Below are 56,746 nucleotides of genomic sequence, written 5' to 3' on the forward strand. Positions count from 1 at the left end.
CCGCCTACAAGGCCGCGACCGAGTTCAAGGGCAAGCCCACGGTCATCCTGGCCCACACGGTCAAGGGCTACGGCCTGGGCACGCACTTCGAGGGCCGCAACGCGACCCACCAGATGAAGAAGCTCACGATGGCCGACCTGAAGGCCTTCCGCGACCACCTGCGCATCCCGATCACCGACGAGCAGCTGGAAGCGGACCTCTACCGGCCGCCGTACTACCACCCCGGCATGGACTCCCCCGAGATCCAGTACCTGATGGGCCGCCGCAAGGAACTCGGCGGCTTCGTCCCCGAGCGGCGCTCCAAGCACGTCGACGTCACCCTCCCGGATGAGAAGGTCTACGAAGTCGCCAACCGCGGCTCCGGCAAGCAGCACGCCGCCACCACCATGGCGTTTGTCCGCCTGCTCAAGGACCTCATGCGGGACAAGGAGTTCGGCAAGCGGATTGTGCCGATCATTCCGGATGAGGCACGGACCTTCGGCATGGACGCGTTCTTCCCGACGGCGAAGATCTACAACCCGAACGGCCAGAACTACCTCTCCGTGGACCGCGAACTCGTCCTGGCGTACAAGGAGTCCATCTCCGGCCAGATCGTGCACGCCGGCATCAACGAGGCCGGTTCCGTGGCAGCGTTCACCGCCGCCGGAACGTCCTACGCCACTCACGGCGAACCGCTCATCCCGGTCTACGTGTTCTACTCGATGTTCGGGTTCCAGCGCACCGGCGATTCCTTCTGGGCCGCCGCGGACCAGATGACCCGCGGGTTCATCATCGGCGCCACCGCCGGCCGCACCACCCTGACCGGCGAAGGCCTGCAGCACGCCGACGGCCACTCCCCCATCCTGGCCGCGACCAACCCGGCCGTCATCACCTACGACCCGGCATACGGCTACGAGATGGGCGTCATCGTGCGCGACGGCCTCAACCGGATGTACGGTCCCGGCCCGGCCGACAACGACCCGTCGCGGAACGTGATGTACTACATCACTGTCTACAACGAGCCGATCGTGCAGCCGCCGGCACCGGCGGAACTTGATGTCGAGGGCATCATCAAGGGCATCTACCTGCTGGCGCCGGCCAAGATTGACGGCCCGCGCACGCAGATCCTTGCCTCCGGCGTGTCCGTTCCCTGGGCCCTCGAAGCCCAGCGGATCCTGGCCGAGGACTGGGGCGTCTCCGCCGACGTCTGGTCCGTGACGTCCTGGACCGAACTGCGCCGCGACGCCATGGCCGCCGAGGAAGAAGCCTTCCTCAACCCCGGCCAGCCTGCCCGCGTCCCGTTCGTGACCCAGCAGCTCGCCGGCGCCACCGGGCCGATCGTGGCAGTCACGGACTACATGAAGGCCGTGCCGGACCAGATCCGCCAGTTCCTCCCGAACGAGTTCGCCTCGCTCGGCGCCGACGGCTTCGGCTTCTCCGACACCCGCGCCGCGGCGCGCCGCTTCTTCAAGAACGACATCCATTCGGTTGTGGTCCGTTCCCTTCAGATGCTGGCCCGCCGGGGCGAAGTGGATGCCGAGGCGCCTGCCCAGGCCATCGAGAAGTACCGCCTGCACAACGTCAACGCCGGCACCACCGGCAACGCGGGCGGCGACTCCTAAGCACGCCAGCAAAGTTCGACGGCGGTTCTCACCTGTTGGTGGGGGCCGCCGTCGGGCGTTTAACCGCTCCGGCTCCTCTCCGGGGCCGCGCCAGGGACGCTGTGATGCAGGACAACGGCAGTTGTAGCCTTCGCACAAATGGAGCTTGGACGGTGCGCCCCGTATGCTCAATGCATGGCAGAGCCGATCACCACTCCCGAAAAACGCAAACCGGCCTCGAGGGCGATGACTCCGGAGAAGGCCGAAACCCTCAAGAAGCTCCGGGCCAGCGTGGGCCAGCTGTCGACGACGACGCTGCGCCAGCTTGAGAAGTCCCTGCCGTGGTACGGCCGGCTGAACTCGGATGAACGTTCCGCCCTGGGCATGGTGGCCCAGAACGGCATCGCGGCCTTCGTCACATGGTACGAGCGGCCGAGCTCGCCGTCGTGGATCCTTTCCGACGTCTTCGGCACCGCACCCACCGAACTGACCCGCTCCATCAGCCTCCAGAAGGCGCTCCAGCTGATCCGGATCGTCGTAGAAGTCGTAGAAGACCAGGTCCCGGTCATCGCCCCGGAGGCGGACCAGGGGGCCCTCCGGGAAGCCGTGCTGCGCTACTCGCGGGAAGTCGCATTCGCGGCCGCCGACGTCTATGCCCGCGCCGCGGAGTCCCGCGGCTCCTGGGACACCCGCCTGGAAGCCTTGATTGTCGATGCCATCCTCCGCGGCGAAAACACGGACGCGCTGCGGTCCAGGATCGCGGCCCTGGGCTGGAAAGCGCAGGAACGCTTCACCGTGATGGTTGGGAATTCCCCGTCCGAACCAAGCGCCAGCTACGTCAGCGAACTGCGGCGCACCGCGGGGCGCTTCGCCGAGGACGCCCTCGTGGGGATCCAGGGCGACCGGCTCATCCTCATCCTCGGCGGGGTCCACGACCGGGAGACCGCGTACCTGAAGCTCAGCGAACTCTTTGCCCCCGGCCCGGTGGTCTACGGCCCGGAGGCCGGTTCCCTCCTCGAAGCCAGCGGCTCCGCCCAGTCAGCCTTTGCCGGCCTCACCGCCGCCCGCGCCTGGCCTTCCGCGCCGCGCCCGGTAGCGGCCGATGACCTGCTCCCCGAGCGCGTGATCTCCGGCGACGACGCCGCCCGCCGCTCGCTGGTCAAGAACATCTACCGTCCGCTGCTGGCCGCCTCCAACGGGCTGGTGGAGACCCTCGGAACGTACCTCGAACTCGGCCATTCGCTCGAGGCGACGGCCCGCGAACTCTTCGTCCACGCCAACACCGTGCGCTACCGGCTCAAGCGCGTCTGCGACGTCACAGGCTGGGATCCGCTGCTGCCGCGGGAGGCGTTCGTGCTCCAGACCGCCCTCGTCGTGGGCCGGCTTTCGACCCCGCCGAAGGCCCCCACGGAGCGGCAGCCTCCCCGCAACGGCTCCTGAACCGTTGTAGACTTCCTACAAACTGACCCAGTGAGCTTGGTGCATGAAAACACGAATGTTCACGCGGTAATTTGGAAAGCTGGTTACGTGCTTGCAATCGTCTGCCCTGGACAGGGCTCCCAGACCCCTGGTTTTCTGGCCCCCTGGCTGGAACTGCCACCCGTCGCAGGCCTTTTGGCCTCCCTCAGCGAAATAGCAGGCATCGACCTCACCGCCCACGGCACCACCTCCGATGAGGAGACCATCAAGGACACTGCGGTAGCGCAGCCCCTGATCGTCGCCGCAGGCCTGGTGACCGCAAAGTCACTGTTCGACGTCGAACTCGGCACGCTTCCGGTCATCCTCGCCGGCCACTCCGTCGGCGAAATCACCGCGGCCTCGCTCGCCGGTGTGCTGACGGAAACCGAAGCCATGACGTTTGTCCGCGAACGCGCCAACAGCATGGCCGCTGCCGCTGCCGCCACCCCGACCGGCATGAGCGCCGTCGTGGGCGGCGACCCCGCGGACGTCCTGGCTGCCATCAGCGCCGCCGGGGCCACCGCCGCCAACGTCAACGGGGCCGGCCAGACCGTCGCCGCCGGCACCCTGGAGCAGCTCAAGGCCCTCGCCGAGAACCCGCCGGCCAAGGCCCGGGTCATTCCGCTGAAGGTCGCGGGCGCGTTCCACACCTCGCACATGGCCCCCGCCGGTGCTGCCCTGCAGGCCCTGCGCCCGTCACTGCACCCCCAGAACCCGCAGGTACCGCTGCTGTCCAACTTCGACGGCGCGGAAGTCACCGAGGGTGCTGCCGCCGTCGACAGCCTCATCGCCCAGGTCTCCCGTCCGGTCCGCTGGGATCTCTGCATGGAGACGATGGTGCAACGCGGGGTGACCGGCGTGATCGAACTGGCTCCCGCCGGAACACTGGCAGGCCTGGCCAAGCGCGGCATGCCCGGCGTCAAGACCGTCACCGTCAAGACCCCGGACGATCTCTCCGCGGCCCTGGCCCTATTTGCAGAATTGGAGGGAGGGGCATGAGCGTTCCCACACTGAAGCAGGCCCCCGTGCAGGAAAACACCCGCATCATGGGTGTCGGTGCCTACCGGCCCAGCGTGATCGTGACGAACGAGGACGTGTGCCAGTGGATCGATTCCTCGGATGAGTGGATCCGCCAGCGCACGGGCATCGTCACCCGGCACCGCGCGCCCGCCGATGTCAGCGTGATTGACATGGCCGAGGGCGCCGCACGTGAGGCGCTGCAAAAGGCCGGCATCGAGGCCTCCCAGCTCGGCGCCGTGATCGTTTCCACGGTGACCCACCCGTACGCGACCCCCTCCGCTGCCGCGAGCCTCGCCGACCGCCTCGGCGCGACGCCGGCCCCGGCGTTCGACATCTCCGCGGCGTGTGCCGGCTACTGCTACGGCATCGCCCAGGGCGACGCCCTGGTGCGCTCCGGCGCGGCCGCCTATGTCCTGGTGGTCGGTGCCGAGAAGCTCTCCGACGTCATCGACAACACGGAACGGACCATCTCCTTCCTGCTCGGCGACGGCGCGGGCGCCGTCGTGATCGGCCCTTCCGAGACGCCGGGCATCGGCCCTTCAGTCTGGGGTTCGGACGGCAGCAAGTGGGATGCCATCGGCATGACCCACTCCATGCTGGACATCCGCGAGCTCGCCCTGACCGGCAAGCACGGTGCCGCCGTCAGCGATGAGGAAGCGGCAGTTACGGACGCGTCGCTGTGGCCGACCCTGCGCCAGGACGGCCAGACGGTCTTCCGCTGGGCGGTGTGGGAGATGGCCAAGGTGGCCCAGCAGGCCCTGGACGCCGCCGGCGTCCGCTCCGAGGACCTTGCCGCGTTCATCCCGCACCAAGCCAACATGCGCATCATTGACGAGATGGCCAAGAAGCTGCAGCTGCCCGAGTCCGTCAAGATCGCCCGCGACATCGCCGACGCCGGTAACACGTCGGCGGCGTCCATCCCCCTGGCCACCCACCGCCTGCTTGAGGAAAACCCCGAGCTCAGCGGCGGGCTGGCGCTGCAGATCGGCTTCGGAGCCGGACTGGTCTTCGGCGCCCAGGTGGTCGTGCTTCCTTAGGCAGCCACCGTTTTTCCGAACTGAATACGTTCCGCCCGTTTCACCTTGGCACCGCATGTCCTTCACTTTCGGGGCTCGCCCCCATGCTGTGCTCAGCAAGCATTCCCGCACCAAGCCGAACCCTCGGTTTGAATCATGTCCGCCCCCGGCTGCCGGCATTCCACCGGCAGCCGGGGGCAACAACCAGAAAAGGAGCCATCAATGGCTAGCAACGAAGAAATCCTGGCCGGCCTGGCTGAAATCGTCAACGAAGAGACCGGCCTGGCCACGGAGGCTGTCGAAATGGACAAGTCCTTCACCGAGGACCTGGACATCGACTCCATCTCGATGATGACCATCGTGGTCAACGCCGAAGAGAAGTTCGGCGTCCGCATCCCGGACGAAGAGGTCAAGAACCTCAAGACCGTCGGCGACGCCGTCAGCTTCATCTCCAACGCCCAGGCCTAGTCTGGCTTCCGCCGGCAACGGCGGACCCAGGTGCCCGGTCCGGGCGCTGCAGCAGTGCCCGGACCGGACCACCATCAAGTGCATGACCCGAAAGTTTCCCCTCGCAGGCCCCGGCCATCCCGTTCGCGGTTCCGGATACGGCAGGCGCACCGACAGAGAGTGATCCCATGGCACGCAAAGTAGTCATTACCGGTCTGGGTGCCACCACACCCATCGGCGGCGATGTCCCCACGATGTGGAAGAACGCGCTCAAGGGCGTCTCCGGCGCGCACACGCTTGAGGACGATTGGGTGGCCAAGTACGAGCTGCCCGTCCACTTCGCCGCACGCGCCTCCACCCCGGCCCTAGATGTCCTGTCCCGGGTCGAAGCCAAGCGCATGGACCCGTCCACCCAGTTCGCCGTGGTCGCGGCCCGCGAGGCCTGGGCCGACTCCGGCATCACCGAAATCGACCACGACCGTTTGGCGGTGGCTTTCGCGACCGGCATTGGCGGCGTCTGGACCCTTCTGGACGCCTGGGACACCCTGCGCGAAAAGGGTCCCCGCCGTGTCCTGCCCATGACCGTGCCCATGCTGATGCCCAACGGTCCGGCCGCGGCTGTGAGCCTGGACCTGGGAGCCCGCGCCGGCGCCCACACCCCCGTTTCCGCCTGCGCGTCCGGCACCGAAGCCGTCCATGTTGGCCTGGACCTGATCCGTGCCGGCAAGGCAGACGTCGTCGTCTGCGGCGGCGCCGAAGCCGCCATCCACCCGATGCCGATCGCCGCGTTCGCCTCCATGCAGGCCCTCTCGCGCCGCAACGACGATCCCGAGCACGCCTCACGGCCCTACGACCGTGACCGCGACGGCTTCGTCATGGGCGAGGGTGCCGGTGCCCTGGTGCTCGAGGCCGAGGAACACGCCCTGGCCCGCGGCGCCCGGATCTACGCCGAACTGGCCGGCACCTCGGTCACCGCCGACGCCTACCACATCACCGCCCCGGACCCCGAGGGCCTGGGCGCCACCCGCGCGCTGAAGGCTGCGATGTTCGACGGCCGCATCCAGCCCGAAGACATCGTCCACGTCAACGCGCACGCCACCTCCACCCCGGTCGGCGACAAGCCCGAGTACGCGGCCCTCAAAGCCGCACTGGGCAAGCACGTGGACACCGTCGCAGTCTCGGCCACCAAGTCCCAGATGGGGCACCTGCTTGGCGCCTCCGGGGCCGTGGAAGCCGTGCTGACCGTGATGGCCATCTACGACCGCAAGGCGCCGGTGACCATCAACCTCGAGAACCAGGACCCGGAAATCCCGCTCGACGTCGTCACTACGGCCCGCGACCTGCCCGCCGGCAGCATCGCCGCACTGAGCAACTCGTTCGGCTTCGGCGGCCACAACGCCGTCATCGCGGTACGCAGCGTGTAGCTGCACCTGCCCACAGCACGCCGAGATAGCAGATGGCGGCAATGTTCTTCGTGAACATTGCCGCCATCTGCCTTTTGGCGCCTAGCTATGGAATTGCTGCGGTGTAGCGACTGGTGAGGCCCTAGCCGACCTGGTGGAGCCAGCGCACGGGGGCGCCTTCTGCGGCGTGCCGGAAGGGCTCGAGTTCCTCATCCCAGGCCTCCCCGAGGGCGAGCGAGAGTTCGTGGTACACGGCGGAGGGGTCGCCGGCGCCGGATTCGTAGGCGTAGCGGATGCGGTCCTCGGAAACCATGATGTTGCCGTGGACGTCGGTGGTGGCGTGGAAGATCCCCAGCTCCGGGGTGTGCGACCAGCGGCCGCCGTCGACTCCCTGGCTCGGTTCTTCGGTGACTTCGTAGCGCAGGTGCGCCCAGCCGCGCAGAGCGGACGCCAATTGAGCCCCCGTGCCCGGCGTTCCGGTCCACGACAGCTCGGCCCGGAACATTCCGGGCGCGGCAGGCTGAGCGGTCCACTCCAAGTCCGTCCGCTTGTCCACGACGGACCCTATGGCCCACTCAACGTGGGGGCACAAGGCAGTCGGGGCCGAGTGAACAAACAACACACCTCGGGTCAGTGCAACAGACATTCCATCCTCCATAGCTGTAGGTACGTCTTCCCCAACGACCTGTGCCTGGATGTCTGTCTGTTGCGCGGATCCGAAATCATGCCAGCGGTTCCTGCCAGACTACTTTATACAACCGGGTTCGAAGCTGGGACGTGGTGCATTCCAGCTTCAAGTTCAACTTGAAACTTCCCGGGCGTGAGTTTTATTCTGCCCTACGCCTCCTAATTACGCCAGTGCGATTCGGCGCGTCTTTTCCGGCGCGCCGCGCCCGTCTCCGCGGACCCCTATCCGGGCCGGTCCGGGCATCCCTGTGCCGGGCGATCCTTAGGCCCGGGGGTGCGCCTGCTGGTAGCTTTGCCGGAGTCTCTCGACGGACACGTGGGTGTAGATCTGGGTGGTGGCAAGGCTGCTGTGCCCGAGGATTTCCTGCACGGCACGCAGGTCCGCCCCGCCGTCGAGCAGGTGGGTCGCTGCGGAGTGCCGCAAGGCGTGCGGTCCGGTGGCGGCGGTGTCCCCCAGCCGCTCCAGCATCTCTTTGACCACGCTGCGGACCTGGCGCTGGTCCACCCTTCCGCCGCGCGCGCCTAGGAAGAGCGCGGGGCCGCTGGTCCCGGTGGCGAGGGCCGGCCGGCCGCGGCGGAGCCAGTCGTCGAGGGCGAGGGCAGCCGGCAGCCCGTAGGGCACCGTGCGTTCCTTGTTGCCCTTGCCGAGCACCCGGAGGGTTCTGCGGTCGGGGTCGAGGTCGTCCACGTCCATGCCGGCCAGCTCGCCAACGCGGACACCGGTGGCGTAGAGCATCTCCACCATGGCGCGGTTACGCAGTGCCAGAGGTTCGCCCTCGGCCGAAGCGGATTCAGCGTCGTCCACGAGCCTCCGGACCTGTTGCTGGTGCAGGACCCCGGGCAGGGACTTCTCCCGCTTTGGGGCCTTGAGCCGCAGGGCGGGGTCGGCTTCAATCAGCTCCTCGCGGACAGCCCAGGCGGTGAAGGCCCTGGCGGTGGCGGCGCGGCGGGCCAGGGTGGCGCGGGACTTGCCGGACTCGCTCTGGGCGCCGAGCCAGCGCCGGAGGGTCCCAAGCTCCAGCCCGGCAAGATCCTGGACCCCCTCGGTCGCGGCGTGCGCCAGCAGGCTTTCGACGTCGGAGAGATAGGCCCGGACGGTATGGGCGGACCGGCCCCGCTCCGCTTCCAGGTAGCGGCCGAAGCGTGCGGCGGCGCCGTCCAGCGAGGTGGGCAGCGCGGCGGGGGGATCCTGTGTAGGCACCCTCCTACTGTGGCAGTATTCCCGGGGCATTCAAGGAGCCGGTCGGCGAGCCGCGCCTTCCCGGCGGCGCTCATCACCTCAGTCCGCTTTCCCGGAGCGTTTCCAGCCGCCGTGCCGGGATTCGGCCAGGCCCAGCAGCCCCAGCCTGCCAAGCCCGGCGCGGACTGAGTCCGGGCCCAGACCGGCCACCGTGGCCAGCTTCTCGACCGAGCTGGTGGTGCGCAGCGGCAGGGCATCGAGCAGGATCAGGTCCTCCAGGGTCAGGCCGTCGTGGGCCTCAGCCCGGCCTGCCTTGTCCGGGGGCACCCCCTCGCCGCTCGGGGAGGCGAGTTCGGCGATTTCCCCGGCATCCGTGACGCACACGGCCCCGCCTTCGCGCAGGAGCCGGTGGCAGCCGGCGGAGTTGGCGCTGTGGATGGATCCGGGCACGGCGCCCACGGCCCGGCCCAGGCTTTCGGCATGGTGGGCGGTGTTGAGGGCGCCGGAGCGCCACCGGGCCTCGACGACGACCGTTACAGAGGCCAATGCCGCAATGAGGCGGTTGCGCTGCAGGAACCGGTAGCGGGTGGGCGCGGACCCGGGCGGGACCTCGGCCAAGACCGCGCCGTGGTCCGCCACGGCCCGGAGTAAGTCCTCGTTGCCGGACGGGTAGAAGCGGTCCACTCCCCCGGCCATGACGGCAATGGTGGGCACGCCGCCCGTGCTTCCGGCCATGGCCGCCCTGTGGGCGTGGGCGTCAATCCCGTAGGCACCGCCGGAGACGATCGTGAAGCCGCGCTGGGCCAGCGAGTACGCGAGATCGCCCGTCACCGATGCCCCGTAGCTGGTGCTGTCCCGGGAGCCCACCAGAGCAATGGACCGGGCCGCCGGGGGCAGCTCCTGTTCCACTCCGCGCCACCACAGGCACAGGGGTTCCTTGAGTTCGAGGTCCGCCAGCTGCCGCGGCCACAAGTCGTCTGTGGGAATGAGGATCCGTCCGCCGAGCCGCTGCATGGTGGCCAGGTCCCGCTCCGGTGCTAGGTCGGGCACGCGCGGGGCCCAACGCTTCAGCGCCTCCGTGAGCCCTGACCAGCCCCCACCGGAGCCGCTGTCCGACAGGATTCCGGTCATCTCCTGCTCAAGCTCGGGACCGGCTGCGAGCCGGCCGCTGGCAATCCGCAGGGCGTCCTGCGTTCCCGCGGCCCGCACGAGTGCCAGCGCCGCCGCGTCCTGCGGCTCGAATAGTCGGGACAGGGCGGCCCGGGCTGTTCGTTCGTCATCGATCATGGTGGTTCCTTTCGCGTGGCTACGGGTGCTGATTCGCGCCGGCAGGCTCAGGGTGAGGCCGCGGCGGCCTGGCGGAGGCCCAGCGCCCGCCCGACGTCGTCCCCGTCCGGAACGTCGCGCCGGGAGAGGTCCGCAAGGGTCCAGGCGAGGCGCAGCACGCGGTCGTAGCCGCGTGCGGTCAGCACACCGCGCTCCAGCGCGTAGTCCAGGATGCGGGTGGTGGGGGCATCGAGCCGCAGGGCCCCACGGAGCAGCCGCCCCGGCACCTGCGCGTTGGTTTCCATCCCGAACGGCAGCAGCCGGTCCAGCTGACGGCTCCGGGCCGCCCGGACCCGTTCCGCGATGCTGGCGGTTCCCTCCTCGGCTGTAGGCTGGCCGAATCCGGCCAGCGACACCCGCTCGACTTCGAGCTGGATATCGACCCGGTCCAACAGGGGCCCGGACATCCGGGCCTGGTACCGGCGGCGCATGGTGGGGGTGCAGATGCAGTCCACCCCTTTGCCGGTTGCCTTCCCGCACGGACAGGGGTTGGCTGCGAGGACCAGCTGAAATCGGGCGGGATAGGCCGCTGACCCGGCCGAGCGGTGGATGACCAGCTCACCGCTTTCCAGCGGCTGCCGCAGGGCGTCCAGGACGCCGCGGTCATACTCCGGGGCTTCGTCCAGGAAGAGCACTCCGCGGTGTGCACGGGACGCTGCCCCGGGCCGCGGCAGCCCGGACCCGCCACCGATGATGGCCACAGCGGTCGCGGTGTGGTGCGGGTTCTCGTAGGGTGGCCGGCGCAGCAGCTGCACAGAGCCCGACGGCAAAGAACACAGCGAGTGGATGGCGGTGACCTCCATGGCCTCGGTGTCGCCCAGATCCGGGAGCAGGCCGGGCAGCCGCTCGGCGAGCATAGTCTTCCCGGCGCCCGGCGGTCCGGTCAGCAGCAAGTGGTGGGCACCGGCAGCTGCCACTTCCAGGGCGCGCCGCGCCGCGGCCTGGCCGGAGACATCGCACATGTCCGGCGCCAGGGCGGGACCGCTGCCTGTATCGGGGCTGTCGGAGTCCTCGGACCCGGGCTCGAAGTCGAGGGCAAGGTCCTGCGGGTCCGCGCCGCAGTCGAAGGCGAGCCGGGCCAGGGTGGCATAGCCCCGGACCTGCGCGCCGGGGACGAGCTCGGCCTCCGCCACGTTGGCCCGGGCCACGACGACCTCGGGGTAGCCGGCCCGTACCGCGGCCATCACGGCCGGAAGGATGCCCCGCACGGGCCGCAGCCGGCCGTCCAGGCCGAGTTCGGCGATGAAGACGGTGCGCCCCGTGGGCCGGATGTCGTTCGCCGCGAGCAGCACCGCCATGGCGATGGCGAGGTCGAAGCCCGAGCCGCGTTTGGGCAGGGACGCCGGGATGAGGTTGGCCGTAATTTTCCGACGGCTCAGCGGGATCCCCGAGTTCTGGGCCGCGGAGCGGATCCGTTCCTTGGCCTCGTTCAGTGAGGCGTCCGGCAGGCCAAGGATCACAAAGGCCGGCAGGGTCTGGCCGATGTCGGCCTCGACCTCGACGATGTAGCCGTTGAGGCCCACGAGCGCGACCGAATAGGTCCGGCCCAAGCCCATCTACCCCACACCCCTGAGGTGCTCGACGTCGGGCTCGCCGATGCCGTCGTCCAGCACGGCGATCACGTCCACGCGGCACAGTGGGGCGCGCAGCCCCTGGGCACGACACCACGCCGACGCGAGCCGGTGGAGCCTGGCCAGCTTGTCCGCGCCCACGGCTTCAAAGGGGTGGCCGTAGGCGAGGGACTTGCGGGTTTTCACCTCGGCGATGACCACGGCTTCGCCATCAAACGCGACAATGTCGATCTCACCCTCAGGGCAGCGCCAGTTCCGCTCCACGATCTGCATGCCGTGGGCTTGAAGGTAATCCGCCGCGAGGTCCTCCCCGTGGCGGCCGAGCACGTCCTTAGCTCTCATACCTCCAGCATGGCGGGCCGCCAAGGACGGGCAGAGGGCACACTTTTGCTATGTGGAAAAACCCATGGCCCGGTCGCGGCGGAGGAAAGGTCGCAGCGTTACCGGAGTATGAAGCACCGACTTGGAACAAGGAACGTGCACCCGGCTCCCTGGCGAATCAAGACATGGCGTACCAGAGTCTGAACGGCAACGCCAAGGGCTACTCACGACACAGGCGGTTCGCCATCAACCCGGTCGCGGCCTATCCATTCAAGACGATTCAGCACGAGCTGAGCCACATCGTCCACGGTCACACAACTGACGAGAAGCTGGCAGAGTACGGCAATCACCGTGGGATCTTCCAGTTCGAAGCCGAGGGGTCGGCCTACCTAATCATGAACAAGTCAGGGGCGACTGATCAGTTCGACGCCGACGAGAGCCGTCACTACGTCCAGTCTTGGCTACAGGGAAATAAGCCAGACGAGAAGCGTATCCGCAGGGTGTTCAGCACTGCTGATCGCATAATCAAGGCAGGACGAGAAGAACCGCAGGAGAAACAGGAATGAAAGTACTTTTCCTCGATATTGATGGAGTCGTCAACCGCGTGGGTACGCGACAGAGCTTTCACGGCTTCATGGGCATCGATCCGTTCCTGGCGTCCAGGGTCAGCAAGATCATCCTCGACACTGACGCAGCCGTTGTTCTTACGTCCACATGGCGGATCTTCAAAGACGGCCGGGAAGAGGTCGACCGACACGTCTACAAGACCTTTGACGTGACTCCGACGGCAGACACAGGTTTTCGTGGCGAGGAGGTGAAGATGTGGCTGGACCAGCATCCAGAAGTTACGCGGTATGCCATTATCGATGATGACTCAGACTTCTATGCCGATCAGCCCCTGTTCAAGACCGCCTGGCAGACGGGAATCACCGACGAGATTGCGCAGCAGGTAACCGAATATCTAAACAGGGAGGAGAGAGCCAATGAGTGAACGTCTACCAGCCAACGAAGAGAACCTTATGATCAACTTCAGGACGTGCTGGAGCGAGTTAAATAGCCCCTACGTGACTTGCTCAACGTTGGGGACCTGGACAACCCTGACGAGCTGCGAGCTGCGAGCTGCCATACAGCTCTGCGAGCAACAACCGACCGCCATGTACGTCGTCAGCCTCGAGGGCTTCGCGTCACACCTTGAGGACATGCCGCGCTTGTCAGTCCGCGACATCGAGTCAGTCGCTCTGATGAGGACGGAAACGTCTACTTCATCAAAAAAGCTCATGAATAAATAGCAGATTGCTTCATAACGCTGCGCAATTGATGGGGGTTCTGCCACTGCCCACACTCGTCACCCGGGCGGCGGAAGGCGGTATCTATCTGGGCCCGGGTGCATTGCCCTGGACCGCATCGGGAAACCCTGCTGCGGCACCCAGGGGCTAGGAAGCCCGAAAACTAGGAAGCCAGGGTCAGTTGCCCAGGTCTTCGACCTTGGGCAGGGCGAGCTCCTCGCTGCGCGGCAGTTCCTCGACGTTGACGTCCTTGAACGTGATGACGCGGACGCTCTTGACGAAGCGGGCGGAACGGTAGACGTCCCACACCCAGGCGTCCTGCAGGGTCAGATCGAAGTAGACCTCGCCGTCGGCGCTGCGGGCCTGCAGGTCAACATGGTTGGCAAGGTAGAAACGCCGTTCGGTCTCGACCACATAGCTGAACAGCCCGACGACGTCGCGGTATTCGCGGTAGAGCTGTAGCTCCATGTCGGTCTCATAGTTTTCAAGGTCCTCGGCACTCATGGTTCCATCTTGCACCATCCGGCGTCGGCCGCGCGCCACCGCGCGCCCCAGAGAGGCACAGAGAGGCACAGCGTGCCACGGGCCGGCGCCCGCAGGCTAGAGCAGCTGCCAGCTGACCCGGTGGTACGGCGTGGGACCGGCGGTCCGCAGCGCTTCCTTGTGCGCCGCGGTGCCGTAGCCCTTGTTCTCGTCCCAGCCGTAGGCCGGGTATTGGGTGTGCAGCTCGCACATCATCGCATCGCGCTCGACCTTCGCAATGATGCTGGCCGCGGCGACGCTGAGGCACTGCATGTCGGCTTTGACCAGCGTGTGCACCGGGGCGTCGCAGCCGGGTTCGGCGGGGGCGTCGTCAAAGAGTGAGGGCTGGAGATCGGGCGAGAGCCAGTTGTGGCTGCCGTCCAGCAGGACAACCTCGGGCCTGATGCCGGCGGCGAGCACCGCGAACCAGGCCCGGTTCCCGGCCAGCCGGAGGGCGGCGATGATTCCGAGTTCGTCAATCTCGTTCGCGGAGGCATGTCCCACGGCGGAGGCGACGCTCCAGTCCCGGACCAGCGGCACCAGCCGCTCCCGGTCCGCGACCTTGAGCAGCTTGCTGTCCCGGACATCGGCCAGGAGCTTCTGCTGTTGCAGGTCGACGACGGCGATCCCCACGCTGACGGGGCCGGCGAGGGCACCGCGGCCCACCTCGTCGATACCCGCGAGAAGCCGGGCGCCGGAGCTGCGGAAGCGGCGTTCGTAGTCGAGGGTGGGGGCGACTGACATGAAGGGCGGCTTACTTTCCGGTCGGGGCGGGCACGCTGCTGAAGACGCCCGGATAGTTGTCCAGCACCGACATCCTGTTCAGCGGCCACGCTATGACGGCGGCTTTGCCTTCGATGTCGGACTCGTTGACGAAGCCGCCGTTGGTGTCCATATGGGCGCGTGAATCCGCGGAGTGGTTGCGGTTGTCGCCCATGACCCAGACCTTGCCCGCGGGCACGACGACGTCGAAGTCGCGGACCTGGGGAATCTCGACGGAATTGATGTACTTCTCATCAAGCGGCGCGCCGTTGACGGTGAGCTGTCCGCCGGCGTCGCAGCAGACCACGTGATCCCCGGGGAGCCCGATCACGCGCTTGACCAGGTGCTGTTCCGAGTTGTCCGGAAGCAGACCGACGAACGTCAGCCCGTCCTGAACCCAGGTGAACGGGCCCTTCGTCTTCTGGGCTGCGGGGGCCAGCCAGCCCTGGCTGTCCCGGAACACCACCACGTCCCCGCGTTGGAGCGCCATGGGCTCCGGCACGAGGAGGTTGACGAAGATGCGGTCGTTCACGTCGAGGGTGTTGACCATGGATTCGGACGGGATGTAGAAGGCCCGGAACAGGAAGGTCTTGATCAGGAAGGACAGCACGATCGCCACGATGACCACCGTGGCAACCTCCTTCAGCCACAGGAAGAGCGGGCTGCGCCCTTCACGGGCCCTGGCCTTCCTGGCCCGGCGGGAGGACGCATCTGCGTGGGCGGGACCGGCTGTCCGGTCCCTGTCGCCCCGATCAGCCCGCCGCGCCCCGGCACTGCCGTCCTGCGACGCCGGCGCCGGCACAACAGCCGGCGCCGCGGCCTCCGCACCAGCGTGCTCGTCCGCGACCTGTGCCTGCGGCAGCCGGGTGGTGGGCTGCTCCGCCGGCTCGTCCCCGGGGATCGCCGAGGCGGCAACCCGGGGTCGGTCCTGGCCCTGCGGATCAGGAGTGCGCGGTTCGGTTTCGGGCATCTACTGTCCGTTCGTCGTCGTTGTCGCAGCCGGTTCGGGCCGCGCTACTGCTGCAAATCTATCAAGCGGCCAGATGATCTGTACCGGTCTGCCAATGACGCGTTCGAGCGGCACCATGCCGCCGCCGGGGGCACCGAGGAGGCTCCGGGAATCGGCCGACATGGAGCGGTGGTCCCCCATGAGCCAGAGCCGTCCGGCCGGCACCTCAACAGCGAACTTCATATCGCTCGGGGTGTCCCCCGGATACAAGTACGGTTCCGCAACTTGCTGACCGTTGACTGTGAGCCGGCCGCCGGCATCGCAACAAACCACGCGGTCACCGGGCAGTCCGATGACGCGCTTGACATACGTGGTGTCGCTGCCCGCGAGGCCGAGCCAGCGTCCGGCTTCGGCGAGAGCATCCACCACGGGGCCGTTGCCGCTGTTGAGCGGGGCGAAGGAGCCGCGGCCGTCAAAGACGACGACGTCCCCCCTGTCCAGGGGTTCAGCCTGGAAGCCGGCCCGTGCCACCAGGATCCGGTCCCCGGTGTGAAGGAGCGGTTCCATGGACGCGGACGGGATGAAGAAGATGTCCAGCCACAATGAGCGGACCACGGCGCTGATGGCCACGGCGAGCACCAGGGCCAGCAACGCAAAACGCCAGCCCGGTTTCCTGGGCTGGCGTTTTGGCTGTTCCATGTTCCGTATCCCTTGGCGCTGTAGTGAACTAAATTGCGCTGTTGCGGATAGCTCCGGCGCCGCACTAGCTGACGCACCGGGTACGGTCCGTGGACCCGCGGTGGAAGCCTGTCGTGGAAGTCGAAAGGACTTACTTGGCGGGCTGGAAGTCGCGCTTTTCCTTGATCTTCGCGGCCTTACCACGCAGGTTACGCATGTAGTAAAGCTTGGCGCGGCGCACGTCACCCTTGGAGACGAGCTCGATCTTGTCGATGATCGGGGAGTGCACCGGGAAGGTACGCTCCACGCCGACACCGAAGGAGACCTTGCGGACGGTGAAGGTTTCGCGGACGCCATCGCCGTGGCGGCCCAGGACGAAGCCCTGGAATACCTGGACGCGGGAGTTCTTGCCTTCGATGATGTTCACGTGAACCTTGATGGTGTCACCCGCGCGGAACTCGGGAACATCGGTGCGCAGCGAGGCTGCATCTACGGAATCGAGGATATGCATTGATCCACTCCTGGTGAACGCCACAGGTCACTCACGTTGGGTTACGGCGGCCAAGCCCGGGGGCATGTGCCGCCCGGAAATTTCCGCCGAAAGTTTGTCAATCCGGCCCTGTCAGGAATAGACGGGACCGGGGTGCCGGGCTGTTGGCAGCGCTCCCCCTGTGGCAGGTTCGCAACCCAGCAGGCACAAGGACTAATTTTGCCACATTTTGTGCGGGTTAGCCCAATCCCGGCGGTTAGGCGTCGGGACGGCGCACCAGGTGGCCGTCGACGACGTCGTACCCCAGGTCAGCGAACGCCGTGCGGTCCGCGCGCGGCAGCCTGCCGGCGTCGAACTCCACCAGGAGGTCGGGGCGGCGTTCGGCGGTGCGCCGGTACTGCTCGTGCCGGCGCCACTGGGCGATCTTGCCGTGGTTGCCGCTCAGCAGCACCGCCGGGACGTCCCGGTCCCGCCAGCTGGAGGGCTTGGTGTAGACGGGGTACTCGAGCAGCCCGTCCGAGTGGGACTCCTCGACCAGGGACTCGGGGTTGCCGACGACGCCGGGCAGCAGCCGCCCGATGGCCTCAACCATGGCCAGCACGGCGACTTCGCCGCCGTTGAGGACGTAGTCCCCCAGGCTCATCGGGCGCACCGTGAAGTGGTCCGCGGCCCATTCCAGGACGCGTTCGTCGATGCCTTCATAGCGTCCGCAGGCGAACACCAGCTGCTCTTCCTCGGCCAGTTCGTGCGCGGTGGCCTGGGTGAAGCGCTCCCCCGCCGGCGACGGGACAATCAGGACCGGCTTGCCGGCAGAATCCGGCACGCCGGCGTCTTCGGACCGCCCGGCGGCCACGGCGGTGAGGGCCTGCGCCCACGGCTCGGGCTTCATGACCATGCCGGCGCCGCCGCCGTAGGGGGTGTCATCGACCGTCCGGTGCCGGTCGGTGGTGAACTCACGCAGGTCGTGGACCTTGAGGTCCAGCAGGCCGTCCTGGCGGGCCTTGCCGATCAGCGACAGTTCCAGCGGGGCCAGGTACTCCGGAAAGATGCTGACGACGTCGATTCTCATCTACGCGTTGCCCTGCTCATCGAGGTTGTGCTGGTCGGGGGCCTCGTCGGTGTTGACCTCGAACAGCCCGGGCGGCGGGGTGACGAGGACGTACTTTTCACCCACGTTGACCTCGGGCACAATCTGCTCGACGAACGGGATCAGGACTTCCTTGCCGTCGGTCGTGGTGACCACCAGCAGGTCCTGGACGGGCAGCGTGTGCAGTCCCGAGACCTTGCCGACCACGCTGGCGCCCACCCGGACGTCCAGGCCCACGAGCTCGTGCTCGTACCAGCCCTCGTCGTCGTCGGCGGCGCCGATTTCTTCGGTTTCGATGAACAGCTTCGCGCCGCGCAGGGTCTCGGCCTCGTTGCGGGTTTCGATCTCATCGAAGGCCAGCAACAGGATGTCCTTGTTCCAGCGCGCGCTGAACACCGTCAGCGGCCCGGCGGAGACGGGTTCCACGATGAACTGCGTGCCGGGAACAAAACGGTCGCCGGGCGCGTCGGTGAGCACCTGGACGGTCACTTCGCCGCGGATGCCGTGGGGCTTGCCGATTCGTGCCACCTGGAGCTGCATCTGTTCCTCTGTTCGGGGTTGGTGATTCTGTAAGTCTGTTGCGTAACGACGGGAAAACAGTCCGGCCCCTCCACCATTATCTGGTGAAGGGGCCGGACTCAAGACAAGTAGTGCTGAAAGCGTTACCGGCGGCGGTCGGTGTCGACGACGTCGACCCTGACCTGCTCGCCGTCCGCCAGCGCCGCAACCACAGTGCGCAATGCGCGTGCGGTCCGGCCCTGCCGGCCGATCACCCGTCCGAGGTCGTCCTGATGAACGCGCACCTCAAGGGTTTCCCCGCGGCGGTTGTTCTTCGCACTGACCTTGACGTCCTCGGGGCTGTCAACAATCCCGCGGACCAGGTGTTCGAGCGCTTCTGCCAGCAATTTACTCAGCCTCGGTGGTCTCTGCTTCGGCGGCGTCGGCGGGAGCCTCGGCAGCTTCATCCTTCTTGGCCTTCTTGGTGATGGCTTCCGGGATGATCACGGAACCCTTTTCCGGGGTAACGAAGGCAGCCTTGGGAGCCTTGGTCTTCAAGGTTCCCTCCTGGCCCGGGAGACCCTTGAACTTCTGCCAGTCACCGGTGATCTTCAGGATCGCGGCAACCTGCTCGGACGGCTGTGCGCCGACGCCGAGCCAGTACTGGGCACGGTCCGTGTCGACCTCGATGTACGAGGGCTCTTCGGTCGGGTGGTACTTGCCGATCTCTTCAATAGCACGGCCATCACGCTTGGAGCGTGAGTCCATGACGACGATGCGGTAGTACGGTGCGCGCATCTTACCGAAGCGCTTAAGGCGAATCTTTACGGCCACTTTTGTGGTCACTCCTGTTTCTGAAACGGGGTCGAGCCCGGCGTTCTGCACCCGTGGGGCGGGCCGTACTTGGGGGTTCTAAAGGACAAGATCCAGACGCGGAGAGAGGGGCCACGCAGATCGAGTACCTGTTCATTGTGCCAGAACACCGGCAGGATTTCGACTTGACGCGGGTCCGGCGCGCCAGCACGCCCCCTGGTCGCGGCGATCCAGGCCGGTCAGGACGTCCAGACGTAGAGGCCGGACCTGGTGGCGGGGTCGACTCCAGCGGCGAGCTCGGCGATCCGGCGGACATAGCCCCGCGCCTCGTCCGGGCCGAAGGGCATGTCCTCCTCGGCGGCCCAGTTGGCCGCGACGTCCTCGAGGACGTCGCCCTCCCCTTCGGTTTCATAGCTGAGCAGTTCCGCCAGCGTGCGGACCATCGCGGCGGGGACGCCGAGCAGCGAGTCGCTGGCCACGTCAACCATGGCCAGCTCGTAATCCGCGCCCGGGGCGTGCACGGCCACTCCGGCGAGGTCTCCCAGCCGCTCCACCTCAAAGTCACTAATCTCCGGGATGCGGACTGCCCCCGGCGCGGCCGGCCCGCCGCCTTCGAGTGCGCCGGCGCGCTTGAGGGCTTCTTCGTGGGTGGACACAAAGAGTTCGGTGAATCCCATGCAGCTTGTCCTTAGGGTTCGGCGGTACGCGGACCGCTGTTTTCGGCGTCGCTTCAGCCTAGCGTGCCTTTAGCGCACGGCGACGCTGGTGGACATGCCCTCCGTAACCGTGCCGGATGTCGCCATACTTGGTCCCACCCGTGGGCATGCCCTCCCCGGAGCGTGAGCACTGGACATATGGCAGCTATGTCCGTTCCCGGCCGCGACCGATGGACATGTTCCGAAGTCCCGCCAACGAACTGTGGACATGCCCTCCCCCGACGGTGAGCAATGGACATATGGCAGCTATGTCCATTCCCGGCCGCGACCGGTGGACATACCCAGCGGTTCTGAGGGCGACGAGTGGACATGCCCTCCTCCGGCCCGGGAACCCTGCCCACCCGGCCCCGCCCGCGGACATGCCCAGGGGTCCTGAGGGCGACCAGTTGACATGCCCTCCCCTGACCGTGAGCACTGGACATATGGCAGCTATGTCCGTTCCCGGCTGCGACCGGTGGACATACCCAGCGGTCCTGAGGGCGACCAGTGGACATGTCCTCCTCCAGCCCGGGAAACCCAGCCCATCCGGCTGCGACCGATGGACATGTTCCGAAGTCCCGCCAACGAACAGTGGAAATGCCCTCCCCCGACGGTGAGCAATGGACATAAGGCAGCCATGTCCATTCCCGGCCGCGACCGATGGACATGTTCCGAAGTCCCGCCAACGAACGTTGGGCATGTCCAGTGGGGAGCTATGAACGCTGGACATGCCCAGCGAACAGCGTGCCTTAGCGCACGGCGACGCGGATCCGGTTGCGCCACGGGTCCTCGAAGCGCAGCTCGGCGCCGGTGTGGTGCGAATCGACGCCGGCGACCTTAAGCCGGTCGGCCAGGCCTGCGACGTCGTCACCGGACGGCACTTCGATGAGGACTTCACCCAGGCCCAACGTGTCGCGCCGGGGACCCGCGCCGCGGCTGTTCCAGACGTTCATGGCCATGTGGTGGTGGTAGCCGCCGGCAGAGACGAACAGTGCCTGGCCGTGCCAGCCCGCGGTCTTCTCGAATCCGAGGGTGCCGACGTAGAACTCTTGCGCGGAATGAACGTCGCCCACTTGCAGGTGGACGTGCCCGACGCCGGCGGCGGCCTCGCGCTGGCCGGTCACGGATTCTTCGGTCAGGAACTGCTGCAGGTAACGCTGCGGCGGCAGGGCCAGGCTGTCCATGACGACGTTCTTGCCCTCCCACGACCAGGCTTCCCGCGGCCGGTCCCAGTACAGCTCGATGCCGTTGCCCTCGGGGTCGTTGAAGTAGAACGCCTCGCTGACAAGGTGGTCCGCGCTGCCCGTGAAGGACTGGGGCTCATACTGGGCCGCGGTGGCCACGGTAGCCGCCAGGGAGTGCTGGTCCTCGAAGAGCAGGGCGGTGTGGAAGAGCCCGGCCTCGCCGCGGGAGGGAATGTTCAGGCCGGGGGCGGGCGCCAGGTGGACCAGCGGCTTGCGCTTGCGTCCGAGGTAGAGGCCGCCGTCCTGTTCGGCCACAATTTCCAGGCCGAGGGCCTACTGGTAGTAATCGGTCATGAGCTTCATGTCGCCGACCTTGAGCATCACGGTGCCCATGCTGAGTTCGGCCGGAAGGAGATCCTGGGTGCTGGATTCTTGGGTCATCGAAACGCTCCGGTGTCTTGCGGCCACCGGGTATCGGCGACCTTTCGTATAGGGTTAAATTACTTGAAGCTTCAATTTATTCCTAACGGATGAAGTGCCCCCTCAGCACAATGTGCTGTAGGCCCGCGAGGGTGCCGAGGTGCTGCCGGGGGTCTTCGGCGCATACCAGGACGTCGGCGCTGGCCCCTTCGGCGATGCCGTCCGCGCCGAGCCACGTCCTCGCGGACCAGGCCGCCGCGTCGAGGGCGGCTGCTGCGGGCAGGCCGGCGGCGTGCAGGGCATGGATCTCGTCCACGATCCGGCCGTGCCTGATCACGCTGCCGGCGTCGGTGCCGGCATAGATGGCCACCCCGGCCTCGTAGGCTTCGAGGACCCGTTCAGCCCGCCGTTCCCACAGCGAGCGCATGTGGGCGGCGTAGCGGGGGAACTTGGCCTCCGCCCGCGTGGCGATGTCCGGGAACGTGGCGATGTTGATCAGAGTGGGCACGATCGGGACGCCTTGGTCGAGGAAGCGCGGCAGGTGCCGGGGCAGCAGCCCGGTGCCGTGCTCGATGCAGTCGATCCCGGCGTCGAGCATGTCATCCAGGGTGTCTTCGGCGAAGCAGTGCGCGGTGACCCGGGCCCCTTCATCGTGGGCGGCCTGGACGGCGTCCTTGACCGTCCGGGCGGGAAAGCTGGCCGCCAGGTCGCCGGCGTCGCGGTCGATCCAGTCCCCCACGAGCTTGACCCAGCCGTCGCCCGCGCGGGCCTGCTTCCGCACCGCCTCTACGAGATCCTCCGGCTGGACCTCGATGGCCAGGCCCGGCAGGTAGCGCCGGGTCCTGCCGAGGTGCCGGCCGGAGCGGATGATCCGGGGAAGGTCCGCCCGCTGCTGGAGCCAGCGGGTGTCGTGGACCGCGCCGGCATCTCGGACCAGCAGCGTCCCGGCGTCCCGGTCCGCCAGGGCCTGGGATTCGGCGGTGTCCTCGGAAACGTCCCCGCCCGGGCCCAGGCCGATGTGGCAGTGTGCGTCCACGAACCCGGGAATGACCCAGCCGTCCAGCACGGTCTCCGGCGCGGCTGCCGGGCGGCGGAAGGTCAGCAGTCCGTCCACCGACCAAAGTCCGCGGCGTTCCTGGTCCGCGGCCGTGAGGATGGGGCCGCTGAATTCGATGATACCGGTCATGGCCTAAGCCTAATCCGCATGACAACCCGCCGGCCCAGATCATCCAGCCCCAGCTGCGCTTCGTGCACCCGCAGGGCAGCCAACGCCTGGCCCGGCTGGGCGAATTCCTCGAAACCGCAGCTCGCGTAAAACGGCCCATTGAACGGAATGTCCGCGAAGGTGCTAAGCGTCATCGATAAACAGCCACGACTCCGGGCCGCATCGATGGCCGCCTCCACCACGGACCGGCCGATCCCCCGCCCGCCGAAGTCCGGCTGCACGGAGAGTTGCTCCAGGTGGGCCTGGCCGCCGAGTTCGTCAACGCGGGCAAATCCTACGGGCGGGTTTCCGGCGACAAGTATGAAGCGCGGCTCGACCGGCGTCGTCAACGCCGGAGCCGGGAGCGCCTGGTCCCCCGGCTCCGCTTCGAGGATGCGGTCTGCTGCGGCCTCGAGAACCGGCAGCGCCGGAAGGTCTTCCGGCGTCGCCGTCCTGATCCGGGCCGCGGCCCCGGGCACAGTCACAATGCCAAGCTAACACCGCGGTCCGCCGGCCGCGTCATACTCCACAGCCGTCGACAGGCACGTGGTAGCTTCGTCTACGACCACACGGGTGCCCCCTGCAGGGGCTGAGATCGGGCTGACGCAGCCTGCGACCGTTGAACCTGTCCGGGTAATGCCGGCGAAGGAAGTGAGTATTTTCGTGAATACCCAATTGACCCAGCACAGCCCTGCCCAAATCGAGCCCGTCCAAATTGAGTCAGCCCAAAATGAGCCTGCAGCCGCCACGCAGTCGCTGAAGTCCCACTCGCTGGCCTTCACCACGGACCCGGACCATGGCATCCGCGTCCCGGTGACCGAGATTGCCCTGGAACCCTCACCGGGCGGCGTCGGGAACGCACCCTTCCGGGTCTACCGCACCGCCGGCCCCGGCAGCGATCCGGTCCGCGGGCTGGAGCCCTTCCGGGCATCCTGGATTGAGGCCAGGGCGGACACCGAAACCTACGCCGGCCGGGAACGGGAGCTGCTCGACGACGGCAAGTCGGCGGTGCGCCGGGGTGCGGCGTCGGCCGAGTGGCGGGGCGGCCGGCCGGTGCCGCGGCGCGCCGTTGAGGGCAAGACCGTCACGCAGATGCGCTACGCCCGGGACGGTGTCATCACCCAGGAAATGCGGTTCGTCGCGCTGCGGGAGAACTGCGATGTGGAGCTGGTCCGCAGCGAGGTGGCCGCGGGGCGGGCGATCATTCCCAACAACGTCAACCACCCCGAATCCGAGCCGATGATCATCGGCAAGGCGTTCCTGGTGAAAATCAACGCCAATATCGGCAACTCCGCCGTGACCAGTTCCATCGCCGAGGAGGTGGACAAACTCCAGTGGGCCACCCAGTGGGGCGCGGACACGGTCATGGACCTCTCCACCGGGGACGACATCCACACGACACGCGAATGGATCATCCGCAACTCCCCCGTCCCCATCGGCACGGTCCCGATCTACCAGGCGCTGGAGAAGGTCAACGGTGAGGCGAATGCCCTGACCTGGGAGATCTTCCGGGACACCGTGATCGAGCAGTGCGAGCAGGGCGTGGACTACATGACCATCCACGCCGGGGTGCTGCTGCGCTACGTGCCCCTGACAGCCAACCGGGTCACCGGCATCGTCTCCCGCGGCGGCTCCATCATGGCCGGCTGGTGCCTGGCGCACCACCAGGAGAACTTCCTCTACACCCACTTCGACGAGCTGTGCGAGATCTTCGCGAAGTACGACGTCGCGTTCTCCCTGGGTGACGGGCTGCGGCCCGGCGCGACGGCGGATGCCAACGACGCGGCGCAGTTCGCCGAGCTGGACACGCTGGCCGAGCTCACGCAGCGGGCCTGGGAGTTCGATGTGCAGGTCATGGTGGAGGGCCCGGGACATGTGCCCTTCCACCTCGTCCGGGAAAACGTGGAGCGCCAGCAGGAACTCTGCAAGGGCGCCCCGTTCTATACGCTCGGGCCGCTGGTCACCGATATCGCACCGGGGTATGACCACATCACCTCGGCGATCGGCGCCACGGAGATTGCCCGCTTCGGCACCGCCATGCTCTGCTACGTGACACCCAAGGAACACCTCGGGCTGCCGAACAAGGACGACGTGAAGACGGGCGTGATCACCTACAAGATCGCGGCCCACGCCGCCGACCTCGCCAAGGGCCACCCCGGCGCCCACGAACGCGACGATGCCCTGTCCAAGGCGCGGTTTGAGTTCCGCTGGCGGGACCAGTTCGCGCTGTCCCTGGACCCGGTGACGGCGGAGGCCTTCCACGATGAGACGCTTCCCGCGGAGCCGGCCAAGACAGCCCACTTCTGCTCGATGTGCGGTCCCAAGTTCTGCTCGATGCGGATCAGCCAGGACATCCGGGACGAATACGGTTCAGCTGATTCGCAGGCGGCCCTGGCGCAGATGGCGGCCGGAATGCAGGCGAAGAGCAATGAGTTCCTCGCCTCGGGCGGCAAGGTCTACCTGCCGGAACCGGCCGTAGGCGAACCTGCAGCCTCCTAGGACGCCCGGGCGTGCTGGTGCCGGCTAACCTCGGCGATGTACGAGCGGATGGCCCGGTCCCCCTCGGCTGAATCCTGGGGCCGGTGCCCTCCCGGCGCCGTGCGGTGCAGGGCGCCGGTCTCGCGCAGGTAGCCGGCGATTTCCTCATACAGCGGTTCCCAGCCTCCGGTCAGGACCAGCGTCGGCACGCCCGGCACGATCTGCAGCGGGGCTTCCCACGGCGGCGCCTGCAGGCGGAGCCGGCGCGCCGCCCGGAGGGCCTCCGGCGTCGTGGCCCCCGGGGCGTCGGCCGCAAACGCGCGGCGGATGAACTCCCGCTGGAAGTCGTCGTCGCTGAGGTTGTGCCGGACGTCGAAGAGCGGCTGCATGAGCGCCCGGTGCGCAGCGGTGGCGGGAAGCTCCGCGGTCAGGGACAGGCAGGCCGGTTCCACCAGGGTGAGCGACTGGACGAGGTCGGGCCGCTCGACGGCAGCCATCATCGCGGCGATCGCGCCCTGCGAATGGGCCACCACATGGCCGCCGGCCTCGCCGCGGCCGTCGTCTGCCAGCGACGCGAGCACAATTGCGGCGTCGGCGGCGAAGTTGGATTCGAGGGGTTCCGCGACGGCGTCAAACCCGTGCCGCCGCAGGAACAGGGCGTCGTAGTCCAGCGCCATTCCGTGCTGCTTTGGCCACGCGGCGGCACCGAAGCTGCCATCCCCGTGGACGAAGACTACGCGCTGCTTGAACATTGTCTAACCCTATGGCACTTCAGTGCTGATGCCGCCGGCGACACAGTCCCGGCGGCATTAGCAGCTGCGGCTACTTGCTGCCGCCGAGGAACTTGTCGAAGCCCTTGGGCAAATTCAGCTGGGACGGATCGAAGTCGCCGCCCTGCTGGCCGAACGATGCCCCGGTGGGCAGGGCCTTGGAGCCGGCGGCACGCCGGGCCTCGGCGTCGCGCAGTTCCTGCGCTGCCTTGGCCGGGTTGCCGGAGCGGGCCTTCTTCTTGGGCGCGGGCTTGGCTCCCTTGCGCGCCCCGCCGCCCATGCCGGGCATCCCCGGCATTCCGGGCATCCCGCCGCCGGCGGCCATCTTCTTCATCATCTTCTGGGCCTGGGCAAAGCGCTCCAGCAGTCCGTTGACCTCGGAGACGTGCACGCCGGAACCGCGGGCAATGCGGGCCCGGCGGGAGCCGTTGATGATCTTCGGAGCAACGCGCTCGTGCGGGGTCATGGACCGGACAATGGCCTCAACACGGTCGATCTCGCGCTCGTCGAACTGCTCCAGCTGCTGGCGGATGTTCTGCGCGCCCGGCATCATCATGAGCATTTTCTTCATGGAGCCCATGTTGCGGATCTGCTGCATCTGGGCGAGGAAGTCATCCAGGGTGAAGTCTTCCTGGTCGGCGAACTTCTTCGCCATCCGGGCGGCTTCATCCTTGTCCCAGGACTTCTCGGCCTGCTCGATCAGGGTGAGGACGTCACCCATGTCGAGAATGCGCGAGGCCATGCGGTCCGGGTGGAAGAGCTCGAAGTCGTCCACGCCTTCGCCGGTGGACGCGAACATGACCGGCTTGCCGGTGACCGATGCGACGGAGAGCGCGGCACCGCCGCGGGCGTCGCCGTCGAGCTTGGAGAGCACGATGCCGGTGAAGTTGACGCCCTCGTCGAAGGCCACGGCCGTGTTGACGGCGTCCTGGCCGATCATGGAGTCGATCACGAACAGGACTTCGTTCGGGACGATCGCGCGGCGGATCTGGCGCGCCTGCTCCATCATGTCGGCGTCGACGCCAAGACGGCCGGCGGTGTCCACGATCACGACGTCGTGGAGGGTGCGCTTGGCTTCCTCGACGCCGTCACGGGCGACGGCGACCGGGTCGCCGGCAGGGTGGTCCAGCTCGGTGGACGTGGCGCCCGGGTGCGGGGCGAAAACGGGCACCCCGGCGCGCTGGCCGACCACCTGCAGCTGGGTCACGGCGTTGGGGCGCTGGAGGTCGCAGGCCACCAGCATGGGGCTGTGGCCCTGGGACTTGAGCCACTTGGCGAGCTTGCCGGCCAGGGTGGTCTTGCCGGCGCCCTGCAGGCCGGCCAGCATGATGATGGTGGGTCCGGTCTTGGCGAGGCGGATCCGGCGGGTCTCGCCGCCGAGGATCTCCACGAGCTCCTCGTTGACGATCTTGACGATCTGCTGGCTCGGGTTCAGCGCCCCGGAAACCTCGGCGCCGAGGGCACGCTCGCGCACGCGGCCGGTGAACTCCCGGACCACGGGCACGGCGACATCGGCGTCCAGGAGGGCACGCCGGATCTCGCGGACTGTGGCGTCAACGTCCGCCTCGGTCAGGCGGCCTTTGCCACGCAGATTCTTGAAGGTTGCTGTCAACCGGTCAGAGAGTGAATTGAACACGCGCCGTGCACTTCTTTCAGTGGATCTACAGGTGGCGGCCGGTGCGGCACGCCAGCGTCGCGACTGGTGTTCGCCTGGACGAACCGCCTCGACAACAGGACTCGACTATCTAGGGTACCAAGATGCGCCTTCAAGATGGCATGCTGGCTTAGGTGACCAGCCAAACAACTGTAAAAACCCTGCTCATCCTGGGCGCCTCAGGCGATCTGACGGGCAGGCTCCTGTTGCCAGGGCTGGCCCGCCTGGTGGCCCGGGGCCGCGCCGACGGCCTCACCCTGGCCGGAGCGGGATCGGACCCCTGGACGCCGGAGCAGTGGCTGGGCCGGATCGAGGAGTCCTTTGCGGACGAGAACTCCCGGGCCGATGCCCACGGCAAGCGGGAGCTCAAGCGGATCCGCCAGGAGAGCAGCTACCACCAGATCGATGTCACGGCCAAAGGCCAGCTCGCCGGGCTGCTGGCGCAGATGGAGGGCCCCGTGGCCATCTACTTCGCCCTGCCGCCGCCTGTCAGCCAGCTCGCGTGCGAGGCGCTGGCTCCCGAGGACGTGCCCGCCGGCACCCGGCTGGTCATGGAGAAGCCGTTCGGCTCGGATGAGCAGTCCGCGCAGCATCTGAACAAGACACTGGCCGCGCTGGTCCCGGAGGACCACATCCATCGGGTGGACCACTTCCTCGGCAAGGCAACCGTCCTGAACATCCTTGGCCTGCGCTTCGCGAACACGTTCCTGGAGCCGGTGTGGAACCGGCAGCACGTCGAAAAGATCGAGATCATTTTCGACGAGGACCTCGCTCTCGAAGGACGCGCCCGCTACTACGACGGCGCCGGCGCCCTCCGCGACATGATCCAGAGCCATCTGCTTCAGATCATGGCCCTCATGGCAATCGAGCCGCCCGCGTCCGTGGACGAACGCGACCTCCGCGATGCCGTGGCCACCGTGCTGCGGGCCAGCAGAATCAAGGCCCCGTACCGCCAAAACACCCGCCGGGCACGGTACACCGCCGGTTCGATCAACAGCCGGAAAATCCCGGACTATGCCCGGGAGGAGGGCGTGGACGCGTCCAGGGGCACCGAGACCCTCGCCGAGGTGCAGGTGGAGATCGACAACTGGCGCTGGCAGGGCGTGCCGTTCATCCTGCGCTCGGGCAAGGCGCTGGGCAAAAAACGCAAGGAGGCCGTGGTGACCTTCCGGCCGGTGCCGCACCTGCCGAAGGGGTTCACCGGCGTGGACGCCCCCAACCAGCTGCGGATCGGTTTTGGCCCGGACACCCTGCAGTTCGACGTCGACGTGAACGGCCCGGGCGATGTGCTGAGCCTGGACCGGGCCACGTTGCAGGCGGAGCTGAGCTCTTCCGAGCTCCTCCCCTACGGTGAAGTGCTGGAGGGCGTCCTGACCGGCGATCCGCTGCTCTCGGTGCGGGCGGACACCGCCGAGGACTGCTGGCGCATCCTGGCGCCCGTGCTGAAGTCCTGGACCGCCGGACATGTCCCGCTGGAGGAATATCAGGCCGGAACCCCTGGACCGGAGGGCTGGCCGGCGTAGCACTGGCGTAGCGCCGGCGAGGCAACAGGGACGACAAAAGCGGGCCGGATGCCTCTCAGGCATCCGGCCCGCTGTGTCAGTGCCGCTGTGTCAGTACCGGCTTCGGTGGTGCGGAGCGGGGAGCAGCTAGATCGCTGCCGAACCGCGCTCTCCCGTGCGGACCCTGACAGCCTCGAACACATCCATCGTCCAGACCTTGCCGTCGCCGGCCCGGCCGGTGTTCGAACTGGCGATGATGACATCCAGGATGTCGTCCGCCTGTTCGTCGGTGGCCAGGACTTCTACCCGGATCTTGGGCAGGAGGTCCACGTTGTACTCGGCCCCGCGGTACACCTCGGTGTAGCCGCGCTGCCGGCCGTAGCCGCTGGCCGCGCTGACCGTGAGTCCCTGCACGCCGTAGGCCTCCAGGCCTTCGCGAATAGCCTCAAGCTTTTCCGGACGGACGATTGCCGTGATCAGTTTCATGCCCCCACACTTTCCTTACCCGTTGCGTTCTGCTTGCCGTTGGACGCGGCGTCCACCGGCACTTCGTCGACTGCCTCTTCGCCCATCGGCTTGCCGGTGATCAGTTCGTGCAGCGGCTGGAAGCTGCCGCCGTGCCCGCCGACGCCGAACTCGTAGGCGGTCTCTGCGTGCAGGCTCAGGTCCACACCGACGACTTCCTGTTCCTGGGAGACACGGAAGCCCATGAGCTTGTGGACCGGGAAGGCGATGATGAACGTCATCACGGCGGTGAAGACGATGGCCATCAGTGCCGCGAGGCTCTGGGCGACCAGCTGCGTGGTTCCGCCGCCGTAGAACAGGCCCGCAGCGCCCTGGGTCGGGGTGGCGAGGAAGCCGATTGCCACGGTCCCGATAACACCGGCGACGAGGTGGACGCCGACGACGTCGAGCGAGTCGTCGTAGCCGAACTTGAACTTCAGGCCGACGGCGAGCGCGGAGGCCACACCGGCAGCGACGCCGAGGGCGATCGCACCCAGCGGGGAGACGTTGGCGCAAGCCGGGGTGATGGCGACCAGGCCGGCCACCACGCCGGAGGCGGCACCGAGGGAGGTCGGGTGGCCGTCGCGGAAGCGTTCCACCGCAAGCCAGCCGAGCATGGCGGCGGCCGGGGCAGCCAGGGTGTTGATCCAGATCAGGCCGGCCTGCTCCACAGTGGCAGCGGCACCGGCGTTGAAGCCGAACCAGCCGAACCACAGGATTGCAGCGCCGAGCATGACGAACGGAATGTTGTGCGGGCGGTGGTTCGGGTCCTTGCCGAAGCCCTTGCGGTTACCGATGATCAGGACCAGGATCAGGCCCGCGACACCGGCGTTGATGTGGACCACGGTGCCGCCGGCGAAGTCGATGACCGGCGCGAACGTCTGGCCGAACCAGCCACTGGCGGAGAAGAGTCCGCCGCCCCAGACCATGAAGGCCAGCGGCGCGTAGACGAGGGTGGCCCAGATGGGGGTGAAGACCACCCAGGCGGAGAACTTGGCGCGGTCGGCGACCGCGCCGGAGATCAGGGCCACCGTGATGATGGCGAAGGTGGCCGCGTAGCCAACCTTGAGCAGATCAGCCGGTTCGGTGAAGCCGTGCAGGCCAAAGTGGCTGAACGGGTTGGCGAAGATCTGGTAGAAGTTGTCTTCGTTGCTGGTGGCCATCGAGGCGCCCCACAGGACCCACATGATGCTCACGGTTCCAATGGCGACGAAGCTCATCATCATCATGTTCAAGGCCGACTTGGCGCGAGTCATGCCGCCGTAGAAGAATGCCAGGCCCGGGGTCATGAACAGCACGAGTGCCGCGGCGACCAGGAGCCAAACGAGACCTGCGGTGAGTTCCATGGTCTACGTCCTCTCTTGCAATAGGTGCGGAGTAGTCCGCCGGTCCCAACGCATTATTTGCGTTCTACATCGAGTTTCGCGGGGCCGTGTTTCGCTGGCGGAGGATTTACATTGCCGGGTTGTTACAAGAACCTCCCGGACGTAAATGGTGCATCTCACACTTGTTACGGTTATGTTTCATCGAATCAATTCCGCGCTTGAAGGACCCCGCCGCCAGCCGGCCCCGCATCTGCCCAAGGACGAACGCATCATGAGCAAAACCTCCCGCCCCGGCGGCGAAGCCGCAGCCATGGCGCCCGCGCCGGCCCCGGGGCGTTCCCGGCTGCCGCGGGACATCAAGGTGATGCTGGTGGCGGCCTTCCTGATCGCGATCGGCTTTGGCCTCGTCGCACCGGTGCTTCCCCAGTTCGCCACCACGTTCGACGTCGGCGCGACGGCGGCAGCCGTGATCGTGAGCATCTTCGCGTTCATGCGGCTCGTTTTCGCCCCGGCGGGCGGCGCCCTGATCGTGAAGCTGGGCGAACGGCCCGTCTACGTGGCCGGGCTGCTGATCGTGGCTGCGTCGACGGCCGCCTGCGCTTTCGCCCAGGACTACTGGCAATTGCTGGTCTTCCGGGGCCTGGGCGGGGCCGGTTCGGTGATGTTCACTGTGGCGTCCATGGCACTCGTGGTCCGGCTCGCGCCGCCGGAAAGCCGCGGCCGGGTCTCGGGGGCCTATGCCTCCGCCTTCCTGATCGGAAACGTCTGCGGCCCGATCGTCGGCGGGCTGCTCGCCAATTTCGGCCTGCGGGTGCCGTTCCTGGCCTACGCGGCGGCCCTGGTGCTGGCGGCCCTCGTGGTGCAGACCCAGCTCAGCCATGTCCCGGCCGCCGCCCGGCAGCCCGGCGCCACGGCTCCGGCGATGGAACTCCGCGACGCGCTGCGGGACAGCGCCTACCGGGCCGGCCTGTTTTCGAGCTTTGCCAACGGCTGGGCCACCTTCGGGGTGCGGATGGCCACAGTGCCGCTCTTCGCCGTCGTGGCGCTCGGCGCGGGTCCGGAATCGGCCGGTTGGGCCCTGGCGGTTTTCGCGGGCGGAAACGCGGTGGCGCTGACGTTCTCCGGCCGGCTCGCGGACAGCCTTGGCCGCAAGCCGCTCCTACTCGCCGGGCTGCTGGTCACTGGCACTGCCACGGCGGCCATCGGATTCACGCACCAGCTGCCCTGGTTCCTGCTCGCCTCCGCTTGCGCCGGGATCGGTTCCGGCCTGCTGGGACCGGCCCAGCAGGCCGCGATCGCCGATGTGATCGGCAACGAGCGCTCCGGTGGCCGCGTCCTGGCCGTCTTCCAGATGGCCTCAGACAGCGGCGCGATCGTCGGGCCGGTGGTGGCAGGGCTGCTGGCGGACCGCCTGGGCTACGGCTGGGCCTTCGGGGTCACCGGCGGCATGCTGTTGGCCGCCGCCGCAGTGTGGTTGCCGGCCCGCGAAACGTTCGCCCGGCCGGCAGCAAAGAGCGCCTGACCTGCGGCGTTGCCGCCGCCGGTCCGCCGCGCGTGCAGTCCTGTCAATGACCTTGTCCAGGACCCTCCCCGGACCTGGCCCGGGACCGTGACCGGGACCCCGTTCAGGACCTACCGGTCAGCGCAGGCCGTCACCCTTGGCTAAGCTGGGGGCACGTGCCACAATCTTCCGGAGGTAATCCCCCATGGCCAGATTCGACTCTTCCCTAGGAAAAGCCGATAGCCCCGACCCCGCCGATCCAACGAACACGGGGAAAAGAAAGCGCGCACGGATGGTTGCCGGCGCCGGAATCGTCGCCGTCGTCGCAGCAACGGCCGTCCTGATTCCCCTCGCGCTCGGCTCCCCGACGCCGGCCCCGCCGGCCGCTTCCAAGACCGCCCAGTCGGCGGCACCGGCGCCCACCGCGGCTGAGGTGGGCCCCCCTGTCACCTATTACGCGCAGCCGGGCCCGCCGGCCGGGTCACCGCTGGAGAAGGTTGAGCCCCTCAACGTCGACGTCTCCAACGACCTCGTGGGCACCTCCCTGAACAAGGGCCTGACCGGAATCTCCCTCGAGGCCACGGATCTGGCCGATCCGGACCTCAGCAGCGACAACGCGTCGATGGTCAAGCTCCTGAAGGAGATCGACCAGCCCGTCCTGCGCTTCGGCGGCAACGCCGTGGACCGCCGCTTCTTCTGGACCTCCACCGGCGAGGGTGTCCCCTCCGACTACAAGGGAGACAAGACCCACCCGGTCAAGGCCGTGGGCCCGGCAGACCTTGCCCGGCTCAAGACCCTGCTTGAGGCCGGCGACGCCAAGGTCAGCCTCACGGTGGACCTGGGCCACTACAACCCGGCCCGGGCAGCGGACATGGTCAAAAACGCCTCGGAGATCTTCGGCGACCGGCTGCTCAGCATCACGGTGGGCAACGAGCCCAACGGCTTCGTCTTCAACGACGTCAAGACCGGCAGTGGCTACAGCCTGGAGCAGTACGTCCGGGAACTGAAGGACTACGCCAACGCGATCTATGCCGTGGCCCCCAACGTGCCCATCTCCGGCCCGGGCGCCTACGACCAGAAGTGGTGGCAGCCCTTCGTCGATGCGGACATCCCGCAGAAGAAGATCCTGACGTTCCACAACTACCCGCTCTACAGCTGTGACGGCAGTGATCCCAAGGGCTCGCCCACCATTGCCAACCTGATGAGCCAACTGATGCACGACCGTGCCGCCGACTACCAGCAGTCTGCCCTCAAGGTCGGCCAGGCAGCGGGCCTGGAGACCTGGCTCCCGGAGACCGGGATCGCGGCCTGCCCGGGCTCGAACGAGACCTCGCGCACGCATGCCTCGGCGCTGTGGGCGGCTGATTATGCCCTCAACGCCGCCCAGCTGGGCATTACCCGGATCGGTTTCCACAGCTCGCTGCTCACATGCAAGGGCGGCCCGCCCCTGTCCGCCATCTGCAGTGCCGGCGCCTACCCGTTCGGCAACGGCCAGATGTCCGGCCGTGCCAACTTCTTCGGCATCTCCATGGTGGCCGAGCTCGAGGCCGGCAAGTTCATGAAACTGAACAGCGCAGGAGGCGGGCTGGCCTTCAGCTACGCGCTGCAGAACGCGGACGGCAGCACGAGTGTCGTGATCGTGAATGAAAACGACCCCGAAAAGGCCGCGCAGACTCTCGTCACCCTGAACCTGCCGGGCAGGCCGGTAACCGGGACCATGACGCAGCTCAGCGGCCCCAGCTACTCAGCCGAGGACCAGACCGTCATCGACGGCGCCAAGACCGAGCCCAAGCCCCTCGCCCAGCGCGCCACGGTTCCCGGCTTCGCGTACAAGTCCCCGGCGCAGCAGTTCAAGCTGACCGCCGGAACAGTGACGGTCCTGAACTTCAAGTACTAGCCGCTTGACGTACTAGCCCGTCCCAGCGGCAAAAGAGAGTGCCCCGGTCCTGTCCGTCGGTTCCAGCGGTCATTGCAACACCCAGAATTCTTGGGAGTTGCAATGACCGTGTCGTGTTTAACGAAGATTTCTCAAGCCACTGCCTCAGTCGACGACTTCGCGCCGGGAGAGGCGCACCTCCTCAATGTCCAGGTCGGCCTGCACTTGGCGGAGCACGGTGTCGTCGATCCGGCGTTCGTCGCGGAGCCGGACGACGGATGCTCGTTTGCGGGCGAGCAGCCTCAGGCGCAGGGCGGCAGAAAGACCAGCAGCACAACCTCCGGGGGCAGGTGGACTTCCCGGAGCGAGGGGAGGAATCCGGCTTCTGCCGCTGTGGCGTCGCCGTAGGCGGAGCCCTGGGTGAAGATGACCGCATCGATGCCGGCGACCGCGTCCGCGAGAGTCGCCGCCCGGGTCAGCTCGCCCACAACCTTCAGTGCGGCGGCGTCGAACCGGCCTGCGCGGGATGCGCCGCGCACGAGAGCCCGCCGAGTGTTGCCGCGGGGGGACCTGCCAGTACGTGGATCAACGGGCACTTCCTCACCCGGGTGATGCGCGATTAGCTGGATAGAGAGGCGCATGAGAGTGGGCGGGCCAGAACGGCCCTGTACCTCCCGTCGGCTTTCCGACGCTGGTCCCGGACCACACCGGCCCGCCGGCGCCGTCACCCGGGTTCACACGAACCGCTCCCGTTCCCCCACACGAAAATCTGGTGTCTCGACAAGCCGCACACCAGCAGAAGGAAACACAGAATATGAACAAGGAAACTGCAGTCCTCATCGGCACCGGCAGCATTGGTCTCGCGATCGTCCGACGCGCCGGCGTCGGCCGCACAATCCTGCTGGCCGATTACAACGAGACGACCATGACTACTGTCGCCGAGCAGCTCCGAAACGAAGGCTACGACGTGGCTACCCAGGTCACCGACGTCTCCGACCGCGCCGCGGTGGCCGCTCTGGCCGACGCGGCCGCGGCGATGGGACCGGTCACCCGCGTGGTGCACGCAGCCGGCGTCTCACCCGTTCAGGCGACGACTCAGAGGGTCCTGGAAGTCGACCTGCTCGGCACCGCGCTCGTCCTCGAAGAATTCGGCCGCGTCATCGCGTCCGGGGGCTCCGGCGTCGTCATCTCCAGCATGGCCGGTCACATGGGCGACGGATTTCCGCACGAGGTCGAGCGTGCGTGGGCCTTCACCCCGGCGTCGGACCTGCTGGCCCTGGCGTCCTTGGCGCCCGCGGCAGCGGGGACCTCCCGGGATGCGTACATCCTGGCCAAGCGTGCCAATACGGTGCGCGTGCAGGCCGCGGCTGTCACCTGGGGAGAGCGCGGAGCACGCGTTAATTCAATAAGTCCCGGCATTATCTCCACGCCGCTGGCCCAGGAAGAAATGGCCGGTCCTGACGGCGACGGCTACCGCCACATGATCGCGACGTCGGCTGCCGGGCGCATCGGCACCCCCACCGACGTCGCCGAAGCGGGAGCCCTCCTGCTGGGGCCAGAGGGCGGCTTCATTACCGGAGCCGACCTCCTGATCGATGGCGGCGTCATCGCCGCCATGCGCGCGGAAGAGGCGCGGCAGAGTTAAGCGGCAGAGTTAACAGGACGCAGCGGCCCGGAGGATCCGTAGACGAGCACGTCGCCCCGGAACTCAATGCCCGCCCACGCAAAACGCCCGGCTGGGATTCCCCAGCCGGGCGTTGGCGTGATCGTGTCAGTTCAGCAGTGCGTCCACGAATCCTTCGGCGTCGAACGGTGCGAGGTCGTCCGCGCCTTCGCCCAGGCCGATCAGCTTGACCGGGACGCCGAGGGACTTCTGGATGGCGACGACGATCCCGCCCTTGGCGGTGCCGTCCAGCTTGGTCAGGACGATCCCGGTGATGTTCACGACCTCGGAGAACACCCGGGCCTGGTTGAGTCCGTTCTGGCCGGTGGTGGCGTCCAGGACCAGCAGCACCTCGTCCACCTCGGCAAGCTTCTCGATGACCCGCTTGACCTTGCTGAGCTCGTCCATGAGGCCCACCTTGTTCTGCAGGCGCCCCGCGGTGTCGATCATGACGACGTCGACTTCCTGGTCGATGCCGGCCTGGACCGCTTCGTAGGCCACCGAGGCCGGGTCCGCGCCGTGGACGTCGGACTTGACGGTGGGGACCCCGACGCGCTGGCCCCACGTGGCGAGCTGTTCGGAGGCCGCGGCGCGGAAGGTGTCGGCGGCGCCCAGCAGCACGTCCTTGTCCTCGGCCACGAGCACGCGGGCGAGCTTGCCCACGGTGGTGGTCTTGCCGACGCCGTTCACGCCGACCACCAGCACGACGGCGGGCTTGTCGGCGTGGCGCTGGACGTTCAGGCTGCGGTCCATGGTGGGGTCCACGAGCTTGATGAGTTCCTCGCGGAGCAGGGCCTTGACGTGCTCGGGGTCCCGGGTGCCGATCACCTTGACGCGTTCGCGGAGCGCGTCCACGAGCTGCATGGTCGGTTCGGTGCCGAGGTCGGCCAGCAGGAGGGTTTCCTCGACTTCATCCCAGACGTTTTCGTCGATCTTGTCGGCCGAGAGCAGGGCCAGCAGGCCTTTGCCCAGGACGTTGTTGGACTTGACCAGCCGCTCGCGCAGCCGGGCGAGGCGTCCGGCCACCGGCAGCGGGGTTTCCACCGGCACAGTTTCCAGGCCGGCGGCGTTGTCCGGCACCTCGACCGCTGGTTGTTCGAGCTCGACGGCGTCCGGCGAGGTTCTTGCCGGTGCCGGCGCCGACGCGGGACGGTCCTCCACAAGGGTTCCGGCTCCCGGGGCCTGCACGGGGTCGTTTGCGTCACGCGTGCCTGAATAGGTCTTGGCGTTCTTCCGGGTCTTCATGAGCACCGGGATCAGCACACCAATGACCACCAGGACAGCGAGAATGGGCAGAATAATGGGGAGGATGTCGTTCACTCCCCTAGCTTCTCACAAACCCCAAATGGGCCGTGGCCAGCGTTTTCGTTACACCCGGGCCGCCGCCCCGCCCAGATCTCCGCTGTCTAGACCTCCGCGCCCAGCCGCTGGCTGATCACCGTGGAGACGCCGTCGCCGCGCATTGTGACGCCGTAGAGGGCGTCGGCGACTTCCATGGTGCGCTTCTGGTGCGTGATGACAATCAGCTGGCTGGATTCGCGGAGCTCTTCGAAGATGGTGATGAGCCTGCCCAGGTTGGTGTCATCGAGCGCGGCCTCGACCTCGTCCATGACGTAGAAGGGCGAGGGCCGTGCCTTGAAGATCGCCACCAGCAGCGCCACCGCCGTCAGGGAACGCTCGCCGCCGGAGAGCAGCGAGAGCCGCTTGATTTTCTTGCCGGCAGGGCGGGCTTCCACTTCGATCCCGGTGGTGAGCATGTCGGAGGGGTCCGTCAGGACCAGCCGGCCCTCGCCGCCGGGAAACAGCCGGGCGAAAACGCGGACAAACTGCCGCGAGGTGTCTTCGAATGCCTCGGCGAAGACCTTCTGGACGCGGTCGTCGACTTCCTTGATGATGTCCAGCAGGTCCCTGCGGCTGGACTTCAGGTCCTCGAGCTGGGTGCTGAGGAACTGGTGGCGCTCCTCGAGCGCGGCGAACTCCTCGAGCGCCAGCGGGTTGACCTTGCCGAGGGCCGCAAGGTCGCGTTCGGCGCGTTTGAGCCGTTTTTCCTGCTCCGCCCGGACGAAGGGCTTGCCCTCGGAAATCTCGCGGCCGGCCTCGTCCACCGGGGCGCGCAGGGCGGCCCATTTGTCCGCCGAGTCCTCGGCCGGCACCGGAACGGGCCGGTCCGGACCGTAATCGGCCACGAGTTGCTCTGCGGTCAGGCCGAGCTCCTCCACGCTCTTCAGTTCCAGGGCCTCAATCCGAAGCCTCTGCTGGGTGCGGGCGAGCTCGTCGCGGTGCACGGAGTCGGTGAGCTCGGCCAGTTCGCGGGCCAGGGCGTCGTTGCCGCTGCGGACCCCGGCAAGCTCACGGTCCATCGCGTCCCTGCGTTCCTCGGCGCTGTCCCGCTCCCGGCGGGCCAGCTCCACGGAGACGTCGATGAACCCGATGATGTGCTGCACGGCGACGGCGACGGCGGCGGCGCGCCGGGCCTGGAGCCGGCGGCGGCGGGCGCGTTCCGCGGCTTCCTCGCGGGCGCGGCGTTCGGTGGCGGCGGCCCGTTCCAGCGAGGCCGCCCGGTTGCGGGTGGCCGTGAGCTGTTCCTCGGCGCTGCGCAGGGCGAGCCTGGCTTCCATCTCGGCCGTGCGGGCCAGCGAGGCGGCCAGGGCCAGGGCGTCGCGGCGCTCCGGGGAGGGTTCCTGCTCCGCGGGGGCTTCGGTGGCCGCGGCGAGCCGTGCCGCCACCGCTTCCAGGGCATCTTGTTCGCTGACAATCTGGGCCTCGGCCCTGGCCAGGGACGCGGCCAGGCGCTCACTTTCCCCGACGGCGCTGCGCAGCACCGCGTTCAGATGGCCCAGGCGTTCGGCGACGGCCGCGAGTTTCGCGTCGGAGTCGTGGAGTTTTGCGAGGGCCGCGTCCGCCCGGTCCTGGGCTTCGGCGCGCCGGGTCCGGGCGGCGGAGAGGGCGAAGCGGTTGCGTTCGAGCCCGGCGGTGACGGCGGCCAGCCTCGCGGCGGCGTCGTCAACGGCGGCCTGGACTTCCAGCAGCGACGGCGCCGACGCGGAACCGCCGGTCACGGTCAGCACAGTAAAGACGTCCCCGGCCCGGGTCACGGCGGTGAGCCCGGGGCTCGCGGCGATCAGCTGCGCCGCGGCATCCAGATCCTCGACGACGGCGACGCCGGCCAGCAGGGCAGCCAGCGGCAGGCCGGCAGCGTCCGGACCCGCAGCCGAAACCAGCTCCGCGGCCCAGCGCGCGCCCGCGGGAAGCGTGCTCCCGCCGGCTAATGCATCGGCCGACAGCGCACCGGCCAACAGTGGCGAGGGCCCGGCCGGAACGCCGGCGAGCAGCAGCGCGGCGCGGCCGGCGTCGTCCTCGCGCAGCAGCCGCACGGCGGCGGCGGCCGTCTCCTGGTCCCGGACCACCACGGCGTCGGACGCGCTGCCGAGTGCGGCGGCGACGGCGGCCTCGAATCCGGCCTCCACGGTGATCATGGACGCCAAGGGTCCCAGCACTCCGGCGGCCAGGACCCCTGCGGCGGCGCCGAGCACGTGCCCGGAGCCGTCCTTGCGGTTCAGGCCGAGCTGGAGGGCATCGCGGCGGGCCATGAGGGCGCCGCGTTCCCGCTCGCCGTCGCGCTCGGCCGCCTTCAGGGCGTCAATTTCGGCGATGACCGTGTCGAGGGCAACGCTTGCGGCCTCGTAGTCGGCGTCGAGCGATTCCTCGCCGTCCTCGACGCCAGCCACCTGCGTCTCCAGGGCTGTGAACTCACTGTGCGCGTGCCGGCGGCGTTCCTCGCCGGCCTTTTGCGATTCGCGGAGGCGTCCGAGCTCGGACTGGGCCGACTCGACACGGGAGCGTGCCGCGCCGACCTGCCCTGCGAGCTTTGCCAGGCCTTCACGACGGTCCGCGGCGGCCCGGAGCAGGGCCGCGAGCCGCTTGTCCTCGGCGGCGGCGGCCTGTTCGGCCTTATGCTTGGCGGCTGTCGCGGCGGCCAGGGCCTCCGTCCGGTCCAGGATCTGCCGTTCCAGGCCGGCCTGCTCGTCGCGGACGCGGGCGGCCTGCTGCTCCAGCTGGTCCGGATCCCGGCCGGTGTCCGGCACCACGTCCGCTGCGCCGAGCAGCCGGCGGCGCTCCTCGGCGAGCGAGCCGAGCGAGCGGAGCCGTTCGCGCCCGGTGGAGAGCGAGTACCAGTTCTCCCGCGCCGCGTTCAGCGTTGGCGTGGCCTCGGCGGCGAGCCGTTCGAGGACCGCCTGGCGCTGCCGTCCAGCCTCGAGGTCGCGTTCGACGACGCCGCGGCGGGCCTTGAGCGCCGATTCATCCGCGACGTCCTTGGCCAGCGCGGACTGCAGCTGGACGAGGTCGTCCGCCAGGAGGCGTGAGCGGGCGTCGCGGACCTCGAACTGGACGCTCTGGGCGCGCCGGGCAACTTCGGCCTGCTTTCCCAGCGGGGTCAGTTGCCGCCGGATTTCGCCGGTGAGATCGCTGAGCCGGGACAGGTTGGCCTGCATGGCCTCGAGTTTGCGGACCGTCTTTTCCTTGCGGCGGCGGTGTTTGAGGATGCCGGCGGCCTCTTCGATGAAGCCGCGCCGATCCTCGGGGGTGGCGTGCAGGACCTTGTCCAGCTGGCCCTGGCCCACAATCACGTGCATCTCGCGGCCAAGGCCGGAGTCGGAGAGCAGCTCCTGGATATCGAGCAGCCGGCAGCCGGCGCCGTTGATGGCGTATTCCGAGCCGCCGGTCCGGAACAGGGTCCGCGAGATCGTCACCTCGCTGTATTCGATCGGCAGGGCGCCGTCGCTGTTGTCGATGGTCAGCGAGACATGGGCCCGGCCCAGGGGCGGCCGGCCCGAGGTGCCCGCGAAGATCACGTCCTCCATCTTGCCGCCGCGGAGGGTTTTGGCGCCCTGTTCGCCCATGACCCACGCCAGCGCGTCCACGACGTTGGATTTGCCCGAACCGTTGGGGCCCACCACGGCGGTGACGCCCGGTTCGAATTCAAATGTCGTCGCTGAGGCGAACGACTTGAATCCCCGGACGGTCAGACTCTTCAGATGCAAGGTGCTTCGGCTCTCTTCGGTGGCGGCAGCGGGTGCTTTCCAGCCCTAAATCTACCTGTGTTACCGCGGAAGTCCGGGGATTTAGCGGCCGCCCAAGCTTACCAGCGGCCGTTCCGGGGGCGGGGCTGGCAGACGGGACAGGTGTACGAGGAACGGTTCATGAACTGTTCCCGCCTCAGCAGGCTGACCCGGCCGGCGGCCGCGCAGCGCTTGCATTCCTGGCCCTCCCGGCCGTAGGCGTTCAGGGAGCGGTCAAAGTACCCGGAGGCGCCGTTGACGTTGACGTAGAGCGAATCGAAGCTTGTGCCTCCGGCGGCCAGCGCATCCGTCATGACCTCGCGGGCAGCGTCGAGGAGCCGCAGCGCGTCGGCACGGCGCAGGGTGTCGGTGGGCCGGGCATAGTGCAGCTGCGCCTTCCAGAGGGCCTCGTCAGCGTAGATGTTGCCGATCCCGGAGACCAGGCCCTGGTCCAGCAGCGCCCGCTTGAGCCCGGTCTTGCGTGCCCGCAGGCGCCGGTAGAAGGCCTCGAAGGAAAACCAGGGGTCCAGCGGGTCCCGGGCAATGTGCGAGGCTTCCTCGGCGATGAGCGGCAGCGGTGTTTCGGCGAGGCCGCCTGGGCCGCCGTCGTCAGTGGGGATCAGCGAGGTGAGGAACAGGCCGCCGAAGATGCGCTGGTCCACGAACCGGAGCTGTGCGGGCATGCCGTCAGCGGGGCTGAGCCGCAGCCTGACCTTGAGGTGTTTTTCGTCCGGAACGCCGGGGTCCTGCATCAGCAGCTGGCCGGACATGCCCAGGTGGGCCATGAGTGCGACGGCGGGGGCTGGCTCTGCGCCCGGGACCGGCTCCCCAGACAGGACACTGCTCCCGGACGGGGCGGGCGTGTCCGCCAGCGGCATCCAGAGGAATTTGCCGCGGCGGACCACGTCCAGCACCCGGGCACCCTCAAGGTTGCCGGCAAAGTCTTCCGGCCCCAGGGCGTGCCGGCGCAGGGAGCGCGGGTCCAGCACATCGACAGAGGTGATGGTCCGGCCCCGCACCCAGCTCACCAGGCCGCGCCGGACCACCTCGACCTCGGGCAGTTCAGGCAACGCGGCCGCCTAGCTGCCGGTCTGGGGCTGCAGCTGTTGCGGATCAGGCGTGGAGGGGGCGGTCAGCCGGCGCCAGGCATCGGCGGCGGCTTCCTGCTCGGCTTCCTTCTTGGAGTTGCCGGTGCCGGTGCCATAGTCGGTTCCACCGATCCGCAGCACTGCCTCGAATGTCCGGGCATGGTCCGGCCCGGAGCCGTCAACGGCGTAGTTGATGGTTCCGAGCTGCCGGCTGGCCGCCAGCTCCTGGATACTCGTCTTCCAGTCGGTACCGGCGCCGAGGGCGGCGGCGTCCTTCAACAGCGGGCCGACCAGCCGCATGACCAGCTGCCGGGCCGTCTCGATGTCGTTGGAGACGTAGGTGGCGCCGATCAGCGCCTCCATGGTGTCCGCCAGGATGGACGCCTTGTTCTTGCCCTCGGTGAGCTTCTCGCCCTGTCCGAGGTAGATGTATTCGCCCAGCCCGATGCTGCGGCCGATGCCGGCCAGCGCCCGGGTGCTGACGACGGCGGAGCGGCGCTTGGCCAGGTCGCCTTCGGGCAGCGTGGGGTTGTCACGGTACAGCGCGTCCGTCACGGAGAAGCCCAGGATGGAGTCGCCCAGGAACTCGAGCCGTTCGTTGGTGGGAATGCCGCCGTTTTCGTAGGCGTAGGAACGGTGTGTGAGCGCAAGACGAAGCGTCCCGGCGTCAATAGTGACACCGAGACGCTTCAGAAGCTCTTCAGTTGAAGACATCTTTTTCAGCCTGTCGGCGGATTAGACGTCTGCGACCTTGCGGCCCTTGTATTCAAGGAACAGCGCGGTGCCAGCCGAGTCGGTAACGACCTTTGCCTGGTGCGGCAGGCTGTAAACAACCTGGCCGTTCTCTACGGTCTTCACCAGGTGGGGGGCAGTTGCCTTCCACTGGGAGCGGCGGGCGCGGGTATTCGAGCGAGACATTTTCCGCTTCGGGACAGCCACGGCTAACTCATTTCTCTCTAGAAAAACACTTACAAATCAGTTTTGCCGGTCAGGCTTAGCCAAGTCAGCCAGGGCGGCCCAGCGAGGATCTACGACCTCGTGGTGATGCCCCGGCTCGTCTTCCAGGCGTACTCCACATTCGGAGCAAAGGCCCTGGCAGTCTTCCCGGCACACCGGCTGGAACGGCAGTATGGTGACAACTGCGTCCCGCAACACCGGCTCAAGATCGATCAGATCGTGCTCGACTCGACGTTGCTCTTCTTCGTCTTCCTCGTCGGAGAACACAGCGTCCTCGTAGAAGAAAAGTTCTTGCACATCGACCTCTTGGTCATACGCAAGGGGATCCAGGCATCGGCCGCATTCGCCAGTTACTTCAACGAGCGCGGTTCCTGATACCAGAATTCCTTCGTGTACGGCCTCAAGCCGCAGGTCCAGCTCGATATCCGAGCCTTCCTGCACGCCAATGAGCGCCACACCAAGATCACTTGGCGCGGGTACATGTTCCGTCAGCGTTCGCATGCTTCCCGGACTGCGTCCGAGGTCCTTGACGTCGAACGCCAAGGGCGAACTAGCATCTCGTTTAATGAGAACTCCTGTTGAACATATGACCGACGTACTATCTTAGCCTGAACTTCCGGACGGACTCAAACCGGGGCACGCCGGCGGTTCACACCACAAGCGGCCTTGGATTCGGGCCACGCAACCGGCAGCAGGCCGCCGAGTACCGGTCAAGCTTACACTTTGCGCGCCCGGTTCTGGACCGGCTCGCCCGGAGCCAGCCGTTTCAGCACGGACCGGGGAACAAAGTCCGAGACGTCCCCGCCGAGGGCGAAGACCTCTTTGATGAGGGTGGAGGACAGGTGCAGGTAGTGGCTTTCCGCGGGCAGGAACACCGTCTCGACGCCGGTCAGCTGCCGGTTCATCGTGGCCATCGGCAGTTCGTAGTCGAAGTCCGAGGACGAGCGCAAGCCCTTGACGATCGCGGACACGCCACGCTGGCGGCAGTACTCGGCCAGCAGCCCCTCCCCCACGGGTTCCACCACGATGCCGCGCAGGGACGCAAACGTTTCCTGGGCCATGTCGATCCGCTCCTCCAGGGTGAAGCGGTACTTCTTGGTGTAGTTCGTGGACACGGCCACGATCACCTCGTCGAAGAGGCCCGCGGCACGCGCGATGACTTCCAGGTGTCCATTGTGAATGGGGTCAAAAGAGCCAGGGCAAACAGCGCGTCTCATGCTCCGAACCTACCGTATCCGCGCCGCAGGCCGGGATAACATGGCTGAATGTCCCAGCTCCCTCCCCAGTTCCCGTGGCAGCGCGCCGCAACCGGCGCCAACCTGCTCTCCCCCGACGGTTCGCTGGGCGTCACGATCTTCGAGGAGATGACCACCCTTGCGCTCAGCACGGGCGCCATCAACCTCGGCCAGGGCTTCCCGGACGAGGACGGCCCCGTCGAGATCAAGGAGGCCGCCCAGGCCGCCATCGCCGCCGGCGCCAACCAGTATGCGCCCGGCAAGGGCATCCTGCCGCTGCGGGAGGCGATCGCAGTCCATCAGGAGCGGTTCTACGGGCTCACCCCCGATCCCCAGACCGAGATCATCGTCACCACCGGCGCCACAGAGGCCATCGCCGCCTCGCTGCTCGCGCTGGTCGGTCCGGGAGACGAGGTGCTCACGTTTGAGCCGTTCTACGACTCCTACGGCGCCATCATCGGGCTCGCCGGCGCCACGCACGTTACCGCCCCGCTCCTGGCCCCGGATTTTATGCCGGACCTGGCCGCGCTCGAGGCCGCGTTCAATAACCGCACCAAGGTGGTGCTGGTCAACAATCCGCACAACCCGACCGGCGCGGTGTTCCCCCGCGAGGTGCTTGCGCGCGTCGTCGAACTGGCCGCGAAATACGACGCCGTCATCATCACCGACGAAGTGTACGAGCACTTGACCTTCGGTGTGCAGCACATCCCGCTGGCCACCCTGCCCGGTGCCGCCGAGCGCACGCTGACTATTTCCTCGGCCGGGAAGACGTTCTCCTTCACCGGCTGGAAGATCGGCTGGCTCTCCGGGCCGGAGCACCTCGTGGCCGCCGCCCGGACCGTCAAGCAGTTCCTGAGCTACAGTTCCGGCACGCCCTTCCAGGCCGCGATCGCGGTGGGGCTGGGGCTCCCGGACGAGTTCTACGCCGGCATTGCCGACACGCTCCGGTACAAGCGCGACGTCCTCAGCGAGGGACTCCGCGCAGCCGGCCTGGACGTCCTGACGCCGCAGGGCACTTACTTCGTGAACGTGGACACCTCTCCGCTGGGGATCACCGATTCCGTGGAGCTGGCCCGCAGGCTCCCGGCCCTGGTGGGCGTCGCCGCGATCCCGGTGCCGGTCTTCTGCCACGCCGAGGGCGCCGAGCGCACCCGCAGCCTGCTCCGCTTCGCTTTCTGCAAGCAGCTGCACGTGCTGGAAGAGGCGGCCGAGCGGCTGGCGACCTTGCGCGACAGGCTTTGAGCATGGCCGGGCAGCCACCCGGAGCCTCGCGGTTCCTGCGGACCACCGGGCAGCATGCCACGATCGAACCGGATCCCTTTACCGACGGCGGCGTCGTGCTGAGCATCGGCGGCGCCGAGCAGTCCCACGTCAACCTGGCTGATCCCGCGGACATCTTCTACGAGTACCTGCGCAGGATCGGGCATGTGGTGGACCTCGCCGCCCCGTGGGGCGAGCCCATCAGCGCCCTGCACCTGGGCGCGGGCGCCCTGACGCTGGCCCGCTACATCCAGGCCACCCGGCCCGGCTCGGTCCAGTATGCGGTTGAGCTGGAGCGGGAACTGCTGGACTTCGTGCTGGCGCAGCTGCCCCTGCCGGAGGGAACGCAGCTGCACACGGTGATCGGCGACGCCCGCGACGCCCTCGCCGGGCTTCCGGCGGAACTGCGCTTCGACGTCGTGATCCTGGACATCTTCTCGGGGCCCGAGGCGCCCGAACACATCGCGTGCACCGAGTTCTACCAGGAGGCGGCCGCCCGGCTGACACCGCGCGGGGTCTTGATTGTCAACGTGGGCGACGAACCCGGGCTGACCCTGGTCCGGAGCCAGGCCGCGGCCATGCGCCGGGCCATGGCCGACGTCTCGGCCTTCGCCGAGGCCGGCATGTTCACCGGCCGGTACCCCGGGAACATCATCCTGACCGGGACGCAGGGCCCGTGGCCGTCGGTCTGGACGGCGGCCCTCACGGCGCGCGGTCCGCATCCGGCCAGGCTGCTCGCCGGCGTCGAACTGGACGTGCTCGCCGGTTAGTCCCCGACCTCTAAATCCACGCCGTCCACGGATTCGACCCCGGTTTCCACGGCTTCCACACCGGGCTCGGCGAACCACAGCCGGGTTTCGCCGTACTTCTTCTCGGCAAACCGTTCCATGCCCTCGGGCCATGCCGGCTCGGGGGTCCGGGATGAGCGTTCCACCACCACGACGGCCCCCTCGCCCAGGTGCGGCACCAGCTTGGCCAGCACGGCAGCCAGGGCCGGCTCGTCCAGGGGGTAGGGCGGGTCCAGAAACACCAGGTCCCAGCGCGCGGCCTCAGCGGTCCGGTCCAGGAAGGATTCGACCTTGGAACGGTGCACGGAGACCACCTTGCGGCCCGTGACGGTGTTGACCAGGTCCGCGTTGCGCTGGCAGACGGCGCTGGCCTTGGCATCGAACTCGACCAGATCCACAGAGTCGGCGCCGCGGCTGCCGCTCTCCACACCCAGCGAGCCGGATCCCGCGTACAAATCCAGCACACGCGCACCGGCAATGACATCGAAGGCGTCCAGCCGGGAGAACAGCGCTTCCTTGACCCGGTCCGTCGTGGGCCGCGTCAGGCTCCCGGGGACGCTGGTCAGCGTCGTTCCGCCGGCCGCGCCCGAGATGATACGGCTCATGGGCGCGCCACCGTCGGCGCCTGGATTCTGTTAGCCGCGTTCAAGGAACGCCTCCTTCTCGGGGTTCAAATATTCGTCGATCGCGGCCGCGAGCCCGGGCTGGCCCGCCAGTGAGGGATCGGCGGCCACGATCCGCTGGGCGTCCTGCCGGGCCCGGGCGATCACGTCCTCGTGTTCCAGGACGCGCAGCAGCTTAAGGGTGGAGCGCCCGCCGGACTGCGAGGCACCCAGGATGTCGCCTTCGCGGCGCAGCTTGAGGTCCTCCTGGGACAGTTCGAAGCCGTCGGTGGTGGCCGCCACGGCATCGAGCCGGCGCCGGCTCGGATGGCCCGGCTCCAGGGTGGTGACCAGCAGGCAGGTCCCGGGCAGCCCGCCGCGGCCCACCCGGCCGCGCAGCTGGTGGAGCTGGGAGATGCCAAAGCGGTCCGCGTCCAGAATGACCATGAGCGTGGCGTTGTGCACGTCCACGCCGACTTCAATCACGGTGGTGGAGACGAGCACTTTGGTCTGATTGGCCGTGAAGGAGGCCATGGTCTCGGACTTCAGCACCGGGTCCTGCCGGCCGTGCAGCGGCGCCACAGCCACCCCGGCGAGGGCCGGCTCGTCCTGGAGGTGCTCCACGACACCGGTGACGGAGGCGAGTTCGCGTGAGCCGTTCTCGCCTTCGAGGTCCGCGGCGGACGGTTCGGCCTCGCCCGGGGTGAAGTCGCCGTCGTCGTCCGCGCCGATCTTGGGGCAGACCACGTAGACCTGGTGCCCGGCGTCGATCTCCTCCCGCGAACGGGACCAGATGCGCGTGGCCCACCCCGGGTGTTCCGCGAGTCCCACCACATGCGTGGAGATCGGGGCGCGGCCGGCGGGGAGCTCATCCAGCACGGAGGTTTCGAGGTCTCCGAACACGGTCATGGCCACAGTCCGGGGAATCGGCGTGGCGGTCATGACCAGCAGGTGCGGCGGTTTGCTGGCCTTGGCCCGGAGGGCGTCGCGCTGTTCAACGCCGAAGCGGTGCTGCTCGTCCACCACAATCAGGCCGAGGTCGTAGAAGGACACGTTCTCGCTCAGCAGAGCGTGGGTGCCGATCACGATTCCCGCCGTTCCGGAGGCCGCGTCCAGCATGGCCTGCCTCCGCGCCGCGGTGGGCATGGAACCGGTGAGGAGGGTGACCTGGACCGCGTCCGGGCCGAACCCGCCGAGCATCCCGTCCCGGGAAAGCGGTCCGAGCGTGCGCCGGATGGATTCATAGTGCTGGGCGGCGAGGACCTCCGTGGGGGCCAGCAGGGCAGCCTGTCCCCCGGCGTCCACCACCTGCAGCATGGCGCGCAGGGCCACGATCGTCTTGCCGGAGCCCACCTCGCCCTGGAGCAGCCGGTTCATTGGCGAGTCCTGGGCGAGCTCGTCGGAGAGCGTCTTGCCGACGGCGGCCTGGCCGGCGGTCAGCGTGAACGGCAACTGGCGGTCGAACGCGGGCAGCAGCCCGTCCAGTGCCGGACGGCGGGCCGTTGCTTCCTCGGCGGCGAGTTGGGCACGGCGGCGGGCCAGGGCCGACTGGAGCACCAGGGCTTCCTGGTAGCGGAACCTGTCGCGGGCGCGCTGGAAGTCCGCCGGGGTTTGCGGGGCGTGGATCAGCCGGTACGCGTCGGCGACCGGCAGGAACTTCTCCCGCGCCGCGATCTCCGCCGGCAGCGGGTCACCGAGGGTTTCGAGCTCCACGGTGTCCAGCAGCGTCGAGATGACCTTCTGGATGGACCAGCTGGTGAGCTTGGCCGTGGCCGGGTACACCGGGATCGGCATGGCGGCGAGCTTCTCCGGGTCGATGCCGGGGGTGTCGGGGTCCTCGTCGAGCAGCAGGAAATCGGGGTTGGTCAGGCCGAGGAATCCGCCGTAGCGGGTGACCTTGCCGGAAAACATGGCGCGCCGGCCCGGCTGCAGCTCAGCCTTGGCCCGGAACCCGTTGAAAAAGCTGACCTTGAGCGTGCCCGGCAGCCTGCCGCCGGCGTCGTCGGAGATCACGACGTCGGTGAGGGAGCCGCGCCGGGCGCGCATGGGCCGGGTGCTGTTGGAGACCACCCGGGCGATCAGCGTCACTTCCTCGTCCAGAGGAACCTCGCTGATGGGTGTCAGCTCGCCGCGGCTGAGGTAGCGGCGGGGGAAGTAGTTCAGGAGCCCGCCGACAGTGGTGATGCCGAGGTGTTTTTCGATGACAGCCGCGGAGCGCTTGCCGATGCGGCGTTCCAGGCCCAGTTCAAGTTCAGCGTGCATGTCCGTCGGGGTTTCGGGTTTCGGCGGCAATTGCGGGCGCATCGAAGGCGGCAACAGTGGCGGCCCGCGGGTCCGGATCGCGCGGCACGGCGAGCTCGCTCACGGAAATTTCCGTGGGCTCACCCAGGGAACGGATCAGCGCGACGGCGGGTTCGGCATCCAGGACGTGGACGTGGACGCGCCAGCGGTAGTGCCCGGCGGCGTCCGCAGCGCCGCCGACCTGGCTCATGATCACCGAGTCGCCCATTTCGTCGAGCCGTTGGCGCATCATGGCGGCGTCCAGCGGGGACAGGGAAATGGTGCACATGACTTCGACGCCTTCGTCGCGCGGCATGCCGACGTGGATATGCGGGTCCTGGACGTCGTAGCCGTGCAGGCCGTCCAGCAGTTCGCTCTGGAGCTCCTCGCCCAGCACGGCGGAGCGGAGGCAGTCCAGGATCAGGAGCATGCCCACACCGCCGGCGTCCACGACGTGGGCGGCATGCAGGGCATCGAGCTGGTCCTCCGTGCGCACCACGGCGGCCAGGGCTGCCTCGACGGCAGCATCCAGGGCCAGGCCGAGGGTCTGGTTGCTGTCATCGCCGTCGTGCGCGGAGTCGACGGCGGCCGCGGCCCGGGCGGCGGCTTCCATGACGGAGAGCATGGTGCCCGGCACGGGATCACTCAGCGCGGACCAGGCCCGGATCTGGGCCCGGTTCAGGGCCGCGGCCAGCAGCGGTGAGCTGATCCGGGTGTGCCCGGCCAGCGGTTCGGCGGCGGCGGCGAGGAAGACGGCAAACAGGGTTCCCGAGTTGCCGCGGGCCTGTTCCATGGCCACCTGGCCGGCCTGCGCCAGGACGGCGCCGACGTCGTGCGGGTTCGCGGCGGCGTGCGTGGACTGGCCAGTGGCCGTGCCACTGTCGACGACGGCGTCCGCGGCGTGGGCCGCGGCGCGGACGGTCAGGTAGAGGTTGGTGCCGGTGTCGCCGTCGGCCACGGGAAAGATGTTGATGGCGTTCAGGCGGTCGCTATGGTTGCCGAGCGTGGTTTCCGCCTTGCCCAACCACCGCTTCATCGCTTGCGCGTTGGCGGCAATCTTAGTCTGCAAAGTGATCCCATCCCACAGCGTCAGCGGGCCTGCCCGCGATCGTTACTCCCGTGCTTTCGGTTGGTGCAGGGGCCTCTACCGAGCCTATCGCAGTGAACCCGGGAGGGAGTTGAACCCCTGCGGGGAAAGTGGCCAGCAGTCCGTGGTCTTCGCCGCCGCCGAGGACCCAGGACATCGGGTCTGCTCCCAACAGCTCCGACGCCGGCAGCAGCGCAACGGCCAGCTCCTTCAGGGCGGCGGCTTCCAGGTTCAGCACCGCGTGGCTCGCGGCCGCCATGCGGTTTCCGTCCCGGACCAGGCCGTCCGAAATGTCCATCATGGCCGACGCGCCGGCCTCACGCGCCAACGGGCCGGCCGCGAGCGGCGGCTGCGGGCGGCACTGGGTGTCCATGAGGGAGCGCTGCCCGGCGGTCAGATCCCCCATGGGGACGTCCGACTCCAGCAGCGCCAGCCCGGCTGCGGCCCGGCCCACTGTTCCAGCCAAGGCCACGGTGTCTCCCGGCCGGGCCCCGGAACGCAGCACGGGCGCCATGCCGTCAAGGGTCCCCAGGATGGCCACGCTGACTGCCAGTTCGCGGCCGCGGCCGAGGTCGCCGCCGGCCACGGCGCAGGCCGGAGCGCCCAGCTCCCTGATCCCGGCCATGAGGCCGTCCGCGAAATCCTCCACCCAGGACACAAGGGTCTCAGGCGGCATCGTCAGGCTGACCACAAGTGACGTGGCCCGGGCGCCCATGGCATTGATGTCGCTGAGGTTTTGCGCCGCGGCCTTCCAGCCGACGTCGTACCCGCTGGTGCGGTAGCCGTTGTTCCATTCCAGCCGGAAGTCCTGGTCCGCCACCTGGGTGTCGATGCTCAGCACGGTCCGACCGTCCGGCGCGGCGACAATCGCTGCGTCGTCCCCCGGGCCCAGCAGCAGGTACGTCGCCGCAGCCGGGCCGCCGGTGGGCTCAGCGTTGGTGAGCCGCGGGAAGATGCGCGCCAGCAACTGGGACTCCGAGAGCCCGGCAACGGTCAATGCGGTGTCCGCCCGCAGGGGTTGGGGCACGGCAGTAACAGGGACAGGAGTTGCAGGCACAGGAGAGTCAGGCACAGTTTCAGGCACAGCCCTACGCTACCGCGAGGGGAGTTAGTACGTAGCCTTGAGGCAGCCGAAGTGGGTGTTGCCGGACGACAGCCCTGCTACGCCCAGACCCCACGCGCACACGGTGTATACGCCGCGTCTGGTCACCGGAATGACAATCCGGTAGCCGTGGTTGCCGCTGATCTTCATAACCGAGTTGACGTCCGCCCTGTACCGGCTGGCCACATAGGCGGTGCCTTTCGTGGTGCCGTCGGGGGACGTGACGTAGAGGTGGACGGGAATGTTCGCCCGGGTCATGCCGGGGTCCACTCCCCAGCCGCTGGCCACCAGCGCCGATCCCGTTCCGCCCAGCTGGACCTTGACGGACTCCAGGTAACCGATCGGCGCGGGGGTGGCCGCAACGCGCACGGTGGTGCAGCCCAGGAGGCTGTTGCCCAACGGGAAGATGCTGACGGCAATTCCGTAGGCGCAGATCTTGTAGCTGCCCGGCGTCTTGACGGGCAGCGCCACCCGGTAGCCGTGGTTTCCGGTGGTCCCCATGACCTGATTGACGTCCGCGCGCGCCCGGTTGGCCGTGTAGGCGGAGCTCCTGGTCACTCCGTTAGGGTCGGTGACGTAGAGGTGCACCGGGATGGAGGCTGCCGGCGTTCCGGGGTCCAGGCTCCATCCGCTGACCGTGATGGTCGCCGTCGGCGCGTCCGTCTTGACGACGGTGCTCTCCAGGAAGCCGGCCGGCGCCGGTGTTGCCCGCGGCGTCAGGGATTTGCAGCCCAGGAGGCTGTTGCCCTGGCTCAGCGGGGTGACGGCCAGGCCGTAGGCGCACACTTTGTACTGTCCGCTCATGGTCACGGGGATGTCCGAGGTGAAGCCGTGGTTTCCGGTCACGGACATCACCGTGTTGACGTCAGGGCGGCTCTTGTTGGCGGTGATGGCCTTCGTCGTCGTCTTGCCCGCCGGATCCGTCACGTACAGGTGGACCGGGATGGACGCGGTGGGCGTCCCGGGATCGTAGCTCCAGCCCGTCGCCCGCAGAACTGTCACCCCGCTGACCCTGGTGAGTGCCATCGACTCGAGGTAACCGGCCGTGGGCGCCGACCCGGCCAGGGTCAGGGACCGGCAGCCCAGATCCACGGTTTCGACACTGCCCAGGGCGTACACGCAGACCTTATATACGCCGGCGGTGGTCAGGTTGAAGGAGCGGCTGAACCCGTGGTTGCCGGTCACCTGCATGATCTGGTTGACGTCCGGGCGGGCCTGATTGGCCGCCACGGCGTAGCCCGTGGCACTACCGCCGGGCGGCGTCACATAGATGTGGACCGTGGACGATTCTGAGGACTTGGCGGAGTCGTAGGCCCAGCCGGCGACGTGCAGGCGGGCCGTGGTGCCGGACTTGGTGATGGCCATGGACTCGACGTAACCCTTGGCGGGCGCCCCGGGCGGGCGGATGGTTACGGTGGCCGAGGTGTCGCTGACCGAATCGATGCTCACCTTTGTACCGGCGTGCGTGCTAAACGTCTGCCCGGCCTGCCAGGCCTGGGTGTTGCTGTAGTAGCCGTTGAAAGCGGTTGCGCGGGTATCGGGCGGGAGCAGGATCGAGGAGTTTCCTCCGCCCTGCTGGGTGATCTTCACGCCGCGGTTTCCGGCCTGCGCAATCACCGCGTCATAGCCCACGGCAGTCCGGAGCTCGAGGTAGTACACCTCGCCGGACTTCGGATCCGTGAACTTCACCGCACGGTTCGCGTCGTCGCCGGCCCAGGGTTTGAGCGTCACCCGGCGGGGTCCGGACACGGTGCCGAGGTTGGTGATTTCGTTCCCGTTGCCGAACCGGCCCATCTCCCACAGGCTGGCGCTGATTTCCGGCATCATGTCCCAGTGCGAGATCCCCATCAGGTCCAGGTTGTCGCCGTAGGTCTTGATGCTGCAAGTGGGATCGGCAAACCCGGCGAAGGGTCCGGAGGCCACGTCCATGGCCCCGCTGCCGCACACCAGGCTGTTGGCGTGGTCCATGCCCAGGGCATGCCCGAACTCATGGGTCAGCACGGGGGTGGTCAGCCGGCTGTTCTGCGGCATCAGGATGCGCCCGCCTGTGGTGCCGTTGCTGTAGGTCATGCCGGCGGTGCCGTTGCTCAGGTACGCGCCCGGGATGAAGATCACCAGGGCGGTGTAGGAGCTCTGCGTCCAGCCCAGTTCCTGGGAAACTGTCTCCACGATCTGCGCCGGCGACTGAGTGGACTTCGCGGCGGACCTGTGTAGATGGCGTGAGGAGGTCAGGGCGATGTCCACGCGGCTCGAGGTGGCGTGTGCCCAGTAGCGGTTGGCCGCGCTGAGCGAGGCCTTCGCCGCGGCCATCGGCACTGCCGCGTCCGTCTCGGCTGCCGATTTGTCGGCCAGCTGCACCGTCACGAGGGTGGTCTTCAAGGTCCCCGCCATGGGCGCGCTCACGTAGGTGTATTCGCTCCTGGCCCTGTTGGCCGGCGGCTCGGGCCGGACAAAGTCATCCACCACCTGCCCCTGGGGGCTCGGGTCCGACACCGCCGGGATGGCACCGGCGGACACCTGCGCGGCGGTCGGTACCTCTACAGCGGCCCCAGCGGCCTGGGGCAAGTATGCTGCCAGCATCACGGCGGCAATCACGGTTGCCGCTATGTTCAGTTTTCGCATAAATTGCTCGCTTAGGGTGGGACCTCAGGCGGTGACCTGTTGGTGGGAGCGACGGAAGATGCCTATAGCATAAACGCCAATTCCCGTCTGTCACCCCAATAACTTTGATCCCTTGAATCACAACTGCATCACGCATTGTTATTGCCAAGTTTTTGCGCAGGACCGACACACCATTTCGCCACCTGAAAACCGCGTGCCAAACTCTAAGCCGTGCCTTCTTCCGTCGCCGCGGTGAATACCGCCACCCGCAGGGTGCTCGCCTTCGCCGTCGGCGGCCTCCTGCTGTGGCTCATCATCGCCGTTCAACTCTTCGTCAACGTGGATCCGCTCAGCGTGCACCGGACGGACGCCATCATCATGCTGGGCGGCGCGGCCACCGAACGCCTTCCCGTGGCCCGTCAGATCCAGTCCGAATCTCACATTCCGGTCCTGGTGATCTCGCACACGGACACGTTAGGCAACCGTGCGGCGGATGAGGCATGCAATTCAGCTGCCTTTCCGAACCCAACCGTCATCTGCTTCCGGCCCCCGGACCTGGACACGAGGGGGGAAGCGCGGGCTATCTCCCGGCTGATCGAGGCCAACGGCTGGAAGTCCGTCACGGTTGTGACCTCCAGCTACCACATCACCCGTGCGGGGCGGCTGATCGGACAGTGCACGACGGCGGATGTACAGATGGTTGCCTCGCATCCGGACCTGGATCCAGGCCAATGGATCCGGCGGTTTGTGGTCGAAACCGGAGGCCTATTGGACGTTTCCCTCAGGCCCGAATGCGTCAATCAGTGAGCGGAAATGTAACAATTGAACCTCATCCGGTTGAACTGGTCAGCCGGTTCGGGCATCTGACCGACGCGAGGAGGACATGCTGGAACACTCTCCCGACGGCCCTCCGACGCTGGTGGCCGCACCACGACACCTGCGCCGGCGGCGCATGCACACGGAGATCCCGGACGCCCTCCTGGTGCCCGGAGCGGAGCCGCTTCCGCTCACGGATCCGCCGGCCGAGGCGCCGGCTGCCGACGGCCAGGACGCTGCAACTCAGGCTGCCGACGGCCAGGACGCTGCAACTCAGGCTGCCGACGGCCAGGACGCTGCAAGCCAGGCTGCCGCAATCCAGGAAAAAGAATCCCAGCAGCTCGTCCGTGACATGCAGAAACGGCGCAAACGGCGGGTGGCCCTCCTGTTCGTTCTCTTTGTCGCCATCGCCGTGCCGGCAATCGTGCTGGCCCTGCTGCTCGGCTGAATCCGAGCCATTAACTCTTCCAACCGCTCGCACACCTTTGGGGAATAACCATGCACAGCATCATGCCGATCTTCGGAACCAGGCCGGAAGCCATCAAGATGGCGCCGATCGTCAGCGCGCTGCAGGAGTCCCCGCTCTTCCGGTGCATCGTGACGGTCACGGGGCAGCACCGCGAAATGCTGGACCAGGTCAACGAACTGTTCGGCATTGTTCCGGACCATGACCTCAACATCCTGCAGCAGGGGCAATCCCTGTCGGCCATCATGACGCGGACCATTGACGGGCTCGAAAAACTCTTCGCTGTCACCCGTCCGGACGCCGTCGTGGTCCAGGGCGATACCACCACCTCCACGGCCGCCGCCATCGCGGCGTTCTACCACGGCATCCCGGTGGTGCACGTCGAGGCCGGGCTGCGCAGCGGTGACCTGCTCTCGCCGTTCCCCGAGGAAGCCAACCGTAAGATCACAAGCCAGATCACCCGCCTGCACCTGGCACCGACCTCCACCAGCCGGGAAAACCTGCTGCGGGAAGGCATCAGCCCGCAGGACATCGTGGTGACTGGGAACACAGTAATTGATGCCCTCCTCGCCACCGTGGACAAGCGGCTTCCCTTCACGGACCCCCGGCTGGAAGCGCTGGCCGCCAGCGACCGCCGGGTCCTGCTGGTCACCACGCACCGGCGCGAAAACCAGGGCGAATCCATGCGCAGGGTGGGACGGGCGCTCGCGCGGATCGCCGACGCCGAACCGGACCTCGTGATCGTGCTGCCCGCCCACAAGAATCCCGTGGTGCGTGAGGCAGTGCTTCCCGCGCTGGAGGGCAAGCCCAACGTGCTGGTGACGGAGCCGCTGGCCTACGGCGAATTCACCCGGATGCTTTCGCAGGCGCACATCGTCCTGACGGACTCCGGCGGAGTGCAGGAGGAGGCCCCCAGCCTCGGCAAGCCGGTCCTGGTGATGCGGGAGAACACGGAACGGCCCGAGGCCCTTGAAGCCGGCACCGTGAAGCTGATCGGCACCGACGAAGAGCGGATTGTTGCCGAGGTGACCCGCCTCCTGCACGATTCCTCGCACTTCGCGTCCATGGCAAACGCAGTGAATCCCTACGGCGACGGCAAGGCAGCCCCCCGGACGGTGGCAGCCATCGAAGAGCTGCTCGGCGTCGGCTACCGGACGGCGGAGTTCAGCGGGGCGTAGGCGGTGGCCAAATCGTGAAACAATGAAGCTCCCGGGGAGGGAGTGCTCACCCCCGCGCGCAGCCGAGAGAAAAGTGAAAGTGGACGTGAGCATGGACCGCAGGGACTTCTTCCGACTGTCGTTGGCGGCCTCTGCCGCCGCCACGCTGGCCTCTTGTACGCCGGAACCTAACGACGTCGGCCAGCCACCAATCACCAGCCAGCCACCAACCAGCAGCCGTCCCACGCCGGCGGGGGCCCGCAAGGGCGTGGGCCTTGCCGTGGGCAAGAAGTACGGCATCCAGCAGCTCGACGCCTTGGATGTGAACTGGTTCTACACATGGGGCGCCTCATATCCCGCAGCCCGCCCCACGCAGG

53 protein-coding genes, 1 pseudogene and 1 riboswitch (1 of these 55 cut by a window edge) are annotated in these 56,746 nt (G+C 67.8%); of the genes and pseudogenes, 19 read left to right on the forward strand and 35 right to left on the reverse strand.

The window, feature by feature from the left end; all coding sequences use genetic code 11:
• The 6 genes from MRBLAR12_RS19960 to fabF form a co-directional block, all read left to right on the forward strand.
• A partial coding sequence (locus MRBLAR12_RS19960) for a transketolase-like TK C-terminal-containing protein (RefSeq protein WP_414645548.1) occupies positions 1-1,601 on the forward strand: 1,601 nt, incomplete at its 5' end.
• Between the two features lie 174 nt (positions 1,602-1,775).
• Positions 1,776-3,020: a PucR family transcriptional regulator gene (locus tag MRBLAR12_RS19965; protein ID WP_229996014.1), complete on the forward strand. Its 1,245-nt coding sequence runs from the start codon at positions 1,776-1,778 to the stop codon at positions 3,018-3,020.
• A gap of 87 nt (positions 3,021-3,107) precedes the next feature.
• On the forward strand, positions 3,108-4,037 hold the full coding sequence (locus MRBLAR12_RS19970; RefSeq protein ID WP_229996013.1) for an ACP S-malonyltransferase: 930 nt from the start codon (positions 3,108-3,110) through the stop codon (positions 4,035-4,037).
• Complete coding sequence (locus MRBLAR12_RS19975; protein ID WP_229996012.1) at positions 4,034-5,095, forward strand: beta-ketoacyl-ACP synthase III; 1,062 nt, start codon at positions 4,034-4,036, stop codon at positions 5,093-5,095. The genes MRBLAR12_RS19970 and MRBLAR12_RS19975 overlap by 4 nt, the downstream gene beginning before the upstream one ends.
• Positions 5,096-5,296: 201 nt before the next feature.
• Positions 5,297-5,542, forward strand: a complete 246-nt coding sequence (locus MRBLAR12_RS19980; RefSeq protein WP_079554778.1) for an acyl carrier protein — start codon at positions 5,297-5,299, stop codon at positions 5,540-5,542.
• 167 nt (positions 5,543-5,709) lie between these two features.
• Positions 5,710-6,945 carry a beta-ketoacyl-ACP synthase II gene (gene fabF / locus MRBLAR12_RS19985; RefSeq protein WP_229996011.1) on the forward strand — a complete coding sequence of 412 codons (1,236 nt, stop codon included), beginning with the start codon at positions 5,710-5,712 and terminating at the stop codon, positions 6,943-6,945.
• A gap of 121 nt (positions 6,946-7,066) precedes the next feature.
• On the opposite strand, the gene MRBLAR12_RS19990 is transcribed toward fabF, so the two are convergent.
• The 5 genes from MRBLAR12_RS19990 to MRBLAR12_RS20010 all read right to left on the reverse strand — a co-directional run bounded on the left by MRBLAR12_RS19990 (position 7,067) and on the right by MRBLAR12_RS20010 (position 12,030).
• Complete coding sequence (locus MRBLAR12_RS19990) at positions 7,067-7,570, reverse strand: DUF3145 domain-containing protein (RefSeq protein ID WP_026266435.1); 504 nt, start codon at positions 7,568-7,570, stop codon at positions 7,067-7,069.
• 303 nt (positions 7,571-7,873) lie between these two features.
• Positions 7,874-8,842: a tyrosine recombinase XerC gene (locus tag MRBLAR12_RS19995; RefSeq protein WP_414645549.1), complete on the reverse strand. Its 969-nt coding sequence runs from the start codon at positions 8,840-8,842 to the stop codon at positions 7,874-7,876.
• A 48-nt stretch (positions 8,843-8,890) separates the two neighbouring features.
• Complete coding sequence (gene dprA / locus MRBLAR12_RS20000; RefSeq protein WP_364747943.1) at positions 8,891-10,078, reverse strand: DNA-processing protein DprA; 1,188 nt, start codon at positions 10,076-10,078, stop codon at positions 8,891-8,893.
• A gap of 47 nt (positions 10,079-10,125) precedes the next feature.
• The gene (locus MRBLAR12_RS20005) at positions 10,126-11,673 is read right to left on the reverse strand and encodes a YifB family Mg chelatase-like AAA ATPase (RefSeq protein ID WP_229992653.1); all 1,548 of its coding nucleotides are present in this window, start codon (positions 11,671-11,673) and stop codon (positions 10,126-10,128) included.
• Positions 11,674-12,030, reverse strand: coding sequence for a YraN family protein (locus MRBLAR12_RS20010; RefSeq protein ID WP_229992654.1), 357 nt, complete (start codon positions 12,028-12,030; stop codon positions 11,674-11,676).
• Between the two features lie 50 nt (positions 12,031-12,080).
• Between MRBLAR12_RS20010 and MRBLAR12_RS20015 the strand changes: the two genes are divergently transcribed.
• Together MRBLAR12_RS20015 and MRBLAR12_RS20020 are read left to right on the forward strand one after the other, a co-directional pair.
• Positions 12,081-12,575: a hypothetical protein gene (locus tag MRBLAR12_RS20015; protein WP_229992655.1), complete on the forward strand. Its 495-nt coding sequence runs from the start codon at positions 12,081-12,083 to the stop codon at positions 12,573-12,575.
• Entirely contained in the window at positions 12,572-13,000 is a 429-nt protein-coding gene (locus tag MRBLAR12_RS20020; RefSeq protein WP_229992656.1) for an HAD domain-containing protein, read from the forward strand. Before MRBLAR12_RS20015 ends, MRBLAR12_RS20020 begins: the two co-directional genes overlap by 4 nt.
• Before the next feature lie 472 nt (positions 13,001-13,472).
• Here the strand turns inward: MRBLAR12_RS20020 and MRBLAR12_RS20025 are convergent, their stop codons facing one another.
• From MRBLAR12_RS20025 to MRBLAR12_RS20085, 13 genes and pseudogenes are all read right to left on the reverse strand, one after another.
• Positions 13,473-13,799, reverse strand: coding sequence for a DUF2469 domain-containing protein (locus MRBLAR12_RS20025; RefSeq protein WP_018773443.1), 327 nt, complete (start codon positions 13,797-13,799; stop codon positions 13,473-13,475).
• Between the two features lie 96 nt (positions 13,800-13,895).
• A complete protein-coding gene (locus MRBLAR12_RS20030) occupies positions 13,896-14,561 on the reverse strand; it encodes a ribonuclease HII (protein WP_229992657.1) in 666 nt (221 codons plus the stop codon).
• A gap of 10 nt (positions 14,562-14,571) precedes the next feature.
• Positions 14,572-15,549, reverse strand: coding sequence for a signal peptidase I (gene lepB, locus MRBLAR12_RS20035; protein ID WP_364747948.1), 978 nt, complete (start codon positions 15,547-15,549; stop codon positions 14,572-14,574).
• The gene (gene lepB, locus MRBLAR12_RS20040; protein ID WP_364747951.1) at positions 15,550-16,227 is read right to left on the reverse strand and encodes a signal peptidase I; all 678 of its coding nucleotides are present in this window, start codon (positions 16,225-16,227) and stop codon (positions 15,550-15,552) included.
• A gap of 130 nt (positions 16,228-16,357) precedes the next feature.
• Positions 16,358-16,717, reverse strand: a complete 360-nt coding sequence (gene rplS, locus MRBLAR12_RS20045; protein WP_090578701.1) for a 50S ribosomal protein L19 — start codon at positions 16,715-16,717, stop codon at positions 16,358-16,360.
• A gap of 235 nt (positions 16,718-16,952) precedes the next feature.
• Positions 16,953-17,765 carry a tRNA (guanosine(37)-N1)-methyltransferase TrmD gene (gene trmD / locus MRBLAR12_RS20050; protein WP_229992660.1) on the reverse strand — a complete coding sequence of 271 codons (813 nt, stop codon included), beginning with the start codon at positions 17,763-17,765 and terminating at the stop codon, positions 16,953-16,955.
• Positions 17,766-18,323 carry a ribosome maturation factor RimM gene (gene rimM, locus MRBLAR12_RS20055; RefSeq protein ID WP_229992661.1) on the reverse strand — a complete coding sequence of 186 codons (558 nt, stop codon included), beginning with the start codon at positions 18,321-18,323 and terminating at the stop codon, positions 17,766-17,768.
• 122 nt (positions 18,324-18,445) lie between these two features.
• The gene (locus MRBLAR12_RS20060) at positions 18,446-18,688 is read right to left on the reverse strand and encodes an RNA-binding protein (protein WP_079554798.1); all 243 of its coding nucleotides are present in this window, start codon (positions 18,686-18,688) and stop codon (positions 18,446-18,448) included.
• Between the two features lies 1 nt (position 18,689).
• Positions 18,690-19,115 (reverse strand): 30S ribosomal protein S16, encoded by a 426-nt coding sequence (rpsP, locus tag MRBLAR12_RS20065; RefSeq protein ID WP_026266438.1) that lies wholly within the window; start codon positions 19,113-19,115, stop codon positions 18,690-18,692.
• Between the two features lie 218 nt (positions 19,116-19,333).
• On the reverse strand, positions 19,334-19,771 hold the full coding sequence (locus MRBLAR12_RS20070; protein WP_229992662.1) for a hypothetical protein: 438 nt from the start codon (positions 19,769-19,771) through the stop codon (positions 19,334-19,336).
• 767 nt (positions 19,772-20,538) lie between these two features.
• Positions 20,539-21,414, reverse strand: a pseudogene (locus MRBLAR12_RS20075) (VOC family protein).
• 82 nt (positions 21,415-21,496) lie between these two features.
• Positions 21,497-22,579: an amidohydrolase family protein gene (locus tag MRBLAR12_RS20080; protein WP_364747957.1), complete on the reverse strand. Its 1,083-nt coding sequence runs from the start codon at positions 22,577-22,579 to the stop codon at positions 21,497-21,499.
• On the reverse strand, positions 22,576-23,082 hold the full coding sequence (locus tag MRBLAR12_RS20085; protein WP_229992665.1) for a GNAT family N-acetyltransferase: 507 nt from the start codon (positions 23,080-23,082) through the stop codon (positions 22,576-22,578). Before MRBLAR12_RS20085 ends, MRBLAR12_RS20080 begins: the two co-directional genes overlap by 4 nt.
• A 74-nt stretch (positions 23,083-23,156) precedes the next feature.
• Positions 23,157-23,265: riboswitch (TPP riboswitch) on the forward strand.
• On the opposite strand from MRBLAR12_RS20085, the gene thiC reads away from it, so the two are divergent.
• Positions 23,261-25,096: a phosphomethylpyrimidine synthase ThiC gene (gene thiC / locus MRBLAR12_RS20090; RefSeq protein ID WP_290369323.1), complete on the forward strand. Its 1,836-nt coding sequence runs from the start codon at positions 23,261-23,263 to the stop codon at positions 25,094-25,096. Its footprint overlaps the riboswitch before it by 5 nt.
• On the opposite strand, the gene MRBLAR12_RS20095 is transcribed toward thiC, so the two are convergent.
• Positions 25,093-25,827, reverse strand: coding sequence for an alpha/beta fold hydrolase (locus MRBLAR12_RS20095; protein ID WP_229992666.1), 735 nt, complete (start codon positions 25,825-25,827; stop codon positions 25,093-25,095). The two genes, thiC and MRBLAR12_RS20095, sit on opposite strands and share 4 nt — an antisense overlap.
• Before the next feature lie 70 nt (positions 25,828-25,897).
• A complete protein-coding gene (ffh, locus tag MRBLAR12_RS20100; RefSeq protein WP_229992667.1) occupies positions 25,898-27,481 on the reverse strand; it encodes a signal recognition particle protein in 1,584 nt (527 codons plus the stop codon).
• 152 nt (positions 27,482-27,633) lie between these two features.
• Here ffh and MRBLAR12_RS20105 point away from each other — a divergent pair, with 152 nt between their 5' ends.
• Positions 27,634-29,022, forward strand: coding sequence for a glucose-6-phosphate dehydrogenase (locus tag MRBLAR12_RS20105; protein ID WP_364747963.1), 1,389 nt, complete (start codon positions 27,634-27,636; stop codon positions 29,020-29,022).
• Between the two features lie 126 nt (positions 29,023-29,148).
• Here MRBLAR12_RS20105 and MRBLAR12_RS20110 read toward each other — a convergent pair whose 3' ends face one another.
• On the reverse strand, positions 29,149-29,487 hold the full coding sequence (locus MRBLAR12_RS20110; RefSeq protein WP_028276847.1) for a P-II family nitrogen regulator: 339 nt from the start codon (positions 29,485-29,487) through the stop codon (positions 29,149-29,151).
• The gene (locus MRBLAR12_RS20115) at positions 29,484-30,851 is read right to left on the reverse strand and encodes an ammonium transporter (protein WP_364747966.1); all 1,368 of its coding nucleotides are present in this window, start codon (positions 30,849-30,851) and stop codon (positions 29,484-29,486) included. Before MRBLAR12_RS20115 ends, MRBLAR12_RS20110 begins: the two co-directional genes overlap by 4 nt.
• 289 nt (positions 30,852-31,140) lie before the next feature.
• Here MRBLAR12_RS20115 and MRBLAR12_RS20120 point away from each other — a divergent pair, with 289 nt between their 5' ends.
• A complete protein-coding gene (locus MRBLAR12_RS20120; protein ID WP_414645556.1) occupies positions 31,141-32,352 on the forward strand; it encodes an MFS transporter in 1,212 nt (403 codons plus the stop codon).
• A 271-nt stretch (positions 32,353-32,623) separates the two neighbouring features.
• Positions 32,624-34,228: a hypothetical protein gene (locus MRBLAR12_RS20125; protein ID WP_364747972.1), complete on the forward strand. Its 1,605-nt coding sequence runs from the start codon at positions 32,624-32,626 to the stop codon at positions 34,226-34,228.
• Positions 34,229-34,509: 281 nt separating this feature from the next.
• Here MRBLAR12_RS20125 and MRBLAR12_RS20130 read toward each other — a convergent pair whose 3' ends face one another.
• The gene (locus MRBLAR12_RS20130; protein WP_229992672.1) at positions 34,510-34,746 is read right to left on the reverse strand and encodes a hypothetical protein; all 237 of its coding nucleotides are present in this window, start codon (positions 34,744-34,746) and stop codon (positions 34,510-34,512) included.
• Positions 34,747-35,021: 275 nt separating this feature from the next.
• Here MRBLAR12_RS20130 and MRBLAR12_RS20135 point away from each other — a divergent pair, with 275 nt between their 5' ends.
• On the forward strand, positions 35,022-35,852 hold the full coding sequence (locus tag MRBLAR12_RS20135) for an SDR family oxidoreductase (protein WP_229992673.1): 831 nt from the start codon (positions 35,022-35,024) through the stop codon (positions 35,850-35,852).
• Between the two features lie 126 nt (positions 35,853-35,978).
• Here the strand turns inward: MRBLAR12_RS20135 and ftsY are convergent, their stop codons facing one another.
• From ftsY to coaD, 7 genes are all read right to left on the reverse strand, one after another.
• Positions 35,979-37,190: a signal recognition particle-docking protein FtsY gene (gene ftsY / locus MRBLAR12_RS20140; RefSeq protein WP_364747975.1), complete on the reverse strand. Its 1,212-nt coding sequence runs from the start codon at positions 37,188-37,190 to the stop codon at positions 35,979-35,981.
• An 86-nt stretch (positions 37,191-37,276) separates the two neighbouring features.
• Positions 37,277-40,912 (reverse strand): chromosome segregation protein SMC, encoded by a 3,636-nt coding sequence (smc, locus tag MRBLAR12_RS20145; protein ID WP_229992675.1) that lies wholly within the window; start codon positions 40,910-40,912, stop codon positions 37,277-37,279.
• A gap of 98 nt (positions 40,913-41,010) precedes the next feature.
• Entirely contained in the window at positions 41,011-42,000 is a 990-nt protein-coding gene (mutM, locus tag MRBLAR12_RS20150) for a bifunctional DNA-formamidopyrimidine glycosylase/DNA-(apurinic or apyrimidinic site) lyase (RefSeq protein ID WP_364747978.1), read from the reverse strand.
• Positions 42,001-42,009: 9 nt separating this feature from the next.
• Entirely contained in the window at positions 42,010-42,732 is a 723-nt protein-coding gene (gene rnc, locus MRBLAR12_RS20155; protein ID WP_229992677.1) for a ribonuclease III, read from the reverse strand.
• A 21-nt stretch (positions 42,733-42,753) separates the two neighbouring features.
• Positions 42,754-42,957, reverse strand: coding sequence for a 50S ribosomal protein L32 (rpmF, locus tag MRBLAR12_RS20160; RefSeq protein ID WP_056738282.1), 204 nt, complete (start codon positions 42,955-42,957; stop codon positions 42,754-42,756).
• 36 nt (positions 42,958-42,993) lie between these two features.
• The gene (locus tag MRBLAR12_RS20165) at positions 42,994-43,518 is read right to left on the reverse strand and encodes a YceD family protein (protein ID WP_229992678.1); all 525 of its coding nucleotides are present in this window, start codon (positions 43,516-43,518) and stop codon (positions 42,994-42,996) included.
• 173 nt (positions 43,519-43,691) lie between these two features.
• Positions 43,692-44,192 carry a pantetheine-phosphate adenylyltransferase gene (coaD, locus tag MRBLAR12_RS20170; RefSeq protein ID WP_229992679.1) on the reverse strand — a complete coding sequence of 167 codons (501 nt, stop codon included), beginning with the start codon at positions 44,190-44,192 and terminating at the stop codon, positions 43,692-43,694.
• A 48-nt stretch (positions 44,193-44,240) separates the two neighbouring features.
• On the opposite strand from coaD, the gene MRBLAR12_RS20175 reads away from it, so the two are divergent.
• The gene (locus MRBLAR12_RS20175; protein ID WP_229992680.1) at positions 44,241-45,452 is read left to right on the forward strand and encodes an aminotransferase class I/II-fold pyridoxal phosphate-dependent enzyme; all 1,212 of its coding nucleotides are present in this window, start codon (positions 44,241-44,243) and stop codon (positions 45,450-45,452) included.
• Between the two features lie 2 nt (positions 45,453-45,454).
• Positions 45,455-46,240, forward strand: coding sequence for a spermidine synthase (locus tag MRBLAR12_RS20180; RefSeq protein WP_229992681.1), 786 nt, complete (start codon positions 45,455-45,457; stop codon positions 46,238-46,240).
• Here MRBLAR12_RS20180 and rsmD read toward each other — a convergent pair.
• The 5 genes from rsmD to MRBLAR12_RS20205 form a co-directional block, all read right to left on the reverse strand.
• Positions 46,237-46,863: a 16S rRNA (guanine(966)-N(2))-methyltransferase RsmD gene (rsmD, locus tag MRBLAR12_RS20185; RefSeq protein WP_229992682.1), complete on the reverse strand. Its 627-nt coding sequence runs from the start codon at positions 46,861-46,863 to the stop codon at positions 46,237-46,239. The two genes, MRBLAR12_RS20180 and rsmD, sit on opposite strands and share 4 nt — an antisense overlap.
• A gap of 30 nt (positions 46,864-46,893) precedes the next feature.
• The gene (locus MRBLAR12_RS20190; RefSeq protein ID WP_364747985.1) at positions 46,894-49,122 is read right to left on the reverse strand and encodes an ATP-dependent DNA helicase RecG; all 2,229 of its coding nucleotides are present in this window, start codon (positions 49,120-49,122) and stop codon (positions 46,894-46,896) included.
• Positions 49,112-50,176 (reverse strand): DAK2 domain-containing protein, encoded by a 1,065-nt coding sequence (locus MRBLAR12_RS20195; protein WP_229992717.1) that lies wholly within the window; start codon positions 50,174-50,176, stop codon positions 49,112-49,114. The genes MRBLAR12_RS20190 and MRBLAR12_RS20195 overlap by 11 nt, the downstream gene beginning before the upstream one ends.
• A 22-nt stretch (positions 50,177-50,198) precedes the next feature.
• The gene (gene thiL / locus MRBLAR12_RS20200; RefSeq protein WP_229992684.1) at positions 50,199-51,254 is read right to left on the reverse strand and encodes a thiamine-phosphate kinase; all 1,056 of its coding nucleotides are present in this window, start codon (positions 51,252-51,254) and stop codon (positions 50,199-50,201) included.
• Positions 51,255-51,335: 81 nt separating this feature from the next.
• On the reverse strand, positions 51,336-53,951 hold the full coding sequence (locus MRBLAR12_RS20205) for a hypothetical protein (protein ID WP_364747988.1): 2,616 nt from the start codon (positions 53,949-53,951) through the stop codon (positions 51,336-51,338).
• Positions 53,952-54,161: 210 nt separating this feature from the next.
• Between MRBLAR12_RS20205 and MRBLAR12_RS20210 the strand changes: the two genes are divergently transcribed.
• From MRBLAR12_RS20210 to MRBLAR12_RS20225, 4 genes are all read left to right on the forward strand, one after another.
• A complete protein-coding gene (locus MRBLAR12_RS20210) occupies positions 54,162-54,737 on the forward strand; it encodes a YdcF family protein (RefSeq protein ID WP_229992686.1) in 576 nt (191 codons plus the stop codon).
• Between the two features lie 76 nt (positions 54,738-54,813).
• Positions 54,814-55,194: a hypothetical protein gene (locus tag MRBLAR12_RS20215; protein WP_229992687.1), complete on the forward strand. Its 381-nt coding sequence runs from the start codon at positions 54,814-54,816 to the stop codon at positions 55,192-55,194.
• Between the two features lie 50 nt (positions 55,195-55,244).
• A complete protein-coding gene (wecB, locus tag MRBLAR12_RS20220) occupies positions 55,245-56,390 on the forward strand; it encodes a non-hydrolyzing UDP-N-acetylglucosamine 2-epimerase (protein ID WP_229992688.1) in 1,146 nt (381 codons plus the stop codon).
• 91 nt (positions 56,391-56,481) lie between these two features.
• Positions 56,482-56,746: the 5' end (the start) of a glycosyl hydrolase gene (locus tag MRBLAR12_RS20225; RefSeq protein WP_229992689.1), read on the forward strand. 608 nt of this gene lie beyond the right edge of the window; 265 of the gene's 873 nt are visible here — the first part of the coding sequence; the start codon lies at positions 56,482-56,484; its stop codon lies beyond the right edge, outside the window.

This window comes from Arthrobacter sp. LAR12-1-1.1 (assembly GCF_040676555.1).
Taxonomy (GTDB): domain Bacteria; phylum Actinomycetota; class Actinomycetes; order Actinomycetales; family Micrococcaceae; genus Arthrobacter.

Coding starts and splice junctions, on each gene's coding strand:
- lepB (WP_364747948.1), bottom strand. CDS start 15,549: ATGCCCGAAACCGAACCGCGCACTCCTGATCCGCAGGGCCAGGACCGA.
- MRBLAR12_RS20020 (WP_229992656.1), top strand. CDS start 12,572: ATGAAAGTACTTTTCCTCGATATTGATGGAGTCGTCAACCGCGTGGGT.
- rimM (WP_229992661.1), bottom strand. CDS start 18,323: ATGCAGCTCCAGGTGGCACGAATCGGCAAGCCCCACGGCATCCGCGGC.
- MRBLAR12_RS20125 (WP_364747972.1), top strand. CDS start 32,624: ATGGTTGCCGGCGCCGGAATCGTCGCCGTCGTCGCAGCAACGGCCGTC.
- MRBLAR12_RS20010 (WP_229992654.1), bottom strand. CDS start 12,030: ATGAGAGCTAAGGACGTGCTCGGCCGCCACGGGGAGGACCTCGCGGCG.
- MRBLAR12_RS20215 (WP_229992687.1), top strand. CDS start 54,814: ATGCTGGAACACTCTCCCGACGGCCCTCCGACGCTGGTGGCCGCACCA.
- MRBLAR12_RS20005 (WP_229992653.1), bottom strand. CDS start 11,673: ATGGGCTTGGGCCGGACCTATTCGGTCGCGCTCGTGGGCCTCAACGGC.
- MRBLAR12_RS20135 (WP_229992673.1), top strand. CDS start 35,022: ATGAACAAGGAAACTGCAGTCCTCATCGGCACCGGCAGCATTGGTCTC.
- MRBLAR12_RS19965 (WP_229996014.1), top strand. CDS start 1,776: ATGGCAGAGCCGATCACCACTCCCGAAAAACGCAAACCGGCCTCGAGG.
- MRBLAR12_RS20030 (WP_229992657.1), bottom strand. CDS start 14,561: ATGTCAGTCGCCCCCACCCTCGACTACGAACGCCGCTTCCGCAGCTCC.
- MRBLAR12_RS20175 (WP_229992680.1), top strand. CDS start 44,241: ATGTCCCAGCTCCCTCCCCAGTTCCCGTGGCAGCGCGCCGCAACCGGC.
- lepB (WP_364747951.1), bottom strand. CDS start 16,227: ATGGAACAGCCAAAACGCCAGCCCAGGAAACCGGGCTGGCGTTTTGCG.
- rnc (WP_229992677.1), bottom strand. CDS start 42,732: ATGTCTTCAACTGAAGAGCTTCTGAAGCGTCTCGGTGTCACTATTGAC.
- fabF (WP_229996011.1), top strand. CDS start 5,710: ATGGCACGCAAAGTAGTCATTACCGGTCTGGGTGCCACCACACCCATC.
- MRBLAR12_RS20025 (WP_018773443.1), bottom strand. CDS start 13,799: ATGAGTGCCGAGGACCTTGAAAACTATGAGACCGACATGGAGCTACAG.
- MRBLAR12_RS19990 (WP_026266435.1), bottom strand. CDS start 7,570: ATGTCTGTTGCACTGACCCGAGGTGTGTTGTTTGTTCACTCGGCCCCG.
- MRBLAR12_RS20190 (WP_364747985.1), bottom strand. CDS start 49,122: ATGCACGCTGAACTTGAACTGGGCCTGGAACGCCGCATCGGCAAGCGC.
- MRBLAR12_RS20015 (WP_229992655.1), top strand. CDS start 12,081: ATGTGGAAAAACCCATGGCCCGGTCGCGGCGGAGGAAAGGTCGCAGCG.
- dprA (WP_364747943.1), bottom strand. CDS start 10,078: ATGATCGATGACGAACGAACAGCCCGGGCCGCCCTGTCCCGACTATTC.
- MRBLAR12_RS19995 (WP_414645549.1), bottom strand. CDS start 8,842: ATGCCCCGGGAATACTGCCACAGTAGGAGGGTGCCTACACAGGATCCC.
- MRBLAR12_RS20070 (WP_229992662.1), bottom strand. CDS start 19,771: ATGGGATTCACCGAACTCTTTGTGTCCACCCACGAAGAAGCCCTCAAG.
- MRBLAR12_RS19980 (WP_079554778.1), top strand. CDS start 5,297: ATGGCTAGCAACGAAGAAATCCTGGCCGGCCTGGCTGAAATCGTCAAC.
- trmD (WP_229992660.1), bottom strand. CDS start 17,765: ATGAGAATCGACGTCGTCAGCATCTTTCCGGAGTACCTGGCCCCGCTG.
- rsmD (WP_229992682.1), bottom strand. CDS start 46,863: ATGAGCCGTATCATCTCGGGCGCGGCCGGCGGAACGACGCTGACCAGC.
- MRBLAR12_RS20095 (WP_229992666.1), bottom strand. CDS start 25,827: ATGTTCAAGCAGCGCGTAGTCTTCGTCCACGGGGATGGCAGCTTCGGT.
- MRBLAR12_RS20115 (WP_364747966.1), bottom strand. CDS start 30,851: ATGGAACTCACCGCAGGTCTCGTTTGGCTCCTGGTCGCCGCGGCACTC.
- coaD (WP_229992679.1), bottom strand. CDS start 44,192: ATGAGACGCGCTGTTTGCCCTGGCTCTTTTGACCCCATTCACAATGGA.
- MRBLAR12_RS20205 (WP_364747988.1), bottom strand. CDS start 53,951: ATGCGAAAACTGAACATAGCGGCAACCGTGATTGCCGCCGTGATGCTG.
- MRBLAR12_RS20195 (WP_229992717.1), bottom strand. CDS start 50,176: ATGAAGCGGTGGTTGGGCAAGGCGGAAACCACGCTCGGCAACCATAGC.
- MRBLAR12_RS20180 (WP_229992681.1), top strand. CDS start 45,455: ATGGCCGGGCAGCCACCCGGAGCCTCGCGGTTCCTGCGGACCACCGGG.
- MRBLAR12_RS20120 (WP_414645556.1), top strand. CDS start 31,141: ATGGCGCCCGCGCCGGCCCCGGGGCGTTCCCGGCTGCCGCGGGACATC.
- MRBLAR12_RS20080 (WP_364747957.1), bottom strand. CDS start 22,579: ATGACCGGTATCATCGAATTCAGCGGCCCCATCCTCACGGCCGCGGAC.
- MRBLAR12_RS20110 (WP_028276847.1), bottom strand. CDS start 29,487: ATGAAACTGATCACGGCAATCGTCCGTCCGGAAAAGCTTGAGGCTATT.
- wecB (WP_229992688.1), top strand. CDS start 55,245: ATGCACAGCATCATGCCGATCTTCGGAACCAGGCCGGAAGCCATCAAG.
- rplS (WP_090578701.1), bottom strand. CDS start 16,717: ATGCATATCCTCGATTCCGTAGATGCAGCCTCGCTGCGCACCGATGTT.
- MRBLAR12_RS19975 (WP_229996012.1), top strand. CDS start 4,034: ATGAGCGTTCCCACACTGAAGCAGGCCCCCGTGCAGGAAAACACCCGC.